Here is a 55661-nt window from a genome sequence, read left to right on the forward strand (position 1 = left end):
AATCCCGCTGCGGGCAAGAGGCTCGGCCTCGACGCTCGCTCGGGTCGTTATCGGTGAGGCCTGATTTTCGCTAGAATGGCGCTTTTCTCGCTAGGCGATTCTGAATGAGCATCGGTGACCTGATTCGTCTTCTGGGCGATGGCAACTATCACTCTGGGCAGCAGTTGGGTGAGCGGTTGGGCGTGTCGCGCACGGCCGTGTGGAAGCAGCTCAAGAAGCTAGAAGCGATGGACCTTCCCCTGGAGGCGGTCAAGGGGCGCGGCTACCGTCTGGTCGATGCGTTGGAGTCGCTGGATGGCGCCCGTATCGTCTCTCGGCTCTCGGCAGAGCCTCGTCACCATCTCAAGCGTCTGTTCATCGAAGATGTACTGGATTCCACCAATACCTTCCTGCGTGAGCGTTTCCGTCACGGAGCGGGGCATGGCGAGGTCTGCCTGGCCGAAAGCCAGACCGCGGGCAGAGGGCGGCGAGGCAAGTCCTGGAGCACGAGCTGGGGGCGTAGTCTGATCCTGTCGCTGGGTTGGCGCTTCGATTCGGGTGTCGGGGCGCTGGAGGGCTTGAGTCTGGCCGTAGGCGTCGCGCTTGCCGAGGTGCTCGAGGATAGCGGAGCCGAGGTCGCGTTGAAGTGGCCGAATGATGTCCTGCTCAAGGTCGGTGACGAGTGGAGAAAACTCGCCGGGATCCTGCTCGAGGTTACAGGGGACGTCGAAGGGCCCTGCGAAGTCGTGATCGGTATCGGGTTGAATGTTGCGCTGAGTGATGCTGGACGCCAAGCCGCGGGACAGCCTGCGGGTGCGCTGAGTGATGTCATGGGGACGCCGTCGCGCAATGGGTTGGCTGCCTCTTTGATTGAAGCATTGCTGACGATGCTGCCCACCTTCGAATCCCGGGGATTCACCGCCTGGCGAGAGGGATGGAATCGGCGTCATGCCTATTCCGGGTGCTTGGTGAGGGTCCACCAAGGCAAGACCAGCTACGTTGCCAGGGCGACCGACGTTGATGCTAGCGGCAATCTGATCGTCGTAACCGACGCGGGAGAACGAGCCCTGATGGGCGGAGAGATCAGTATTCGCCTTGAATGATCACGTGCCGGTGCATGACGCTGCCCGCGTAGGTTGAAGACTGTGGGGCTCGGAAGAAAAAGCGTTGTCCAGGCTTGCATTCCTATCGCCGCTTTGACACAATGCGCCCCGCTTTGAACGCAAGGCCATCGTTGCTCGGCGCTGTTAGTCCAGTAAAAACAGAGGCTTGACATCGATGTGCGGCATAGTAGAATGTGCCGCCAGCCTGGAGGGGTTCCCGAGTGGCCAAAGGGAGCAGACTGTAAATCTGCCGCGAAAGCTTCGAAGGTTCGAATCCTTCCCCCTCCACCAGTTTTACCGGTCTGTTTCGGCAAGCCGGAACCAGAGCGGGTAGGCGGGTATAGTTCAATGGTAGAACCTCAGCCTTCCAAGCTGATGGTGCGGGTTCGATTCCCGCTACCCGCTCCATTTCGATGCGGTAGTGGTAGTAAGGCTCATGTAGCTCAGGGGTAGAGCACACCCTTGGTAAGGGTGAGGTCGACGGTTCAAATCCGTCCATGAGCTCCATTGCTTGGTGTCGGAACGATGCGTCAATGGCGAGCCGAGGCTCGCTTTTTTGGTGGCAAGAGAAAATTGCTGTGGCGGGATTGCTTTTACCCGTGTCTCTTCGCTATCATAGCGCCCTCCAAATTTCCGGGTGCTTCTCGGAAGTGTAGTTGCAGGCCAGTAGCTCAATTGGCAGAGCAGCGGTCTCCAAAACCGCAGGTTGGGGGTTCGATTCCCTCCTGGCCTGCCAGTCTTCCCCAGGCTGGCTGATATTTGATACCTTGTCATGTTCGCTTGCCGCGCCTTGAGTCGAGGAGTTTTCATGAAGCACAACGCCGAGGTGCAGGAGTCTCGCTACGATATCCCGAAATGGATTGTCGTGGTGTTGCTGCTTGCTGTCGCGGTCGGGGGGAATGCCTGGTTCGCCGATCAGGCATTGCTGTATCGCGTGCTGGGCGTCGTTGTCGTCTGCGGCGTTGCCGCTGCCATAGCGCTGACCACCGCCAAGGGGCGGGCGCTGATGGAGCTCGCGCGTGGGTCCAAGCGCGAGATTCAGCGCGTCGTATGGCCGACCCGGCAGGAAACCGTGCAGACGACATTGATCGTTCTGGCGGCAGTGCTGGTCGTCGGTCTGTTGCTGTGGCTCATCGATACCGTCCTCGGTTGGGCGATGTCCGGAATCATTGGCTAGGAGTTTTCATGTCCAAGCGTTGGTACGTCGTTCACGCCTATTCCGGATTCGAGAAGCAGGTCATGCGCTCACTGATCGAGCGCGTCAAACTGTATGGCGTCGAAGATCAGTTCGGTGAGATTCTGGTACCGACCGAAGAAGTCGTCGAGATGCGCGACGGCAAGCGCCGCAAGAGCGAGCGCAAATTCTATCCCGGCTACGTGCTGGTCGAGATGGAGATGAACGAGCAGACCTGGCATCTCGTCAACGAAACGCCGCGTGTCATGGGGTTTATTGGCGGTACGCCCGAAAAGCCGGCGCCGATCACGCAGAAAGAGGCCGAGGCCATTCTGCGTCGTGTGCAGGACGGTACCGACAAGCCTCGCCCCAAGACACTCTTCGAGCCGGGCGAAACCGTCCGCGTCGTCGACGGTCCGTTCGCCGATTTCAACGGCGTGGTCGAAGAAGTCAATTACGAGAAGAGCCGGCTGCAGGTCAGCGTGCTGATCTTCGGTCGTTCGACGCCGGTCGAGCTCGAGTTCGCTCAGGTTGTCAAAGACTAATCATCATTGAGAAGGCGTGATGTCCGCGGTGTCACGCTACCGACGCTGGCCAGCGTGCCGGCTGAACCGGGGAGCCGCAAGGCGTTCGTACCCAACTGGAGTCCCATATGGCTAAGAAAGTTCAGGCCTACATCAAGCTGCAGGTTGCAGCCGGTAAGGCCAATCCGAGTCCGCCCGTCGGCCCCGCGCTGGGTCAGCATGGCGTCAACATCATGGAGTTCTGCAAGGCATTCAACGCTGCAACCCAGGATGTCGAGCCCGGCCTGCCCACGCCGGTCGTGATCACGGTCTATAGCGATCGCAGCTTTACTTTTGTCACCAAGACGCCGCCGGCTGCCGTGCTGCTGAAGAAAGCTGCCGGTATCAAGTCCGGCTCTGGTGTGCCGAACAAGACCAAGGTCGGCACCGTGACCCGTGAGCAGCTCGAAGAGATCGCCAAGACCAAGGAGCCGGATCTGACGGCTTCCGATCTCGATGCTGCCGTTCGTACCATCGCCGGTAGCGCCCGTAGCATGGGCCTCAACGTGGAGGGTCTCTGATCATGGCGAAGCTGACAAAACGCGCTCAGATGATCCGCGAGAAGGTCGAGCCGGGTAAGGTCTATAGCCTGGAAGAAGCCGTGGCACTGCTGTCCGAGCTGTCGACCGTCAAGTTCAAGGAAGCGGTCGAAGTCGCCATCAACCTGGGCGTCGATCCGCGTAAATCCGATCAGGTCGTGCGTGGTGCTACCGTGCTGCCGAATGGCACCGGTAAAGACGTGCGCGTCGCCGTGTTCGCTCAGGGTGCTGCTGCGGACGCCGCCAAGGAAGCCGGTGCCGACATCGTCGGTATGGACGACCTGGCCGACGAGGTCAAGAAGGGCAACCTGGACTTCGACGTTGTCGTTGCCGCTCCCGATGCCATGCGTGTCGTCGGTCAGCTGGGCCAGATCCTCGGTCCGCGCGGTCTGATGCCGAACCCGAAGGTCGGCACCGTGACCCCCGACGTGGCGACTGCGGTCAAGAACGCCAAGGCCGGTCAGGTGCGCTTCCGTACCGACAAGAACGGCATCATCCATGCCTCGATCGGTAAGGTGGACTTCCCTGCCGACGCGCTCAAGGGCAATCTCGAAGCGCTGGTCAACGACCTCAAGCGCCTCAAGCCGAGCACGTCCAAAGGCATCTATTTCAAGAAACTGACCCTGTCCAGCACCATGGGCCCGGGTCTGACCGTCGATCACAGCGCTTACGCGTGATCGGCGAAAACCAGGCAGTAACTTTGCGGTCCCCGTGCGCTGTCTCGAGAGGGGTGGTTAGGGGCGGGGCGCCGTCAAAGACCGCAGGTGCTGGCTGTTAAGCTGGCTTAATTTCCCGGGATTCGTCCGCACGGGATGCCTGCGCAGATGGTGAGGCTCGCCGAATCAGGTGCGCTGCCATCGTCCAAGACTTCCATCGTGGTTCAGGTGGAAGAGATGGTAACCACCGGGTTGCGACATCGTCGCCCCGGCACGAAGGAGTGAATACAGTGGCATTAAGACTCGAAGGCAAGAAGGCGATTGTTGCTGAGGTCAGTGAAGCCGCTAAGGACGCTCTCTCCGTCGTGGTTGCCGATTCCCGCGGTGTCACCGTTGGCGCAATGACCGATCTGCGCAAACAGGCTCGCGAGAATGGCGTCCAGATCCGTGTTGTCCGCAACACGCTGGCACGCCGCGCTTTGGAAGGTACTCCTTGGGAGTGCCTCAACGACAGCTTCGTCGGTCCGACTCTGCTGGCTTTCTCCAACGAGCACCCGGGCGCTGCCGCTCGTCTGTTCAAGGAGTTCGCCAAGAACGAGAAGGAATTCGAAGTCAAGGCGCTGGCCTACGAAGGTGAGCTGATCCCGGCTTCCGATATCGATCGTCTGGCAACGCTGCCGACTTACGAGGAAGCACTGGCCAAGCTGATGTCCGTCATGAAGGAAGCTTCTGCCGGCAAGCTGGCCCGTACCCTCGCGGCACTGCGCGACAAGAAGCAGGAAGAAGCGGAAGCGGCCTGAGCCGACTTTCCGCCTCGCGCTGGCTTGAATTGAACATCATCGAGTGGCTGGCCTGCTGGTCGTCGCTCCGCAAAGTTAGGAATAGATAACATGGCACTGACTCAAGAAGACATCATCAACGCCGTTGCTGAAATGTCCGTGATGGAAGTCGCGGAACTGGTTTCTGCAATGGAAGAAAAGTTCGGCGTTTCCGCCGCTGCAGCCGTCGTCGCCGGTCCGGCCGGTGGTGAAGCTGCCGCTGCCGAAGAGCAGACCGAGTTCGCGCTGGTGTTGACCGCCGCTGGTGACAAGAAAGTCAACGTCATCAAGGTTGTCCGCGAAATCACCGGCCTGGGCCTGAAAGAAGCCAAGGGTGCCGTCGACGGCGCACCGGCGACTATCAAGGAAGGTCTGTCCAAGGACGACGCCGAAGAAGCCAAGAAGAAGCTGGAAGAAGCTGGCGCTTCCGTGGAGCTCAAGTAACCCTGTGTTCACGGCTTCACGCGCTGCGTAAGCGCCACGGCTGGTGGCGGGCCTACCCGCTGCCGGCCTTTTTCTGTTTTTGCTAGCCTGGCGTTAGTACTCCTGACTCAAGATTTCTCTGACTCAGGGCTGTATGGCCACTAGACGAATTCCGACGGCGAGCTCCCCCAGCGGGAGGCTTGCCGTCAGCGCCTAACGGGGTTTCCCCCGTTGGGGAGCGCCGACCACGCACCGGTCACCCATGGTGAACAAGCTGGGGAATACAGATGGCTTACTCATACACTGAGAAAAAACGCATCCGCAAGGATTTCGGCAAACTGCCTCAAGTAATGGATGTGCCCTACCTGCTGGCCATCCAGCTTGATTCCTACTACGACTTCCTCCAGCAGGACCGGGCGCCGGAAGCACGTCTCGAGACCGGTCTCCACGCGGCCTTCAAGTCCGTGTTCCCGATCGAGAGCTTTTCAGGCAACGCGGCGCTCGAATACGTGAGCTACCGTTTCGGCACGCCGGCCTTCGACGTCAAGGAATGCCAGCTGCGCGGCGTGACCTACTCGGCTCCGTTGCGTGTCAAGGTGCGCCTGATCATCTACGACAAGGAGTCGTCGAACAAGGCCATCAAGGACATCAAGGAGCAGGAAGTCTACATGGGGGAAATCCCCCTGATGACCGAGAACGGTACCTTCGTCGTCAACGGTACCGAGCGTGTCATCGTCTCCCAACTCCACCGCTCGCCGGGTGTGTTCTTCGATCACGACAAGGGCAAGAGCCACTCCTCCGGGAAGCTGCTTTACTCCGCGCGTATCATTCCTTACCGCGGCTCCTGGCTGGACTTCGAGTTCGATCCGAAGGACAACGTCTTCGTGCGTATCGACCGTCGCCGCAAGTTGCCGGCGACCGTGCTGCTGCGCGCGCTCGGCATGAACGCCGAAGAGATCCTCGAGACCTTCTTCGACACCAGCACCTTCCACATCGAGCCCGATGGCGTCTACGTGGAGCTGGTGCCGTCGCGCCTGCGTGGTGAAACCGCGACCTTCGACATCAAGGACAATGACGGCAACGTCATCGTCGAGGAAGGTCGCCGCATCACCCAGAAGCATATCCGTCAGTTGGAGAAGGCCGGTCTCGAGCGCCTGCAGGTGCCGATGGACTACCTGTTCGGCAAGACCCTGGCCAGGGATCAGGTCGACGCCAACACCGGCGAGCTGATCTGCGAGTGCAACACCGAGCTGACCCCGGAACTGCTCGAGAAATTGGGGCAGGGCGGCGTCACGCGTCTGGAGACGCTCTACACCAACGACCTGGACGCCGGTTCGTTCATCTCCGACACGCTGAAGATCGACACCACCCGCTCCGAACTCGAAGCGCTGGTCGAGATCTACCGCATGATGCGCCCGGGCGAGCCGCCGACCAAGGAAGCGGCCGAGACGCTGTTTCACAATCTGTTCTTCACCGAAGATCGCTACGACCTGTCGGGCGTCGGCCGGATGAAGTTCAACCGTCGCCTGCGCCGCGAGTCCGACACCGGTTCCGGCGTGCTCGACAATCAGGACATTCTCGATGTCCTCAAGGAACTGATCAATATCCGTAACGGCTTCGGTGAAGTCGACGATATCGATCACCTCGGCAACCGTCGTATCCGTTGCGTCGGCGAGATGGCGGAAAACCAGTTCCGCGTCGGTCTGGTACGCGTCGAGCGTGCGGTCAAGGAGCGCCTCTCCATGGCCGAGAGCGAAGGCCTGATGCCGCAGGACCTGATCAACGCCAAGCCGGTGGCGGCGGCGGTCAAGGAGTTCTTCGGCTCCTCGCAGCTGTCCCAGTTCATGGACCAGAACAACCCGCTCTCCGAGGTCACCCACAAGCGTCGTGTCTCGGCCTTGGGCCCGGGCGGTCTGACCCGTGAGCGTGCCGGCTTCGAAGTGCGCGACGTTCACGCCACGCACTACGGCCGCCTGTGTCCGATCGAGACGCCGGAAGGCCCGAACATCGGCCTGATCAACTCGCTGGCGACCTACTCCAAGACCAACAGCTACGGCTTCCTCGAGACGCCGTATCGCAAGGTGGTCGATCGTCAGATCACCGACGAGGTGGTGCATCTGTCGGCGATCGAGGAGGGCGATTACATCATCGCCCAGGCTTCCGCCACGGTGGATGAGAGCGGCAAGCTGATCGACGATCTGGTGCAGGTGCGCCACAAGGGCGAAACCACCTTCATGGCGCCGGACAAGGTCACGCTGATGGACGTGTCGCCGCGTCAGGTGGTTTCGGTGGCGGCGGCGCTGATTCCGTTCCTCGAGCACGACGATGCCAACCGCGCGCTGATGGGCTCGAACATGCAGCGCCAGGCGGTGCCGACCCTGCGTGCCGACAAGCCGCTCGTCGGCACCGGCATGGAGCGCTTCGTCGCGCGTGACTCCGGCGTCTGCGCCGTGGCGCGCCGCGGCGGGGTGATCGACTCGGTCGACGCCAAGCGCATCGTGGTGCGGATCAACGAAGACGAGATCATCGGCGGTGAGGCCGGGGTCGACATCTACAACCTGACCAAGTACGTGCGTTCGAACCAGAACACCTGCCAGAACCAGCGTCCGATCGTTCGTCCGGGCGACGTCGTCGCGCGCGGCGATATCCTTGCCGACGGTCCGTCCGTCGACATGGGCGACCTGGCCCTGGGGCAGAACATGCGCCTCGCGTTCATGCCGTGGAATGGCTACAACTTCGAGGACTCGATCCTCGTCTCCGAGCGCGTGGTCGAGGATGATCGTTTCACCACGATCCATATCCAGGAACTGACCTGCGTCTCCCGCGACACCAAGCTGGGCGCGGAGGAGATCACCTCCGATATCCCCAACGTCGGTGAGTCGGCGCTGGCCAAGCTGGACGAGGCCGGTGTGGTCTACATCGGAGCCGAAGTCGGCGCCGGCGACATCCTGGTCGGCAAGGTGACGCCGAAGGGCGAAACCCAGCTGACGCCGGAGGAGAAGCTGCTGCGCGCGATCTTCGGCGAGAAGGCCTCCGACGTGAAGGACACCTCGCTGCGCGCGCCGACCGGCATGCGCGGTACCGTCATCGACGTGCAGGTGTTTACCCGCGACGGCGTCGAAAAGGATTCGCGTGCCCTCTCCATCGAGCAGCAGCAGCTCGACGAGGTGCGCCGCGATCTGCAGGAGACCTACCGCATCGCCGAGGACGCCACTTTCGAGCGTCTCAAGCGCACGCTGGAAGGCCAGCCGGTCAACGGCGGTCCGAAGCTGAAGAAGGGCGACTTGCTGAGCGAGGACTATCTCGACGAACTGCCGCGTCAGCAGTGGTTCAAGCTGCGCCTGCAGGACGAGAGCCTCAACGAACTGCTGGCCCAGGCCGACGAGCAACTGGAGAACCGCCGCAAGGAGATGGACGAGCGTTTCGAGGACAAGAAGCGCAAGCTCACTCAGGGCGACGATCTGGCGCCGGGCGTGCTCAAGATCGTCAAGGTCTATCTGGCGGTCAAGCGTCGCATCCAGCCGGGCGACAAGATGGCCGGCCGCCACGGTAACAAGGGCGTCATCTCCGCGATCATGCCGATCGAGGACATGCCCTTCGACGCCAACGGCGAACCGGTCGACGTGGTGCTCAACCCGCTGGGCGTGCCGTCGCGCATGAACGTCGGTCAGATCCTCGAGACCCACCTGGGCATGGCCGCCCGCGGTCTCGGGGTCAAGATCGACCGCATGCTGCGCGATGCGCGCGAGCAGCAGATCGGCGAGATCCGCGAGTTCCTGAAGCAGGTCTACAACACGCCGGGTACGCGCCAGGAAGACATCGACTCGCTCTCCGACGACGAGATCATCACCCTGGCCAAGAACCTGCGCGGTGGTGTGCCGATCGCGACGCCGGTGTTCGACGGTGCCAAGGAGCACGAGATCAAGCATCTGCTGAAGCTCGCCGATCTGCCGGAATCCGGCCAGATGACGCTCTACGACGGGCGTACCGGCGAGGCATTCGATCGCCCGGTGACCGTGGGCTATATGTACATGCTCAAGCTCAACCACCTGGTCGACGACAAGATGCACGCGCGTTCCACCGGCTCGTACTCGTTGGTCACCCAGCAGCCGCTGGGCGGCAAGGCGCAGTTCGGCGGCCAGCGCTTCGGCGAGATGGAGGTGTGGGCACTCGAGGCGTACGGCGCCGCCTACACCCTGCAGGAGATGCTCACGGTCAAGTCGGACGACGTCGAAGGCCGCACCAAGATGTACAAGAGCATCGTGGATGGCGACCACACCATGCAGGCCGGTATGCCGGAATCCTTCAATGTGCTGGTGAAGGAGATCCGCTCGCTGGGTATCGACATCGAATTGGAAAGCTGAGACCGGCACAGTCGATCGAAAGCGACGGTTTGCGGGGCGGGCGAGTGATTCGCCGCCCCGCTCATGACAACTCCGCAACGGAGCGATCCCATGAAAGATTTGGTGAAAGTCCTCAAGTCACAGGCGCAATCTGACGAGTTCGACGCGATCAAGATCACGCTCGCGTCGCCGGATATGATTCGCTCCTGGTCCTACGGCGAAGTCAAGAAGCCGGAGACCATCAACTACCGTACGTTCAAACCCGAGCGTGACGGTCTGTTCTGCGCCAAGATCTTCGGACCGGTCAAGGATTACGAGTGCTTGTGCGGCAAGTACAAGCGCATGAAGCATCGCGGCATCATCTGCGAGAAGTGCGGCGTCGAAGTCACCAAGGCGGCGGTGCGGCGCGAGCGCATGGGCCACATCGAGCTGGCCTCGCCGGTCGCGCACATCTGGTTCTTGAAATCGCTGCCCTCGCGCATCGGCATGTTCCTCGACATGACCCTGCGCGACATCGAGCGGGTGCTCTATTTCGAGTCGTTCGTGGTCATCGATCCGGGCATGACCACGCTCGAGCGCGGTCAGCTGCTCAACGATGAGCAGTACTTCGAGGCGCTGGAAGAGTTCGGCGACGACTTCGACGCGCGCATGGGCGCCGAAGCGGTCCAGGCGCTGCTCAAGGACATCGATCTGGAGGAAGAGATCGAGCGTCTGCGTGAAGAGATCCCGCAGACCAACTCCGACACCAAGATCAAGAAGCTCTCCAAGCGCTTGAAGCTGCTGGAAGCCTTCTACAAGTCCGGCAATGCGCCGGCGTGGATGGTGATGGAAGTGCTGCCGGTGCTGCCGCCGGACCTGCGTCCGCTGGTGCCGCTGGACGGCGGCCGTTTCGCGACCTCGGATCTCAACGATCTGTATCGTCGCGTGATCAACCGCAACAATCGCCTCAAGCGTCTGCTCGATCTCAATGCGCCGGACATCATCGTGCGCAACGAGAAGCGCATGCTGCAGGAGTCGGTCGACGCGCTGCTCGACAACGGTCGTCGCGGTCGCGCCATCACCGGTTCCAACAAGCGTCCGTTGAAGTCGCTGGCCGACATGATCAAGGGCAAGCAGGGGCGCTTCCGTCAGAACCTGCTGGGCAAGCGCGTCGACTATTCCGGTCGTTCGGTCATCACCGTCGGTCCGACCCTGCGCCTGCACCAGTGCGGTCTGCCGAAGAAGATGGCGCTCGAGCTGTTCAAGCCGTTCATCTATTCCAAGCTGCAGGCGAGCGGCCAGGCGTCCACCATCAAGGCTGCCAAGAAGATGGTCGAGCGCGAGCTGCCGGAAGTGTGGGACATTCTCGCCGACGTCATCCGCGAGCATCCGGTCCTGCTCAACCGCGCGCCGACGCTGCACCGCCTGGGTATCCAGGCGTTCGAGCCGCTGCTCATCGAAGGCAAGGCGATCCAGCTGCACCCGCTGGTCTGTGCGGCCTACAACGCCGACTTCGACGGTGACCAGATGGCCGTCCACGTACCGCTGACGCTGGAATCCCAGCTCGAAGCGCGTGCGCTGATGATGTCGACCAACAACGTGCTGTCACCGGCCAACGGCGAACCGATCATCGTGCCGTCGCAGGACGTCGTGCTGGGTCTTTACTACATGACCCGCGAGCGCATCGGCGCCAAGGGAGAAGGCAAGGCGTTCTCCAACCTGAACGAGCTGGACCGTGCCTTCGCCACCCAGAACGTGTCGCTGCATGCACGGGTCAAGGTGCGCCTGACCGAGTGGCTGTCCGACGAGAAAGACGGCGAGGTCACCGAGCTGACCGAAACGACGTCGATCAAGGAAACCACCGTCGGTCGTGCGTTGCTGTTCCGCATCCTGCCGAAGGGCATGCCGTTCGAGCTGGTCGACCGGCCGATGAAGAAGAAGGCGATCTCCGGCCTGATCAACGCGGTCTACCGCCGTGCCGGCCTGAAGGACGCAGTCATCTTCGCCGACCAGCTGATGTACACCGGCTTCCGTCTGGCGACCTGGTCCGGTGCCTCCATCGGCGTCAACGACTTCGTCATTCCCGACGAGAAGAAGGCGATCGTCGAGGCGGCCGAGGAGGAGGTCAAGGAGATCGAGGATCAGTTCTCCTCCGGTCTCGTCACCGCCGGCGAGAAGTACAACAAGGTCATCGACATCTGGTCCAAGGCCAACGACAAGGTGGCCAAGGCGATGATGGCGGGTATCTCGAAGGAGACCGCGATCGACCGCGACGGCAACGAAGTCGAGCAGGACTCGTTCAACAGCGTGTTCATCATGGCCGACTCCGGGGCGCGTGGTAGTGCCGCCCAGATCCGTCAGCTGGCCGGTATGCGTGGCCTGATGGCGAAGCCGGACGGCTCGATCATCGAGACGCCGATCACCGCCAACTTCCGTGAAGGGCTGAACGTATTGCAGTACTTCATCTCGACTCACGGTGCGCGTAAGGGTCTGGCGGATACGGCGCTCAAGACCGCCAACTCCGGTTACCTGACCCGGCGTCTGGTCGACGTGGCCCAGGATCTGGTGATCACCGAGCACGATTGCGGCACCGAGGAAGGGCTGACGCTGCATCCGGTCATCGAAGGCGGTGACGTCATCGTCTCGCTGGCGCAGCGTGTGCTGGGCCGCGTGGTGGCTCGGGACGTCATCGACCCGCAGACCGAAGACGTGCTGATTCCGAAGGGAACGCTGCTCGACGAGTCCTGGTGCGAGAAGCTCGATACCATGGGCGTCGACGAGATCGTGGTGCGCAGCCCGATCACCTGCGAGACCGCTCACGGCGTCTGCTCGGCCTGTTACGGTCGCGACCTGGCGCGGGGCCACCAGGCCAATATCGGCGAGGCGGTTGGCGTCATCGCCGCGCAGTCGATCGGTGAGCCGGGTACCCAGTTGACCATGCGTACGTTCCACATCGGCGGTGCCGCTTCGCGGGCTTCCGCGGTCGACAGCGTGCAGGTCAAGCATGGCGGCACGGTTCGCCTGCACAACATCAAGTCGGTCGAGCGTGCCGATGGCAAGCTGGTGGTGGTTTCCCGCTCCAGCGCCCTGGCGGTGGCCGACGATCACGGCCGCGAGCGCGAGTACTACAAGCTGCCCTATGGTGCCGAGCTATCGGTCAAGGACGGCGACAAGGTCGACGGCGGCCAGTTGGTGGCGAAGTGGGATCCGCACACCCACCCGGTGGTTGCCGAGGTCAAGGGCAAGGCGCAGTTCACGGACATGACCGAAGGTCTGACCATGACGCGCACGGTCGACGAGATGACCGGTCTGTCCAACATCGAGGTGATCGAAGCGGCCAGCCGTCCGGCATCCGGTCGCGACAAGCGCCCGATGATCATGCTGGTGGGCGAGGACGGCAAGCACGTCACGCTGCCGGGTTCCAACACCCCGGTGCAGTATCTGCTGCCGGGTCGTGCCATCGTCTCGGTCGAGAACGGTGCCGAGATCGGTGTCGGCGAGGTCATCGCGCGTATCCCGCTGGAGGCGTCCGGCAACAAGGACATCACCGGTGGTCTGCCGCGCGTCGCCGACCTGTTCGAGGCGCGCAAGCCGAAGGAGCCGGCGATCCTCGCCGAGATCAGCGGCACGATCAGCTTCGGCAAGGAGACCAAGGGCAAGCGTCGTCTGACGATCACGCCGGAAGATGGCGATCCGTTGGAGATGCTGATCCCGAAATGGCGTCAGATCGGCGTGTTCGAGGGCGAGACGGTCGAGAAGGGCGAAGTCATCTCCGACGGCCCGAGCAACCCGCACGACATCCTGCGGCTGCTCGGCGTGGCGGAGCTGGCCAAGTACATCACCGTCGAGATCCAGGACGTCTATCGTCTGCAGGGCGTCAGCATCAACGACAAGCACATCGAAGTCATCGTGCGTCAGATGCTGCGCAAGGTCGAGATCACCGATGCCGGCGATTCGACGTTCATTCCCGGCGATCAGGTCGAACTGGTGCGTGTGCTCGAAGAGAATGCCCGTCTTGAGCAGGAGGAGAAGTTCCCGGCCAAGTACGAGCGTCTGCTGCTGGGCATCACCAAGGCCTCGCTGGCCACCGAGTCGTTCATCTCCGCGGCCTCGTTCCAGGAGACGACTCGCGTGCTGACCGAAGCGGCGGTGACCGGCAAGCGCGACTTCCTGCGCGGCCTCAAGGAAAACGTGGTGGTCGGTCGTCTGATCCCGGCCGGTACCGGTCTGGCCCACCACGAAGAGCGGCGTCGCAAGCGCGAGGAATCCGAGCGTACGTTGCACCCGTCGGCGTTCGACGTCGAGCAGGAGCTGGGTGCCCAGCTCACCGCGCTCGATGCCGATGACGACGATCTCTAAGTCGTGACCACTGGCTGCCCACCCAGCCCGGGTGGGCGGTCTTGACGGGTCTCGCGACAACTGATTAGAATGCGCAGCCTTTATGTGTGGGGCGGTACAACCTGCCCACGCGTAAGGCAAGGCAACCCATTGGAGTCAGCTAAACACTATGGCAACGATCAACCAGCTTGTGCGCAAGCCGCGCAAGCGCCCCGTCGAGACGAGTGACGTCCCGGCGCTGCAGGCTTGCCCGCAACGCCGCGGTGTCTGTACCCGCGTCTACACCACTACGCCGAAGAAGCCGAACTCGGCGCTGCGTAAGGTGTGTCGTGTGCGTCTCACCAACGGCTTCGAAGTCAGTTCCTACATCGGCGGTGAAGGCCACAACCTGCAGGAGCACTCCGTGGTCCTGATCCGTGGCGGCCGTGTCAAGGACTTGCCGGGTGTGCGTTATCACACCGTTCGCGGCGCTCTTGATACCTCCGGTGTCCAGAATCGTAAGCAGGGCCGTTCCAAGTACGGCACCAAGCGTCCCAAGGCGTGATGCCGGGGCGTTTTTCAAACTCATTATCGGTCAGATAAGAGTAAGGTCGGCCGGTTTCGCCCATGTGGCGATCCTTGGTGCCGGGTTTACCTGAACGACCCTTAACATCGAGGGCTTATCATGCCAAGAAGAAGAGTCGCCGCTAAGCGCGAGATCCTTCCCGATCCCAAGTTCGGAAGTGAGCGCCTGGCCAAGTTCATGAACCATCTGATGGTCAGCGGCAAAAAGTCCGTAGCTGAGCGCATCGTTTACGGTGCGTTGGACAGGGTTGCCGAGCGCGGTAAAGAAGCGCCGCTGGACATCTTCGACAAGGCGCTGGAAGCGATCCAGCCGATGGTCGAGGTCAAATCTCGCCGCGTGGGTGGTGCCACCTACCAGGTGCCGGTCGAAGTGCGTCCGTCTCGCCGTCAGGCGTTGGCGATGCGCTGGCTGGTCGATGCGGCTCGTAACCGCGGTGAAAAGACCATGGTGCAACGTCTTGCCGGCGAGATGCTGGATGCCGCCGAAGGCAAGGGCGCTGCCGTGAAGAAGCGTGAAGACGTGCATCGCATGGCAGATGCCAACAAGGCCTTCTCACACTACCGCTTCTAATCAACGGGGACTTTCATCGTGGCACGCAAGACACCACTTAAGCGTTATCGCAATATCGGTATCGTTGCCCACGTCGACGCCGGTAAAACCACCACGACCGAGCGTGTCCTGTTCTACACCGGCCTGTCCCACAAGGTAGGCGAAGTCCACGAAGGCGCTGCCGTCATGGACTGGATGGAGCAGGAGCAGGAGCGTGGCATCACGATCACCTCCGCGGCGACGACCTGCTTCTGGCAGGGCATGAACAAGCAGTTCGACGAGCACCGTATCAACATCATCGATACGCCGGGACACGTCGACTTCACCATCGAGGTCGAACGTTCGCTGCGCGTGCTCGACGGTGCCGTCGTCGTACTTTGCGGTTCTTCCGGCGTGCAGCCGCAGACCGAGACCGTCTGGCGTCAGGCCAACAAGTACGAAGTCCCGCGCATGGTGTTCGTCAACAAGATGGACCGCGCCGGTGCCGACTTCTACATGGTTCTGGATCAGCTGAAGGATCGTCTGGGCGCCAACGTCGTGCCGATCCAGATCAACTGGGGCGCGGAAGAGGACTTCAAGGGCGTCATCGATCTGATTCAGATGAAGGCGATCCTGTGGGACGAAGAGAACTTCGGCATGAACTACCAGCTGGTCGATATCCCGGCCGAGCTGCAGGAGACCGCCGAAAAGTATCGTGAGCAGATGGTCGAGGCCGCCGCCGAAGCCAACGAAGAGCTGATGGACAAGTACCTCGAAGAGGGCGATCTGTCCGAAGCCGACATCAAGGCCGGTCTGCGTGCGCGTACCCTGGCCAACGAAGTCGTTCTCGTCACCTGCGGTTCCGCATTCAAGAACAAGGGTGTCCAGGCCGTTCTGGATGGCGTCATCGAATACCTGCCGTCGCCGACCGAGGTCAAGGCGATCGAAGGTGAGCTCGACGACAAGGATGGCACCATCGCGACGCGTGAAGCCGACGATAACGCACCGTTTGCGGCGCTGGCATTCAAGATCGCGACCGATCCGTTCGTCGGCACGCTGACCTTCATGCGCGTCTATTCCGGCGTATTGAAGTCCGGCGACAGCGTCTTCAACTCCGTCAAGTCGAAGAAGGAGCGCGTCGGGCGTATCGTCCAGATGCACGCCAATTCGCGCGAGGAGATCAAAGAGGTCTACGCTGGCGACATCGCAGCCTGTATCGGCCTGAAGGACGTTACCACCGGTGACACGCTGTGCGATCCGGACGCCAAGATCGTCCTGGAGCGTATGGAATTCCCGGAGCCGGTCATCTCGGTGGCCGTCGAGCCGAAGTCCAAGGCCGACCAGGAGAAGATGGGCGTTGCGCTCGGCAAGCTGGCTCAGGAGGATCCGTCCTTCCGTGTCCAGACCGACGAGGAAACCGGCCAGACCATCATTTCCGGCATGGGCGAGTTGCACCTCGACATCATCGTCGACCGTATGCGTCGCGAGTTCAAGGTCGAGGCCAATATCGGCAAGCCGCAGGTTGCCTATCGCGAGACCATTCGCCAGTCGGTCGAGCAGGAAGGCAAGTTCGTTCGCCAGTCGGGTGGTCGTGGTCAGTACGGTCACGTCTGGCTTCGCATCGAGCCGCTGACGGACGAAGACAAGGGCGAGGACGAAGAAGAAGTCCACTTCAAGTTCGCGTCCGAGATCGTCGGTGGTGTGGTACCGAAAGAGTACGTGCCCGCCGTCGAGAAAGGGGCTTACGAGCAGCTCAAGAACGGCGTCATCGCCGGTTACCCGATGATCGACGTCAAGGTCACGCTGTTCGATGGCTCCTACCACGACGTGGACTCCAACGAGACCGCGTTCAAGGTCGCCTCATCCATGGCGATCAAGGAAGGTGCTCGCAAGGCTAAGGCCGTGTTGCTCGAGCCGGTGATGAAGGTCGAGGTCGTGACCCCGGAAGAGTTCATGGGTGACGTCATGGGCGACCTTAACCGCCGCCGTGGCCTTGTCCAGGGCATGGATGACTCTTCCTCCGGCAAGATCATTCGCGCCACGGTTCCGTTGGCTGAGATGTTCGGTTACGCGACCGATCTGCGTTCTCAGACCCAGGGACGCGCAAGCTACACCATGGAGTTTGCGAATTACGAAGAGGCGCCCTCCAGCGTCGTTGATGCCGTCATCAATCAGAACGGTTAACCGTTAGCTAACGTAAAGAGGTTATAGCAGTGGCTAAGGAAAAATTTGAACGCTCCAAACCGCACGTCAACGTCGGCACCATCGGTCACGTCGACCACGGTAAAACGACCCTGACGGCGGCTCTGACTCGTGTTTCTGCCGAAGTCTTCGGCGGCGAATGGCGCCAGTTCGATACCATCGATAACGCCCCGGAAGAGCGTGAGCGCGGTATCACCATCGCGACCGCTCACGTCGAATACCAGTCCGAAGTGCGCCACTACGCGCACGTCGACTGCCCGGGACACGCTGACTACGTCAAGAACATGATCACCGGTGCTGCCCAGATGGACGGCGCTATCCTGGTCTGTTCCGCTGCTGACGGCCCGATGCCGCAGACTCGCGAGCATATCCTGCTGTCTCGCCAGGTCGGCGTTCCGTACATCGTCGTGTTCCTGAACAAGGCCGACATGGTCGACGACGAAGAGCTGCTCGAGCTGGTCGAAATGGAAGTTCGCGAACTCCTCAACGAGTACGACTTCCCGGGCGACGACACCCCGATCATCATCGGTTCCGCACTGATGGCGCTGGAAGGTAAGGACGACAACGGCATGGGCACCACCGCCGTTGCCAACCTGATCAAGGCCCTGGACGACTACATTCCGGAGCCGGAGCGTGCCATCGATCAGCCGTTCCTGATGCCGATCGAGGACGTATTCTCGATCTCCGGTCGCGGCACCGTCGTCACCGGTCGTGTCGAGCGCGGTATCGTCAAGACTGGCGACGAAGTCGAAATCGTCGGTATTCACGACACCACCAAGACCACCGTTACCGGTGTCGAAATGTTCCGCAAGCTGCTCGACGAAGGTCGTGCCGGCGAGAACATCGGTGCGCTGCTGCGTGGTACCAAGCGCGACGACGTCGAGCGTGGTCAGGTCCTGGCCAAGCCGGGCACCATCACTCCGCACACCAAGTTCGAAGCCGAAGTCTACGTGCTGTCCAAGGAAGAAGGTGGTCGTCACACCCCGTTCTTCAAGGGCTATCGTCCGCAGTTCTACTTCCGTACCACCGACGTGACTGGTACCTGTGAACTGCCGGAAGGCGTCGAAATGGTCATGCCGGGCGACAACGTCCAGATGGTCGTGACCCTGATCGCTCCGATCGCCATGGAAGACGGCCTGCGTTTCGCTATCCGCGAAGGCGGTCGTACCGTTGGCGCTGGCGTGGTTGCCAAGATCATCGAATAAGATCTCGATGATCTGACAAGGAAGGGGCGCTCCGGCGCCCCTTTTTCTGTATGTGTTCGACAGCCCTGTTTGACAGTGAATTAGGGCTCCCATATAATGCGCGTCCTTTGAACGCGTGGGTCGACGGCTCGCGCCGTCAGCATCCAGTGGAGCATAAGGTAAATGCAGAACCAGAAGATTCGCATCCGGCTGAAAGCGTTTGACCACCGCCTGATCGATCAGTCGGCTCAGGAAATCGTGGATACGGCCAAGCGTACCGGTGCTCAGGTGCGCGGTCCGATCCCGCTGCCGACCAATCGCGAGCGTTATACCATCCTGATTTCGCCGCACGTCAACAAGGACGCGCGCGATCAGTATGAGATTCGCACGCACAAGCGCGTTCTCGACATCGTCGAGCCGACGGAAAAGACCGTCGATGCGCTGATGAAGCTCGATCTCGCCGCTGGCGTAGATGTACAGATCAAACTCGACTGAAACCAACACTAGACACTAGCGGAAGCTGAATTCGACAGCGTCCGCCGCGTCGAGAGACGCCACACAATGTGCTAGTGGAATGCTCTGGAAAGGGCAGCCATAGCGGGTGATAGCCCCGTACACTATAGGAGACTGAACATGACTATCGGTTTGGTCGGTAAAAAAGCGGGCATGACCCGCGTTTTCACCGAAGATGGCGCATCCGTGCCCGTAACCGTGATCGAGGTTGAGCCTAACCGCGTCGCTGGCGTCAAGACCGTTGAGTCTGACGGCTATCGCGCCGTGCAGGTGACAACCGGCTCCCGCAAAGCCAAGCACCTCTCCAAGGCAATTGCTGGTCAATATGCCAAGGCGGGTGTCGAGGCAGGCCGTTCCCTGATGGAGTTCCGTCTTGCAGAAGACGACGAGACTCCGGAAGTGGGTGGTTCCTTCACTGTATCCCTCTTCGAAGCTGGTCAGAAAGTCGATGTGACCGGTACCTCCAAAGGTAAGGGTTTCCAAGGCGCCGTCAAGCGCTGGAATTTCCGTACCCAGGACAACAGCCACGGTAACTCGCTGTCTCACCGTGCGCCGGGTTCCATCGGTCAGTGCCAGACCCCGGGTCGCGTTTTCAAAGGCAAGAAAATGGCCGGTCAGCTGGGTAATGAGCGCGTCACCGTCCAGAGCCTGGAAGTGGTGCGTATCGACGCCGAGCGCAATCTGCTGTTGATCAAGGGCGCCGTGCCCGGTGCACCCGGCAGCGATGTCGTTGTGCGCAGTGCCGTGAAAGCTCGCTGAGGGGACTGAGACCGATGAATCTGAATCTCGCAGGTGCCGCTGGCACCGTCGAAGTGTCCGAAGAGACCTTTGGCAAAGAATTCAACGAAGCGTTAGTGCACCAGGTCGTCACCGCCTATCTGGCGGCTGGTCGTCAGGGTACCCGTGCCCAGAAGAACCGCTCCGACGTGCGTGGCGGCGGCAAGAAGCCGTGGCGCCAGAAGGGCACCGGTCGTGCGCGTGCCGGCACCATCCGCTCGCCGCTGTGGCGCAGCGGTGGGGTGACCTTCGCTGCCCGTCCGCAGGACTACACGCAGAAGGTCAACCGCAAGATGTACCGTGCGGCGATGCGTTCGATCCTGTCCGAACTGGTTCGCCAGGAGCGTCTGGTGCTGGTCAACGAATTCGCCGTCGACGCACCGAAGACCAAGCAGCTGGTTGGCAAGCTCAAGGAGCTGGAACTCGAAAAGGCCCTGATCGTCACCGAAGAGGTCGACGAGAAGCTCTATCTGGCCGCTCGCAATATCCCCAACGTCGATGTCGTCGATGCTGCGGCCGCCGATCCGGTCAGCCTGATCGCCTTCGACAAGGTGCTGATGACCGTCTCCGCTCTGCGTAAATTCGAGGAGAAGCTGGGATGAACCAGGAACGCGTATACAAGGTTCTGCTCGGACCTCACATGACCGAGAAGGCCGCGCGCGCCGCCGAGAACAATCAGTACGTGTTCAAAGTGGCCCAGGACGCGACCAAGCCCGAGATCAAGAAAGCCGTCGAAGCGCTGTTCGGCAAGAAGGTTGCCGGCGTGCAGGTGCTCAACGTCAAGGGCAAGACCAAACGCACTCGCTTCGGCACTGGTCTGCGCAAGGGTTACCGCAAGGCGTACGTGACCCTGGCCGCGGGCGAGACGCTCGAAGACTTCTCTGGCGCCGAGTAAGGCAGGAGTACGGATCATGGCAGTAGTCAAGACAAAACCCACGTCCGCCGGTCGTCGTCACCTCGTCAAGGTCGTCAACGACGAGCTCTACAAGGGCCGTCCGTATGCGGCGCTGACCGAGAAGCAGTCGAAGTCGGGTGGGCGTAACAACAATGGCCGCATCACCACGCGTCACGTCGGTGGTGGCCATCGTCAGCATTATCGTCTGATCGATTTCAAGCGCACCAAGGATGGCGTCAACGCCGTCGTCGAGCGCATCGAATACGATCCGAACCGTAGCGCCAATATCGCGCTGCTGAAGTACCTGGATGGCGAGCGCCGCTACATCATCGCACCCAAGGGCCTCAAGGCCGGGGACGTGGTGGAGTCCGGCGTCAACGCTTCCATCAAGCGTGGCAATGCATTGCCGCTGCGCAACATCCCGGTCGGCTCCACGGTGCACTGCATCGAACTGAAGCCGGGCAAGGGTGCGCAGATTGCGCGTAGTGCCGGCGCCAGCGCTCAGCTGGTCGCTCGTGAAGGCAACTACGCCACCCTGCGTCTGCGCTCCGGCGAGATGCGTCGGGTGCTGTCGGAGTGCCGTGCCACGCTGGGCGAAGTCGGTAACTCTGAGCACAGCCTGCGTCAACTGGGCAAGGCCGGTGCGAAACGTTGGAGAGGGGTACGCCCGACCGTTCGCGGTGTCGCGATGAACCCGGTGGATCACCCGCACGGTGGTGGTGAAGGCCGCACCAGCGGTGGTCGTCACCCGGTCAGCCCGTGGGGTATTCCTACCAAGGGCCACAAGACCCGCAAGAACAAGCGTACCGACAAGCTCATCGTTCGTCGCCGCAAGGCCCGGAATTGATTGAAATCGCCAGACATTAAGAGGTAACGGCTGTGCCACGTTCACTGAAGAAAGGTCCTTTCATCGACCTTCATCTGTTGAAGAAGGTCGAAGTCGCAACGGAAAAGAACGATCGCAAACCGATCAAGACCTGGTCGCGTCGTTCGATGATCCTGCCCAATATGGTCGGGCTCACCATTGCGGTACATAACGGTCGCCAGCATGTCCCGGTGCATGTTTCCGAGGAGATGGTCGGCCACAAGTTGGGCGAGTTCGCTGCTACCCGCACTTATCGCGGCCATGCGGCGGACAAGAAAGCCAAACGGTAAGCCAAGAGGAATAAGAGATGGAAGTCGCTGCTAAGTTGCGTGGCGCGAGCTTATCCGCCCAGAAGGCCCGTTTGGTGGCTGACCAGGTGCGCGGTAAGCCGGTCGCCGAAGCGCTCGACGTGCTGACCTTCTCCCCCAAGAAGGCCGCCAAGTTGGTCAAGAAGGTGCTGCAGTCCGCGATTGCCAATGCGGAAGAAAACAACGGCATGGACATCGACGAGCTGCGTGTCTCGACCATCTGTGTCGATGAGGGCATGACGCTCAAGCGCATTCAACCGCGCGCCAAGGGTCGTGCGGATCGCATTCTGAAGCGCACCTGCCACATCACCGTCAAGGTAGCCGAGAAGTAGGAGTCGACCAGATGGGTCAGAAAGTCAATCCAGTCGGTATCCGACTGGGCATCGTCAAGGATCACTCGTCGGTCTGGTATGCCGAGCGTGGCGCCTATGCCGACAAACTGAACAACGATCTGGAGGTGCGTCGCTATCTCGAGGAGCGTTTGAAGAACGCTTCCGTGAGCCGCATCACCATCGAACGTCCGGCCAACAATGCCCGTGTCACCATTCACACCGCCCGTCCGGGCATCGTGATCGGTAAGAAGGGCGAGGACGTCGATCGTCTGCGCCAGGATGTCACCCGCATGATGGGTGTGCCGGTGCACGTCAACATCGAAGAAGTCCGCAAGCCGGAACTCGACGCCGCCCTGGTCGCGCAGAACATCGCCGGTCAGCTCGAGCGTCGCGTGATGTTCCGTCGCGCCATGAAGCGCGCCGTTCAAAACGCCATGCGTCTGGGCGCCGGCGGCATCAAGGTGCAGCTCTCCGGTCGTCTCGGTGGTGCGGAGATCGCGCGTACCGAGTGGTATCGCGAAGGTCGCGTGCCGCTTCATACGCTGCGTGCCGACATCGACTACGCCACCTATGAAGCGCACACCACTTACGGCGTCATCGGCGTCAAGGTGTGGATCTTCAAGGGCGAGATCCTCGGGGGCATCGAAGAGGTGCGTGCCAAGCAGAAGCAGCAGGCTCAGGCACCCGCACCCAAGAAGAAAGGTTCCAGGTAAGGGGAGACTGATCGATGTTGCAACCCAAGCGTACAAAGTTCCGCAAGGTGCAGAAAGGTCGTAACCGCGGCCTGGCGCATCGCGGCAGCAAGGTGAGCTTCGGGGACTTCGGTCTCAAGGCCACCGATCGCGGCCGTATCACCGCACGTCAGATCGAAGCCGGTCGTCGTGCGATCACCCGTCACGTCAAGCGTGGTGGCAAGATCTGGATCCGTGTATTCCCGGACAAGCCGATCACCCAGAAGCCGCTCGAGGTTCGTATGGGTAAAGGTAAGGGTTCCGTCGAGTACTGGGTCGCGCAGATTCAGCCGGGCAAGGTGCTCTACGAAATCGAAGGTGTTTCCGAAGAGCTGGCGCGTGAAGCCTTCTCTCTGGCGGCACAGAAAATGCCCATCTCCACCACCTTTGTGAAACGGACGGTGATGTGATGAAAGCCAACGAAATGCGTGAAAAGTCAGTCGATGCACTGCAAGAGCAGCTCTTCGAACTGCTCCGCGAGCAGTTCAATCTGCGGATGCAGAAGGCTACCGGCCAGCTGAGCCAGACGCACCTGCTCAAGCAGGTACGTCGCGACATTGCTCGCGTCAAGACTGTGCTCAACCAGAAGGCAGGTGACCAATAATGGCTGAAGCAAGCAAAGCTCGTACGCTCACCGGCAAGGTCGTGAGCGACAAGATGGAAAAGTCGATTGTCGTATTGATCGAGCGCCGCGAGCGTCACCCGATCTACGGCAAGTACATGAAGCGCTCCACCAAGCTGCACGCCCATGACGAGGCGAATCAGGCACGGCTCGGCGACACGGTTTCCATTCAGGAATGCCGTCCGCTGTCCAAGAAGAAAGCCTGGACGTTGGTCGAGGTGGTCGAGCAGGCCAAGGGCTGAGCCCGACAGCGCCTTCTGAACCAGTGCAGTCAGATTAGGTTTGGAGAAAACCAATGATTCAGACTCAGACAATGCTGGATGTCGCCGACAACAGCGGCGCGCGCCGGGTGCAGTGCATCAAGGTGCTGGGCGGTTCACATCGCCGTTACGCCCGCGTTGGCGACATCATCAAAGTGACGGTCAAGGAAGCGATTCCGCGGGGCAAGGTCAAGAAAGGCCAGGTCCTCAAGGCCGTTGTCGTGCGTACGCGCAGCGGTGTTCGTCGTAACGACGGCTCGCTGATTCGCTTCGATGGAAATGCGGCGGTTTTGTTGAACAACACCAACGAACAGCCGATCGGTACCCGTATCTTCGGGCCGGTTACTCGTGAACTTCGTACCGAGAAGTTCATGAAGATCATTTCCTTGGCGCCCGAAGTGCTGTAAGGAGCGAGGCGGATATGCACAAGATCAAACGTGACGACGAAGTCATCGTCATCGCCGGCAAGGACAAGGGCAAGCGTGGCACGATCAAGCGCGTCCTCAAAGACGACCGTTATGTCGTCTCGGGCGTGAACATGGTCAAGCGCCATACCAAGCCCAACCCCATGCTGGGTAACCCGGGGGGTATCGTCGAGCGTGAGGCTCCGATCCATGCGTCCAACGTGGCCATCTTCAACGCGGAGACCGGCAAGGCGGATCGCGTCGGCTTCCAGCTGCAGGAAGACGGTACCAAGGTACGTATCTACAAGTCGACGCAGAAGCAGATCGACGCCTAACGCGAGTCGGGTAGCAAAATGGCGAACTTGAAAGAACGTTATCAGAACGAGGTCGTAGCGCAGCTCAAAGAGCAGTTCAGCTACGCCAACGTGATGCAGGTGCCCCGGATCACCAAGGTGACGCTGAACATGGGCATCGGCGAAGCGACCAGCGACAAGAAGCTGATCGAAAATGCCATCGGCGACCTGGAGAAGCTCTCCGGTCAGAAGCCGGTGGTGACCAAGGCGCGCAAGTCGATCGCAGGCTTCAAGGTCCGCGAAGGCTGGCCGATCGGCGTCAAGGTGACGCTGCGCCGCGAACGGATGTGGGATTTCCTGGATCGTCTGGTCAACATCGCGATTCCTCGCGTGCGTGACTTCCGCGGTCTCAACCCGAAATCCTTCGACGGCCGCGGTAACTACTCCATGGGCGTACGTGAGCAGATCATCTTCCCGGAGATCGAATATGATAAGATCGACCGGATTCGAGGTCTGGATGTCACCATCACGACCAGCGCCATCACCGACGAAGAAGGCCGTGCGCTGTTGAGCGCGCTGAACTTCCCGTTCAAGCAATAAGGGTGGATTCATGGCAAAGAAAAGCATGATTGAGCGTGAGCTCAAGCGCGCGAAGCTGGTCGACAAATACGCCGCCAAGCGTGCCGCGCTCAAGAGCGTCATCTATGACGTCAACGCTTCTGACGAAGAGCGCTTCGACGCTCAGCTGAAGCTGCAACAGTTGCCGCGGGACTCCAGTCAGGTCCGCCAGCGCAACCGCTGCCGCGTTACCGGCCGTCCGCACGGTTACTACAACAAGTTCGGACTGGCCCGTAACAAGCTGCGCGAAGCTGCCATGCGTGGCGATGTCCCTGGACTGAAGAAGTCCAGCTGGTAAGCCACGTCGAGGAATTCAGGAGCGCAATGTAAATGAGCATGCAAGATACTCTGGCGGATATGTTCACCCGTATCCGCAATGCGCAGATGGCCACCAAGGAGACGGTCACCATGCCGTCTTCCAAGCTCAAGGTCGAGGTGGCCCGCGTACTCAAGCAGGAAGGCTACGTCACCGACTATGCGGTTACCGAGGGCGCCAAGCCCGAGCTGACCGTGACCCTCAAGTATTTCGAGGGCAAGCCGGTCATCGAGCACCTCCAGCGCGTGTCCAAGCCGTCACTGCGGATCTACAAGGGCAAGAGCGATCTGCCCAAGGTCTCGGACGGTCTGGGCGTGGCGATCGTCACCACCTCCCAGGGGGTCATGACCGATCGCGCGGCACGCCAGGCGGGTGTCGGTGGTGAAGTCATCTGCACCGTATTCTAGGAGTGAGTAATGTCTCGCGTAGCCAAGTATCCGGTTAAACTGCCCAGCGGCGTCGAGGTCAAGTTCGACGGCGACCAACTGTCCGTCAAGGGCGGCCAGGGCACGCTAGAACTGACCGTACATCCCGACGTGAAGATCGCTCAGGAAGACGGCCAGCTGACCTTTGCTCCCAGTGAGCAGGCAAAGAGCTGGGCCATGGTCGGCACCACCCGTGCCCTGGTCCAGAACATGGTCACCGGCGCTTCCGAGGGTTTCACTCGGTCGCTGGAAATCAATGGCGTCGGCTATCGTGCCCAGGCAAGTGGCAAGACGCTGAATCTGACACTCGGTTTCTCCCACCCGATCGACTATACGCTGCCCGAAGGTGTTACGGCGGAAACGCCCAAGAACACCACGATCGTGCTGAAAAGCGCGGACAAGCAGAAGCTCGGCCAGGTGGCAGCGGAAATTCGTGCCTTCCGTCCGCCGGAGCCCTACAAGGGCAAAGGGGTTCGGTACAGCGACGAACAAGTCCGCCGCAAAGAAGCCAAGAAGAAGTAAGGCAGGGTTATGAACGCGAAGAAAGAATCCCGTCTCCGTCGTGCCCGCCGCGCGCGCGCCAAGATCCGCGATCTGGGTGTGTACCGCCTGTGCGTCAACCGCACCCCGCGTCACATCTATGCGCAGATTATCTCGCCGGACGGCGGCAAAGTCCTGGCCAGCGCTTCCACGCTGGACAAGAGCCTGCGCGAAGGGGCCACCGGCAACGCCGATGCGGCCGCCAAAGTGGGTGCTCTGATTGCCGAGCGCGCCAAGGATGCCGGTATCTCTCAGGTAGCCTTCGACCGCGCTGGTTTCCAGTACCACGGGCGTGTCAAGGCGTTGGCGGATGCCGCACGCGAAGGCGGTCTGCAATTCTAAAGGGTTTTACGATGGCGAATAACGAACAGAAGGGCGGAGATCTGCAAGAGAAGCTGGTGCAGGTCAACCGCGTCGCCAAGGTGGTCAAGGGTGGCCGTATCTTCGGTTTCACCGCGCTGACCGTCGTTGGCGATGGCAACGGCCGGGTCGGCTTCGGTCGTGGCAAGGCGCGTGAAGTGCCGGTCGCGATCCAGAAGGCCATGGACCAGGCTCGTCGCAACATGGTCAAAGTCAGCCTTAGCGGCAGCACGCTGCAGTACCCGGTTCGCGCCCGCCACGGTGCATCCAAGGTATTCATGCAGCCGGCTTCCGAAGGTACCGGCATCATCGCCGGCGGCGCCATGCGCTCCGTGCTCGAACTGGCTGGCGTGCATGACGTTCTGGCCAAGTGCTACGGCTCCACCAACCCGGTGAACGTGGTGCGCGCTACCATCAAGGGGCTTGCATCCATGCAGTCTCCGGAAGACATCGCCGCCAAGCGTGGCCTGTCTGTCGAAGAACTGGCGGGGTAAGTGACCATGGCAGAGACGATCAAAATCACCCAGACCCGCAGCACCATCGGTGTCCTGCAAAAGCACAAGGCCACCATGAAAGGTCTTGGGCTGCGTCGCATCGGGCACTCGGTCGAGCTGGAAGACACCCCCGCCGTTCGCGGCATGATCAACAGGGTTCGTTACCTTGTTCGAGTCGAGGGAGAGTAATCCATGAAACTCAATAGCTTAAGCCCGGCTCCGGGTTCCAAGCATGCCGAGAAGCGCGTCGGGCGTGGCATCGGCTCCGGTCTGGGCAAGACCGGTGGCCGTGGTCACAAGGGCCTGAAGTCCCGCTCCGGCGGCTCGGTCAAGCCGGGCTTCGAAGGCGGTCAGATGCCGCTGCAGCGTCGTCTGCCGAAGTTCGGTTTCACCTCGCGGAAGGCGCTGGTGTCCGAAGAGGTTCGTCTGGCCGAGTTGGCCAAGGTCGAGGGCGACGTCGCCGATCTCGACAGCCTCAAGAAGGCCAACGTGCTCAAGGATGCCACCGAGTACGCCAAGGTCATTCTGTCCGGCGAGCTGAACAAGGCGATTACCGTACGTGGCCTCAAGGTCACCAAAGGTGCACGCGCTGCGATCGAAGCGGCCGGTGGCAAGGTAGAGGACTAAATGGCTAAGTCAGGAAACATGCCGGCGAACATGGGTAGTGGTCTCAGCGAGCTGTGGGCACGCCTGCGTTTCGTCTTCATCGCGATCGTGGTGTACCGCATCGGTGCCCACATCCCCGTCCCCGGCATCGATCCTGACCAGCTGGCTGCCCTGTTTCGGGAGAACCAGGGCACCATCCTGGGCATGTTCAACATGTTCTCGGGGGGTGCGCTGCAGCGCATGAGTATCTTCGCGCTGGGGATCATGCCGTACATCTCCGCGTCGATCATCATGCAGCTTCTGACCGCGGTATCGCCTCAGCTCGAAGCGCTGAAGAAGGAAGGCGAGGCCGGGCGCCGGAAGATCAACCAGTACACCCGCTACGGCACGGTGTTGCTGGCGTTGATCCAGGCGAGCGGTATGTCAGTTGGTCTGGTCAGTCAGGGCGTTGCCTATACCGGTGGCATCAGCTTCTACTTCACCGCCGTCGTCACCTTCGTGGCCGGGGCCGTGTTCCTGATGTGGCTGGGCGAGCAGATCACCGAGAAAGGGATCGGCAACGGTATTTCGCTGATCATCTTCGCCGGGATCGTGGCCGGGCTGCCGAGCGCGATCGGTCAGTCGTTCGAGCTGGCACGTAATGACGGTGCCTGGAACGTCCTGCCTTTGCTGGCGCTATCGATCCTCGGGATCGCCACGGTGGCGTTCGTGGTGTTCATCGAGCGCGGCCAGCGCCGCATCACGGTGAACTATCCGCGCCGTCAGGTCGGCAACAAGATGTATGCCGGTCAGAGCAGCTACCTGCCGTTGAAGGTCAACATGGCGGGGGTGATTCCGCCGATCTTCGCGTCCAGCATTCTGCTGTTCCCGGGCTCGATCGGTCAGTGGCTCGGTCAGGGCGACGGTCTCGAATGGCTGCAAGTGGCCTCGCAGCAACTCGCCCCGGGAGCGCCGCTGTACATCATCCTGTTCGCGGCGGCAGTGTTGTTCTTCTGCTTCTTCTATACGGCGTTGGTGTTCAATCCCAAGGATGTCGCCGACAACCTGAAGAAGTCCGGTGCCTTCCTGCCGGGGATTCGTCCGGGAGAGCAGACGTCTCGCTACATCGACAAGGTGATGACGCGACTGACCCTGTTCGGCGCGCTCTACATCACCCTGGTGTCGTTGATGCCGCAGTTCCTGGTGGTGGCCTGGCAGGTGCCGTTCTACTTCGGCGGTACCTCGCTGCTGATCGTGGTCGTGGTGATCATGGACTTCATGGCCCAGGTTCAATCGCACTTGATGTCTCACCAGTATGAATCGGTGATGAAGAAGTCGAACCTGAAAGGCTACGGTAGCGGCGGCCTGATGCGCTGAGCCTCCGCGAGAGAGCATTTGGAGAGAACGATGAAAGTTCGAGCTTCTGTAAAGAAAATGTGCCGTAACTGCAAGATCATTCGGCGCAACGGCGCGGTTCGCGTGATTTGCACCGAACCGCGTCACAAGCAGCGTCAGGGTTGATCCCCGACGCTGCAAGTTAAAGCGGGCCATGGCATTCCCCTTGCCTTGAGAGAGGTCAAGGGGTATGCTATCGCGCCCTTTGTGGACGACTAACGAGCAAGCCACTCAACATTCGGAGTAAGCTGATGGCCCGTATTGCAGGCGTCAATATCCCGGACAACAAGCATGCGGCGATCTCGCTGACCTACATCTACGGGATTGGCCGTACGCGTGCGCAGGAAATCTGCACCGCAGCCGGCATCGCACCGACCACCAAGATTCAGGAACTGTCTGGCGAAGCGCTCGACACCCTGCGTACCGAAGTGGGTAAGTACACCGTAGAAGGCGACCTGCGCCGTGATGTGACGCTGAACATCAAGCGTCTCATGGACTTGGGTTGCTACCGTGGTCTGCGCCATCGTCGTGGTCTTCCGCTGCGTGGGCAGCGTACCAAGACCAACGCGCGTACCCGCAAGGGACCGCGTAAACCGATTCGTAAGTAATTAACGTTCCGGCGTTTAAGATCAGGAAACATCAACATGGCTAACCCGCGTAGTAACCGTAAAAAGGTTAAAAAGCAGGTAGTGGACGCCATCGCGCACATCCACGCCTCTTTTAACAATACGATCGTGACGATCACAGACCGCCAGGGCAACGCGCTTTCTTGGGCGACTGCCGGTGGTTCGGGTTTTCGTGGTTCTCGCAAGAGCACCCCGTTCGCAGCTCAAGTGGCGAGTGAACGTGCAGCGACCGCTGCAGCCGAGTATGGTGTGAAAAACGTCGACGTGCTGGTCAAGGGCCCCGGTCCTGGCCGTGAGTCCGCCGTGCGTGCATTGAATGCCGCCGGCTTCCGTGTGCAGAGCATCACTGACGCGACGCCGATCCCGCACAACGGGTGTCGTCCGCCGAAGAAACGCCGCGTTTAAGGAGACAGACTCATGGCTCGTTATCTTGGTCCCAAGTGTAAACTGTCTCGTCGTGAAGGCACCGACCTCTTTCTGAAGAGCGGTGTGACTCCCTTCGAGAAGAAGTGCAAATCCGAGCAGATCCCGGGTGTGCACGGCCAGCGCCGTCAGCGTCTTTCCGACTACGGCTTGCAGCTTCGCGAGAAGCAGAAAGTGCGTCGTATCTACGGCGTACTCGAAAAACAGTTCCGCAACTACTACAAGGAAGCGGCTCGCCTGAAAGGGGCGACCGGTGAATCCCTGTTGCAGTTGCTGGAATGCCGACTGGACAACGTGGTCTATCGCATGGGCTTCGGCTCCACGCGTAACGAGTCACGCCAGTTGGTCAGCCACAAGGCGATCGCGGTCAACGGCCGTACCGTTAACGTGGCGTCCTATCAGGTGCGTCCCGGCGACGTCGTGTCTGTGCGTGAGAAGGCCAAGAACCAGGCCCGTATCCAGCAGGCGCTGTCCATCGCCGCCAACCGCGGCGACGTGGTGTGGATCGACGTCGATTCGAAGAAGATGGAAGGCACTTTCAAGGCTGTCCCGGAACGCGGCGACCTGTCTGCCGACATCAACGAAAACCTGATCGTCGAGCTGTACTCCAAGTAAGCCTGAGGATCGGATCGCCCAGGCGATCCGATTCCGGCGGGAGTACCGATATTCGTTTGGCAGCCTGAGAAGGTGTTCATATGCAGCGTTCAGTGACAGAGTTTCTCCGTCCCCGCGACATCAAGGTCGAAGAGGTCAGCGCACATCACGCCAAGATCGTGCTGGAACCCTTCGAGCGTGGTTTCGGCCATACCCTGGGGAATGCGCTGCGTCGCATCCTGCTCTCTTCGATGCCCGGCTGTGCCGTGGTCGAAGCGGAAATCGACGGCGTGCTGCATGAATACAGCGCCATCGAAGGTGTCCAGGAAGACGTCATCGAGATCCTTTTGAATCTCAAGGACGTGGCCATCAAGATGCATGGTCGCGACGAAGCCGTCCTGACCCTGAACAAGCAGGGCCCCGGTGTCATGACCGCAGGCGATATCGCCGTCGATCACGATGTCGAAATCGTCAATCCGGATCACGTGATTGCGCACCTCAACGACGGCAGCGAGCTGAAAATGCAGCTCAAGATCGTGCGTGGTCGTGGTTACGAGCCCGCGGATGCACGTCTCTCCGACGAGGACGAATCCCGTGCCATCGGTCGGCTGCAGCTGGATGCGACTTTCAGCCCCGTGCGCCGCGTTTCCTACGCGGTCGAAGCGGCGCGTGTCGAACAGCGCACCGATCTCGATAAGCTGGTCATCGATCTCGAAACTGACGGCACCTTGGACCCCGAGGAAGCGATTCGTCGCAGCGCGACCATTCTTCAGGAGCAACTGGCCGCCTTCGTCGACCTCGAAGCTGACAGAGAGCAGGAAATCGAAGAGGAAGAAGATCAGATCGATCCGATTCTTCTGCGTCCCGTGGACGATCTCGAACTCACGGTTCGCAGCGCCAACTGCTTGAAGGCCGAGAATATTTACTACATTGGCGATTTGATTCAGCGCACGGAAGTCGAGCTGCTCAAGACGCCGAACCTTGGCAAGAAGTCCTTGAACGAGATCAAGGACGTGTTGGCTTCGCGCGGTCTTTCGCTCGGCATGCGGCTGGAAAACTGGCCGCCGGCGAGTCTGAAGGACGACAAGGCTTCCGCCTGAGGGCTCGAGCCCTGGGTCGAGAGCCCGTGTGCCGACTCGAATCACCAGTTTGGTAAGGAATAGCAATCATGCGTCATCGTAAGAGTGGTCGTCATCTGAATCGGACCAGCTCGCATCGGCACGCCATGTTCAAGAACATGTGCATCTCGCTGGTCGAGCATGAAGTGATCAAGACTACCCTGCCCAAGGCCAAGGAGCTGCGTCGTCATATCGAGCCGCTGATCACCCTGGCCAAGCAGGATAGCGTGGCGAATCGCCGTCTGGCGTTCAGCCGCACCCGCTCCAAGGAAGCCGTCGGCAAGCTCTTCAACGAGCTTGGCCCGCGTTACGCCAATCGCCCGGGCGGTTACGTCCGTGTGCTGAAGTGCGGCTACCGCACTGGCGACAACGCGCCGATGGCTTACATCGAGCTGGTCGATCGTCCGGCCGTCCAGGAAGCCGCTGGCGACGAATAAGTCCCAGGCTTCTTGCACGACAAAAACCGGCTGCCCANNTGGGCAGCCGGTTTTCTTTTGCTTGCATGTCACGAAAAGGGGCCGGTGGCGTCTGACGGCGCCGATGGCGCCATCGGTTTACGCGCGTTGGGCCTTTGACCTGCCAGTCTTCGGCTCGGGCAGCAATGGCGCCAGGAAGCGTCCGGTATGCGAGTGCTCGAGTGCCGCCACCTGCTCCGGGGTGCCTTCGGCGATGATTCGGCCACCACCGGAGCCGCCCTCCGGGCCCAGGTCGATCAGCCAGTCGGCGGTCTTGATCACATCGAGATTGTGCTCGATCACCACGACCGAGTTGCCGTGATCGCGCAGCCGGTGGAGTACGCCGAGCAACTGGCGAATGTCCTCGAAGTGCAGGCCGGTGGTCGGCTCGTCGAGTATGTAGAGGGTCTGGCCGGTGTCGCGCTTGGCCAGCTCGCGGGCCAGCTTGACGCGCTGGGCCTCGCCGCCGGAGAGCGTGGTCGCGCTCTGGCCCAGACGCACGTAGGAGAGTCCGACGTCCATCAGCGTCTGCAGGCGGCGCGCGATCGCCGGTACCGGGCTGAAGAATTCCAGCGCTTCCTCGATGGTCATCTCGAGGACTTCATGGATGTTCTTGCCCTTGTAGTGGATCTCCAGCGTCTCGCGGTTGTAGCGCTTGCCCTTGCAGACGTCGCAGGGAACGTAGATGTCCGGCAGGAAGTGCATCTCGACCTTGATCATGCCCTCGCCCTGACACGCCTCGCAGCGCCCGCCCTTGACGTTGAAGCTGAAACGCCCCGGCTTGTAACCGCGCGAACGCGCCTCCTGGGTTCCTGAGAACAGCTCGCGAATCGGGGTGAAGATGCCGGTATAGGTGGCCGGGTTGGAGCGCGGCGTGCGCCCGATCGGGCTCTGGTCGATATCGATGATCTTGTCGAGCTGATCGAGCCCCTGGATGCTGCGATAGGGCGCCGGCGACAGCGTCGTCGCGCGGTTGAGTTCGCGGGCGGCGATCGGCATCAGGGTCGAATTGATCAGCGTCGACTTGCCCGAACCGGAAACGCCGGTGACGCAGACGAACAACCCCAGCGGCAGCGACAGGTCGACGTTCTGCAGATTGTTGCCGCTGGCGCCGCGCAGATGGAGCTGCTTCTCGGGGTTGACCGGAATGCGATGCGGCGGCACTTCGATGGCACGTTTGCCGGAAAGGTACTGGCCGGTCAACGAGTGGGACGCGGCCTCGATCTGCTTGGGCGTGCCCTGGGCGACGATGGTGCCGCCATGGACACCCGCGCCGGGACCGATGTCGAGCACATGATCGGCAGCGCGGATGGCGTCCTCGTCGTGCTCGACCACGATCACCGTGTTACCGAGGTCGCGTAGCCGGGTCAGCGTGCGCAACAGGCGGTCGTTGTCGCGTTGATGCAGGCCGATCGAGGGCTCGTCGAGGATGTACATCACCCCGACCAGGCCGGCGCCGATCTGGCTTGCCAGGCGGATACGCTGGGCCTCGCCGCCGGAAAGGGTGTCGGCGCTGCGCTCCAGGGTCAGGTAGTCGAGGCCGACGTTGACCAGGAATTCGAGACGGGCATGGATTTCGTGGACGATCTTGAGCGCGATCTCGCCCTTGCGCCCCGGCAGGCGCAGCTGGCCGAAGTACTCCCATGCCTCACCCACCGGCATCTGCACGAGCGCCGGAAGATTATGGCCGTCGATGAATACGTGGCGCGCCTCACGCTTCAGTCGGCTGCCGTCGCAGGTCGGGCAGGGGCGCACGGCCAGATACTTGGCCAGGTCGTCGCGCACCATCGACGACTCGGTCTCGCGGTAGCGGCGTTCCAGATTGGGCAGTACACCCTCGAATGGATGCTCGCGGACGACCTTGCGGCCGCGGTCGTTGACGTAACTGAAGGCGATCTCGTCGCGGCCGCTGCCGTTGAGCACGATGTCGCGCTCGTGGCGTGCCAGTTCGTTCCACGCCGTGTCGAGGCTGAAGCGGTAATGCTCGGCCACGGCCTGGAGCTGACTGAAATAGTAGATGCTGCGCCGGTCCCAGCCCTTGATCGCGCCCTCGGCGAGCGATAGCTCGGGATGGCTGATCAGCTTGTCGGGATCGAAATACTGGCGCACGCCGAGCCCGTCGCAGGTCGGGCAGGCGCCGGCCGGGTTGTTGAACGAGAACAGCCGTGGCTCGAGCTCGGAGAGCGAGTAGCCGCAGATGGGACAGGCGAAGCGCGAGGAGAAGGCGATGTCGGCCTGCTCGCCATCCATGAAATGGATCACCGCGGTACCGTCGGCGAGATTGAGCGCCGTCTCGAACGACTCCGCCAGGCGCTGCTGCAGGTCGGGGCGGACCTTGATGCGATCGACCACCACGCTGATGTCGTGCTTGCGCTTCTTGTCCAGCGTCGGCACGTCGTCGAGCTCGACCGTGTCGCCGTCGATCACCGCACGCACGAAACCCTGGGCGCGCAGTTCGCTGATCAGTTGCTGATGCTCGCCCTTGCGTCCCTTGACCACCGGCGCCAGCAGCATCAGCCGGCTGCCTTCGGGCAGTGCCAGCACCTGGTCGACCATCTGCGACACCGTCTGGGCCTCGAGTTCCTCGTCGTGATCCGGGCAGCGCGGGGTGCCGGCGCGGGCGAACAGCAGGCGCAGGTAGTCGTAGATCTCGGTAATGGTGCCGACGGTCGAGCGCGGGTTGTGAGAGGTCGATTTCTGTTCGATGGAGATCGCCGGCGACAGTCCCTCGATATGGTCGACGTCGGGTTTCTCCATCATCGACAGGAATTGCCGGGCGTAGGTCGACAACGATTCGACGTAGCGCCGCTGCCCCTCGGCATACAGGGTATCGAACGCCAGCGAGGACTTGCCCGAACCGGAAAGACCGGTGACCACGATCAATTTGTCACGTGGCAGTTCGACATCGATGTTCTTCAGGTTATGGGTGCGTGCGCCCCTGACCAGAATGCTGTCCATGACTACCTCGTGATATGGCGCGTAAACGACCATTATAGGTCCCCGGTCAAATCCGCGGCAAAGGCGGAGAGTGCCGATAAACGACTGCATGCCCCCGTTTGCTTTCACTCATCACAGGCGAGCGGTAAAATATCCCGTTCGTTCCGATCCATCCTCGGCTTCGCCGAGTTTTCCACCAGTGCGATTGTTACCATGACGTCTCGTTTTCTCGTTACCGAACGACGCGCCATCGTCGGCCTGGCCAGTCTCTATGCCTCGCGCATGCTCGGACTGTTCATGGTGCTGCCGGTGCTGGCGCTGTACGCCGACCATCTCGATGGTGCCACGCCGTTTCTCGTCGGCCTTGCCCTGGGGGGCTACGGCCTGACCCAGGCGATCCTGCAGATTCCCTTCGGCTTGCTCTCCGACCGTATCGGACGCAAGACGGTCATCGGCTTCGGCCTGATCCTGTTCATCATCGGTAGCCTCATCGCCGCCAATGCCACCTCCATCGTCGGTATCATCGTCGGGCGCTGCCTGCAGGGCAGCGGTGCCGTCGCCGGTGCCATCATGGCGCTGCTGGCGGACCAGACCCGCGAGGAGATCCGCACCGCCGCGATGGCGACCATCGGCCTGTCGATCGGTGTCGCCTTCGCCGTGGCCATGGTCGTGGGTCCGTTGATCGCAGACGTCGGCGGGCTCGCCGGCGTGTTCTGGTTCACCGCGGCGCTCTCCGCCTGCGCCTTGCTGATCCTGTGGAAGCTGGTGCCGAAGGCGCCACGGCGCATGCCCCACCGTGACGTCGGGCTCGATCGTCGGCAGTTGCGCGCGACCCTGGGGCGGGGCGATCTGCTGCGGCTGGATTTCTCGATTTTCGCCCTGCATCTGATTCTGACCGCCTGCTTCACCGCCTTGCCGTTTCGACTGGAGGCGCTCGGCTTCGCGCCGGCGCATCATGGCTGGGTCTACCTGCCGGTGATGGCGCTGGCCTTCATCGGCATGATCCCGCTGGTCGTGGTGGCCGAAAAATACCGCAAGATGAAACCGGTCTTCGTCGGCGCCGTGGCGGCAATGACGCTGATCCTGCTCGGCTTCAGCGAGCTGGCCACGGACCGCGTGGCCCTGCTGACCCTGCTGTGGGGCTTCTTCGTGGTCTTCAATCTGCTCGAGGCGACACTGCCCTCGATGATCAGCAAGCTCGCTCCCGCCGGGGCCAAGGGCACGGCGATGGGGATCTACTCGACCAGCCAGTTCCTTGGCGCCTTTCTCGGCGGCACCCTGGGCGGCGCGCTATCGCAGGCGTTCGGGATCCAGAGCGTGTTCCTCGGCGGCGCGGTGATCGGTGCGATCTGGTTGACGCTGGTGTGGAAGATGCCCGCACCACGGCATCTGTCCAGTGAAATCGTCGCCCTCGACGCGCATTCGATGGGCATGCTAGATACACTGCTCGAACGTTTTGCCTCGGTCGCCGGAGTTGAGGACGTGATAGTCGTACCCGAAGAGCAGGTCGCCTATCTCAAGGTCGACCGTCAGCGCCTGGATGTCGAGGCGCTGGCCCGAATTGCAGGCAACCAATGGCAACGAACCGACGCCTGAAGACGGCGTCGCAACGCAGGAATGCGAGGAGACAACGATGGCCCGAGGTGTGAACAAAGTCATCCTGATCGGCAACCTGGGACAGGATCCGGAAGTCCGCTTCCTGCCGTCGGGTAATCCGGTGTGCAACCTGCGCATCGCAACCACCGACAGCTGGACCGACCGCCAGAGCGGCCAGCGTCAGGAGCGCACCGAATGGCACAGTGTGGTGCTGTTCAACAAGCTGGCGGAGATCGCCCAGCAGTACGTCAAGAAAGGCTCCCGGATCTACATCGAGGGGCGCCTGCAGACGCGTAAATGGCAGGGACAGGACGGACAGGACCGCTATTCGACCGAGATCGTCGCCAACGACATGCAGATGCTCGACTCCCGCGGCGGCGGTCAGGGCGGGGCGGACTACGCCCAGCAGCCGCAGAATCAGTATGGCGGTGCGCCGCAGCCTGGCGGCTACGGTCAGCAGCCGCAGCAGGGCAACTATGGCGGCAATTCACAGCCCCAGCAGCGCCCTCCGCAGCCCGGTCAACCCCAGCAGCACCCCTCCCAGCCCAATCAGAACCCGAACTACGGCGCGCCGAATCCCGGCAGCTTCGATGATTTCGACGACGAAATCCCGTTTTAGCGGTTACCTAAGAAAAAACGTAAATTTTAATTCACACAGACCCCGCTGATGCGGGGTTTCTTGTAGTGCGCCAGGTATGGCGCTGTTCCGGTACAGGTGGTGCTGGCCGGATGACTTGGGGGTGAAAGTCCCCTGCACGCCCGGCAAGGGGAAGTGCTAGCCGAACGGCAAGGGTGTCCATCGCGAGGTGGAATCTGAAGAAAGCTGAAGGCAAAACGCTGGCCTGACGAACAGGAAGCGGATACGAGGCGGCATGGCGGGGTGAGAGGGCCATTAGACTCAAAGCCCAAAACTTGCACGGAACGCCATGACGTAAATCCGACAGGTATAAGCGGGAAGGTCGCGCGTCTTACCCTGGGAGGTCTGGTGGTCTGCCGCAAGGCTACCGATGTCGAGAGGCATCGGGATGGACTGCCAGAAGTCAGCAGACGCCGTAGTAGGTTGGTCACCGCCAACTGAAGGGCTGAATCTGTCACGAGCGGATAGTTGGCTGCTCTCTGGATTATGGCGAACAGATGCCTCGCAAGAGGGCTCTCGATAACTGTAGGCAGGTCGGAAACCCAAGGACTGTCGAAGCGTTCTAGCCATTTCAGGCGGGTAGATTCGGCGGAACGAAGCTCAAGCCCGGCAACGGGTGACAGGAACCGCCGTATACGGAACCGTACGTACGGTGGTGGGGGAGGACGGGGCCGGTGACGGCCCCTCCTACCCGATTCTGACGTCCTGTAACGGACATGCATGGCGGAGAACCGCGTGAAGCTTTTCAATCGCTTGAGTGTTTGACCATGCGAAGATTGCTGTGAATCGGCTGTATGCTTTGTCTGCCATCCGTCTGATGTCTTCGACGTTTTGCAGATATTTGGAGATGCCTTTCTCCGTTTCTGCAGCATTTCTTTACCGTCAAATCATAGTGTTAGTGATTATTTTTGTTGTCAGGTCTGCATTGGTGAATTCTTGAAAACCATGAGACACATAAATATATCAATATTTACTAATTTGTAAGATCTCTTTTTAGCCTCTAAGTTGGCCTAGGTTTTTAACACCTCACTCAAAGGATTTGAGTGCTCTCGCAACAGAGTGTTAACGGAATTAACGGTGATGTTGTTTTCTTATGCGGACTCTTCGCTTTTGCGATCGGGTTATGTGGGCAGTGGGAGATCGTTTTCTCTCGAGTGTTCCGCGTATCGACCCTGATCGGTTTTCTCTTTCTGCTTGTGCCAGGCTTTCCAGGGCTCCTCTCGTCGGCAGCATGACCGGGCGGTTGGCGATTGGCCTGATGACGGTATTGCCGCTGACGCTGGTCCATGCGGCGGAGCGCTTCCCGGATGGCCAATTGCCGGCGCCGAATGCGCCGGCAAGCGCTTACGGGAGTGACATTCGCCCCGGCCCCGCGGGTAACCCCGACGCCGACGACCTCGCAGGCATTGCCGAGCGTCAGCGCCAGCAGGGGCATCCGGCCATCGCGCTGCAACTGGCGCAGCGGGTGCTGACCTATGCGCCGGACAACGCTCAGGCCCATCAGACCCGAATATCCAGCCTCGCCAACCTGGGGGCTTACCGTCGTGCCGAGCGGCTGCGGCAGCAGTGGCAGCCAGAATGGCCATCCGCAACGCAGGAGCGCTTCCGCGCCGATGTCGCCACGGCCGAAATTCGTGACGGGGTGCAGGAGCAATCCCGGCACGAGCAGCGTCAGCGCTATGCAACGCGCGACGTTGCCCTGGCGCGGTCATTGAACACGCTGAATGCCAATCTCGATCGCTTCGCTCCGGGCAGCGACGCCAGCCAGCGGACTCGGCTAGATCGTCTGATCGTTTTACGACAGATGCATCGCTTCGATGACGTGCTCGCCGCCTATCAGGCGTTGCGGGAGGACTCGATCGCTGTGTCGGCCTACGCCAAGGGCGCAGTGGCCGATGCCTATCTCGCTCGCCGGCAACCGGAGAAGGCCGCGGCGCTCTATCGCGAAGTGATGGATGCGAGTTCGCAGACGCCGCTGACGCTGCGCACCGGCTACTACTACGCGCTGATTGAAAGCGAAGACTACGAGGCGGCGGCCGAGATGCTCGCGCAGATGGATGCCCAGACACCGGTCTGGCGATCGCGGTCGAATCCCAAGACGCCACCGGTACCCAACTGGGAGCGTAGCGAGGTCGATCGTCTGCAGGTGCTCGATGCCACCTATCGTAATCATGAAGCGCAGGCGTTGGCTCGTGCAGAGCGTCTTTACCAACAGGCGCCGCGCAATACCGACGTGATCAATAGTCTGGCGACCGTGCAGCGCGCCCGCGGTTGGTATCAAGAGGCGCAGTCGACCGCCGAGCTGGCAGCAGCCTATGCGCCCAGCGATCAGGCCACGCGATTGAACATTGCCGAGAACGCCCAGGATCTGGAGAACTTTCCGCGCTGGCAACACACCATCGAGCCGCTGGCCGAGCAGTTTCCGAGCGACAGCGCGATTCGGCGTAACCATCTCGAGTGGCAGGATCGCCAGCACTTCTCCATCGAGGGGCAGGGCGTTGTCGGCCGCTCCGACGGTGGCAATGCCGTCAACGGTAGCCGGGACAGGGAATATCAGTTGCGCTTGAACTCGCCCTGGAGCGAGGGAGGCTATCGGGCCTATGTCGAACAGACCTATCAATGGAGCGACTATGAAGAGGGCGCGGAGCGCCACGACCGGCAAGGCGTCGGCGTCGAGCGCCAATGGCTGCGCCGGCACTGGTGGGCGGCGCTGAGCGGTGAACGTTTCGGTGATGATGTCGGGCTCGAGCTCGGTTGGTCGCAGTGGCTCGACGACCACTGGCAGTACCAGCTACGAACCCAGACGCAGTCGCCGGAGACGCCGCTGCGCGCCGAACGTGACGATCTGGATGGGAGGCTCTATCAGGGACAAGTGACCTGGCGACAGAACGAGTCCCGTGAGGCGACGCTGACCCTCGCTGCGCTCGATATCAGCGACGGCAACCTGCGCAGCGACATCGCTGCCGATCTCACCCAGCGTATACAGGCCAGCGCCCACCACCAGACGCGGCTGATCGGCTTGCTCTCCGCCGAGCACAACAGTCGGATCGATACCGACTACTACAACCCGGAAGACACTCGCGCCGTGGGGCTGACCTTGGAACACGACTGGCTCACCTGGCGGCGCTACAACCGCGCGTTCACTCAAAACGTGTCGCTGGGTGCGGCATCGGAATGGGAGAGCGGCTACGGCAGCGCGCCTGGCTATGACGCGCTCTACGGTCACACCTGGCAACTGACGCGAACCTGGTCGATCAATTACGGCGTCGGTTGGGGCAGCCACGAGTACGAAGGCGAGCGCGAGAAGCGCTGGTACGGACAGCTGGGTTTCGAGGGAGTGTTGTGATGAGTGCGCTGGTGAGTCAAACGACGCGAGCGATCGTCATTCGTTGGATGCTGATGGCACTGATGGGGAGTCTGTCCATGTCCGCCTTGGCACAGTCTCAGACACAGACGCCGGTCGGCGTGCCCGAGAAGGCGGCGACGTTGCAGATCCCCGCCGGCCATTTCGTGACGCTGGCTTTTCACGATGTTCGCGACGATACGCAGCCGGCGGTGGATCGCGACCCTTACTCTGTGAGTACCCGGCGACTGGCAGCGCTGTTCGACTGGTTGGCAGCCAACGACTGGCATCCGATCTCGCTGAACGACGTTCGGGCCGCTCGCGATGGCGGGCCACCACTACCGCATAACGCTGTCCTGCTGAGTTTCGACGACGGCCTGGCCAGCTTCTATACCCGGGTTTTTCCGCTGCTCCGGGCGTTCGATTACCCGGCTCTTTTCGCTGTCGAAACTGGCTGGATAGACAAGGTGAACGGCGGCAATACCGTCGACGCGGTCGACACCGATCCGGTGGCGGCGCAACCGGAAGCGGGGGCGGTCATTCGCGGTGACAGTGCGCCGGATCCCACGAACGAGGTGCGCTACAACGGCCGCGAGCGCGGACGAGCCGGCTTCGTCAACTGGGCGCAGGTGCGTGAGATGCAGGCATCCGGGCTGGTGGAGGTCGCCTCGCACACTAACGATCTTCATCATGGCATTCTGGCCAACCCCCAGGGCAACGTCGAGCCGGCCGCCCTGGTGCGAGAATACGACGCTGCCAGCGGTGCATATGAAAGCGATGCCGATTATCGTCAGCGCGTCCGTGACGATCTGGAGCGTAGTGCCGATATCATCGAGAACAAGACAGGTATCCGCCCGCGCGTCCTGGTCTGGCCCTATGGGGCGACCAACGCCGAAACGGAATCGATTGCCAGAGAGGCGGGCTATCGCTTCACCTTCGGCCTCGGCGACCAGCGCCTGTCCACGCCGGCTAGCAGCCCCGTCTTCGGCCGCTTCCTGGTCATGGACGACCCGGACCCGGTGACCGTCGAAGCCCAGATCGCGCAGACGGTCGACCCGCCCAAACGCATACAGCGTGCCATCCAGGTCGACCTCGACACTCTCTACGATCCGGACCCCGAGCAGGTCAATGCCAATCTCAGCGCCTTGCTGGACCGCCTGCAGGCGATGCAGGTGCGCACGGTCTATCTGCAGGCGTTCGCCGATCCGGACGGCGATGGCACGGCGTCATCGCTCTATTTTCCCAACGACGTTCTGCCGATGCGGGCCGATCTGTTCAATCGCGTCGCCTGGCAGCTCAAGACGCGCGCGGGCGTCGATGTCTACGCATGGCTGCCGCTGCTGGCCTTCGATCTGCCGGACCAGGACCGTCAGCAGCGTCTGGCAGTGAAGGTTCAGGGCACGGGTGGCGAGCTGCGCGTCGCCGAGCGCGACTACCGACGGCTCAGCCCGTTTCGGCCGGCGTCGCTGGATATCGTCCGTGGCATCTATGCCGATCTGGCCCGCAACACGCCGGGCATCAACGGCATGCTGATTCACGATGACGCCTATCTGGCTGCCAATGAAGATGCTCAGGCCTGCGCCCCCGAGGCGCGCTGGCCGGGGAGCCAGCGAGCGATCACCGACTGCGCTCTTAGCGCTCGCGACAAGACCCGGGCCTTGATCGATTTCAGCCACGGGGCGATCGATGGCGCACGCGAGTACGTCAATCTCAGCAACCGCTTCCGGGTGGCGCGAAACCTGTACCCGCGAGTCGTGCTCGACCCTGCCGCGGAGACACGTTTCGCCCAGGCGCTGGGGCCGTTTCTGGAGAATTACGACGAAGTGGCATTGATGGCGATGCCCTATCTCGACGCCGCCGCTATGACGCGCGACGCCCGGTCGGCAAGTGAATGGCTGGATGGGTTGGTCGATCGGGTGATGCGCCATCCCCGAGGGCTCAACAAGACGGTGTTCGAGCTGCAGGCGTACGATTGGGCACGGCAGCGTTGGATCGAGCCGCAGCGCTTCAAGGGCTGGATGCAGCAACTGGTACGGCGCGGCGCGTTGAATCTCGCCTACTACCCGGACGATTTCATTACCGGCAAACCGGCGTTCCAGCCCGCCTTCGAGGGCATGAGCTTAAACGAATTTCCCCATTCGGCCTCAAACTGGTCGACCTCGCGTCTCCGGAGTCAACCATGAACGTCGATATCGAAGCCTGGTTCGCGGTCATCGACTGGCGGGACGCGATGTTCGGATTCGCCTTCTACTACCCGATCTTGATGGCGTGGATGTGGATCATCGGCGGGCTCTGGTTCTATCTGCGTCGCGAGCGCGGCAAGGACATGACGCCACGTCTCGAAACGTTGGGCCCGGACGTGCCACATGCCAGCATCATCATTCCCTGCTTCGACGAGGCGGATCAGGTCGAGCAGACCATCCGCTACGCGCTGGCGACGCGCTATCCGGATTTCGATGTCATTGCCATCAATGACGGCAGTCATGACGGGACCGGGGCGATTCTCGATCGTCTGGCCGAAAAGTACGAGCGACTGCGCGTGATTCATTTCGCTACCAATCAGGGCAAGGCGGTGGCGCTGAGGGCGGGTGCGCTGGCAGCGCCGTCGGATTATCTGGTGTGCATCGACGGCGACGCGTTGCTTCACCCCTACGCGGTGTACTGGATGATGCAACACCTGACCGGAGGGCCGCGGGTCGGGGCGGTCACCGGCAACCCGCGCATCCTCAACCGTTCGACGCTGCTGGGCAAGATCCAGGTCGGCGAGTTCTCCTCGATCATCGGCCTGATCAAGCGCGCCCAGCGGACTTACGGCCGGATCTTCACCGTCTCCGGCGTGATCACCGGCTTCAATCGGGCCGCGCTGGACAGCATCGGTTACTGGCGCGCCGACATGGTGACCGAGGACATCGACGTCTCCTGGCGGCTGCAGATCCATCACTGGGACATTCGCTTCGAGCCCGAGGCGCTCTGCTACATCTACATGCCGGAAACGCTCAAGGGGCTGTGGCAGCAGCGGCTGCGCTGGGCCCAGGGCGGCGTCGAGGTGATGCTGCGCTACGGTCGGCGTCTGCTAGCCTGGCGCCAGCGTCGGTTCTGGGGCGTGGCGCTGGAGTATCTTACCAGCCTGGTGTGGGCCTACGTCATGCTGACCATCGCCATACTGTTCTGCGTGGGTTGGTTCGTACCGCTGCCGCCGCGCTGGCAGGTGGCGACGCTGCTGCCGCAGTGGAACGGCTTGCTGCTGGGCGCGACCTGCCTGAGTCAGTTCCTGGTCAGCTTGAGCATCGACCAGCGCTACGAGCGCGCGGGATTCCTGCGCCACTACTTCTGGGTGATCTGGTATCCGCTGCTCTACTGGACGCTGTCGACGCTGACCGCCGTGGTGGCCGTGCCCAAGACGCTGCTGGCGTCGCGCCGTCAGCGGGCGCGCTGGAAGAGCCCGGACCGCGGCATTCAATCCTGACAGGAGTTTCGCGATGCAAGACATGAAGCGACAGCGTGGTGCCGTCAGGCTGCCGCGAATCATCCATCGTCCCGACCTGCAGTCACGAGCGCAGCGCAGCGTGTTCGCACTGCTTTCGGGCGCCGGTTGGATGCTCTGGCTCTATCTCTTCCTGCCGCTGGCGACGATCGCGAGCTGGACTTTTGGGGTACACCGTTTTGATGCCTACGTTCTCGATAGCCACAGCCATAGCTGGGCGTCGCTGACGATCTATGTGATCACCATCGCCCTGGCGGGAGCTGCGTTACTGATCTGGGCCTTCTACAACTATCGCCGCTTCCGACACGCCGATCGTCGCCAGCCGGCCTCGGCGCTGACCTCGGAGCATCTGGCGCTCTCCTTCGGCATGAACGCCGCGCAGGTTGCCGAGTTGCAGCGTCGTCGCCGCGTCACGCTCACCCACGACGCCCATGGCAATATCATCGATGTCAAAAATGAATCGACTCGATAGGCAGACATGAGCCTTTCTGATACGAGAAAATTGCTACCCGATCAGCGCTAAATTGTCGTTATGCTCAAGCATGTGGAGCAATCATTGGTTATTATTTAGGTTAATAAATTTAAACATTGTGGCTAAATAGGTGTCCTTCTTCTCTTTAACTTAGATTTATAACGTGGGTCATGTCAGAAGCCGATTCCCAGACAATGCAACGTAAGCCAGGACGCCCGAAGGAAAAGAAAGGGGAAAACCTCCGCAATGTCATTCTCGACCAGGCGGAGCTTGCCTTTGCCGAGCACGGCCTCGCGGGGACCCGGGTACGCGACATCGCGGCGGTCGCCGGCGTCAACCAGGCCCTGATCCGCTACTATTTCGGCTCCAAGCAGGATCTTTTCGACGAGGTGCTGCGGCGCCGCGGCAGCGATATTTCCGGCGCGCGACACGTTCTGCTGGACCGTCTGCTGGCCCTTCCCGAGCCGCCCACTGTCGCCCAGATCATTCGCGCCTACCTGCAACCGCAATGGGACATGAAGCAGAGCGGACCGAATGGCGCGGCCTTCGTGCGCCTGCAAGCGCGCCTGCACGCCGAGCCCGAGGAGCATGCGCTGCGTTTGCGCAGCGAAGTCTACGATGCCTCGGCCAAGCGCTACATTCAGGCGCTCGCCGAGGCACTGCCCGACATTCCCAAGGCTACTCTCAGCGTGCGCATGGCGTTTCTCGTCGGTACCTATCTGTTCATGCTCAATGACCTGGGGCGGTTGAACGACCTGACCGATGGCCAGATCGGCGAAATCGGCCAGGACGAGATGCTTGCGCAACTGGTGCGTTTCCTGGCGGCGGGAATGGTGGCGCCGGTTTCCTGAAGGCTTGGTTCGATGCCTTGAGCAAATCGCCAATTCGTAGTTGTAATTATACAAAATAGTAATTTATTCTCGAGTAGGGCTCACCGCTTGAGGATAACAACGTGAAACACTTCCGAGTCGGGCAGATCGTGCCCAGTTCCAACGTCACCATGGAAACCGAGATCCCGGCGCTGCTGCGGGCTCGCGAGGCCGTGGGCGAGGAACGCTTCACCTTCCACTCTTCGCGCATGCGCATGAAGCACGTCACCAAGGAGGAGCTGGCGGCGATGGACGCTGACAGCGACCGCTGCGCGCTGGAGCTTTCCGATGCCCGCGTCGATGTCATGGGCTATGCCTGTCTCGTCGCGATCATGTCGATGGGCCACGGCTACCACTGCGTTTCGGGACCGCGCTTGCAGCAGGTGGCCGCAGACAACGGTGCGCCGACGCCGGTGGTGACATCGGCGGGGGCGCTGATCGAAGGCTTGCGGGCGATGGGCGTCAAAAAGGTGGCGGTGGTCGCGCCCTACATGAAGCCGCTGACCGAGATGGTCGTCGACTATATTCGTCATGAAGGGGTCGAGGTTTCCGATTACCGCGCGCTGGAGATTCAGGACAACCTGGCGGTGGCAGCCCACGATCCGATGAACCTGCCGGACATCGTCGCCGGGATGAACACCGACGACGTCGACGCGGTGGTGCTGTCGGCCTGCGTGCAGATGCCATCGCTACCCGCCGTGTCGATGGTCGAGGCTCGCACCGGCAAACCGGTGGTGACCGCGGCGATCGCCACCACCTGGCAGATGCTCAAGGCACTCGATGTCGAAACACGGGTGCCCGGCGGCGGTACGTTACTGTCAGGCGCTTACTGAGGACACATCATGACGATAGACAACAACACCAAGGAAACACGGATTCATGGTTATAACGTGCATGCCAACGGCATCCGCCAGCACCTGATCCACTATCCCGGCCCGGGGCCGCAGATGCTGCTGATTCCCGGCATCACCTCGCCCGCCATCACCTGGGGCTTCGTTGCCGAGCGGCTGGCCGAGCGCTTCGACGTGCACGTGCTCGACGTGCGCGGCCGGGGCCTGAGCCAGGCTGGCGATCTGGACTACTCGCTCGATGCGATGGCCGCCGACGCGCTGGCGGTGATCGCGGCGGCCGGGCTCGAATCACCGATCGTGCTGGGGCATTCGATGGGCGCGCGCACGGCGATCCGGGCGGCGCGGATGAATCCGGTGCCGATCGGGCAGCTGGTGCTGGTCGATCCGCCGGTGTCGGGGCCGGGACGGCGTGCCTATCCCTCGGCCTGGAACTGGTACGAGGATTCGATCCGGCTGGCCGAGAAAGGCTGTTCGGGCGAGGAGATGCGCCAATTTTGTCCGACCTGGAGCGATGAACAAAACGCGCTGCGCGCCGAGTGGCTGCACACCTGCCAGCTCGATGCGATTCGTACCGCCTACGACGGCTTCCACAGCGACGACATTCATGCCGATCTGGCCGAGATCACGCTGCCGATCCGCCTGGTCGTTGCCGGTGGCGCCCCGGTGATCGAAGCCGACGATGTCGCGGAAATCCAGACGCTGGCGCCGCAGACCGAGGTCCGGACCGTCGAAGGTGCCGGACACATGATTCCGTGGGATGACCTGGAAGGATTTATAAACGCGGTCATGGATCTGGAAACCCTGTGAATTCATTGGCATTTGACCAAAAACAACGAGGATCGACCGATGGATCAAGCAAGTTTTACCGAGATCTGCCTGCATCAGTTGAAAATGTCCGGCGTCCACGAGGGCGAGAAGCTCGTGGTGCTGACGCAAGGCAACGAACGCCTCGATTACGCCGACGCCTTCATGGCGGCGGGGCAACGCCTGGGCGCCAACATGTACCACATGCGCCTGCCGGCGCCGCTGCCCACCGGCGGCTGGAACGTCGGTGTCACCGGGCTGGCGGCGCTGCCCGGAGCGGTCGAGGCGCTGAAGCAGTGCGACATGCTGATCGACTGCATCTTCCTGCTGTTCTCACCGGAGCAGTTCGCGATCCAGGACGCGGGCACGCGGATTCTGACCGCGGTGGAGCCGCCCGAACTGCTGGCGCGCATGCTGCCGTATCCCGAGCTGCGCGAAAAGGTCGAGATCGCCGCCGAGATGCTGTCGAAGGCCAAGGTCATGCGGATCACCTCGCCACACGGCACCGACGTGACCTACCAGCTCAATACCTACCCCACCATCGCCGAATACGCCTGCACCGATACTCCCGGACGCTGGGATCACTGGCCTTCGGGCTTCGTGTTCACCGGCGGTGACGACGACGGTGTGGATGGCCGGATCGTGGTGGCGCCGGGCGATGTGCTGTTGCCGCAGAACATGTATGTGCGCGAGCCAATCACCTATACCATCGAGAAGGGCTGGATCACCGACATCCGTGGCGGGCTCGATGCCGAACTGGTGAAATCCTACATGGCGGCCTTCAACGACCCGCGCGGCATGGGCATGAGCCATGTCGGCTGGGGCATGAACCCACAGGCCAAGTGGCACGGCATGACACCGGGCGCGTTTCCCGGCGGCATGGGTATGGAGCCGCGCAGTTTTTATGGCAATGTGATGTTCTCGACCGGGCCGAACAACGAACTCGGCGGTCCCAACGACACCGCCTGCCATCTCGATATTCCGATGCGCGGCTGCTCGTTGTTCCTCGACGACGAGCCGGTCGTGATCGACGGCGATATCGTCGTCAAAGAGATTCAAATGCAACGTGACTGACACGCGGCCCCACCCGGGCCGCTTTTACAGGAACAACAACAATGTCCCAAGAGACGGTCTATGATCAGGCGGGCTTTGGCTGTGCAGTGCCGCGCGGCAGCCGCCCGGCCATCGTCGTGGTCGATTTCAGCTATGGCTTCACCGATACGCAATATCCCACCGCCGCCGCCATGCACAGCCAGATCGCGGCGACCCGGCGTTTGACCGACACGGCCCGTGCGGCGGGCTTTCCGGTCATCTACACCACCATTGTCTATCATCGGGGCGAGCTGGATATGCTCCCCTGGCTGAAGAAGGCGAGTGGGATGGCGGCGCTGCTGGAAGGTTCGCGGCTGGTCGAGATCGACGCCGCAACCGGTATCCAGCCGCATGACGCTATCGTCACCAAGAAGGGCGCCTCGGCATTCTTCGGCACCTCGCTGGCGGCGATGCTGAGCGGGGCCAAGGTCGATACCTTGATCGTGACCGGCGCCACCACGTCGGGCTGCGTGCGCGCCACCGTGGTCGACGCCGTGCAATCCGGCTTCAACGTGCTGGTGCCGCGCGACTGTTGCGCCGACCGGGCCGCGGCCCCGCATGACGCCAACCTTTACGACATGCACCAGAAGTACGCCGATGTCACGGATGCCGACGATATCCACGCCTGGTTGCGGACATTGGCCGAGACACAGGCTGGTGCAGGCCGGGAGAGCTAGCCATGAGCTACTTTCCCAGGTGGCCGCTCGCCCGCACGGCGACGGTCGCACCCGACGAGCGTCTGTCATGGGGCGCCACTCTGCCGATGGGCGTCCAGCATCTGGTGGCAATGTCGGGCTCGACGATCCTCGGCCCGCTGCTGATGGGGTTCGATCCGAACCTGGCGATCCTGTTCTCCGGGATCGGTACGCTGATCTTCTTTCTCTGCACCGCGGGTCGACTGCCCAGTTACCTCGGGTCATCGTTCTCCTTCATCGCCGTGGTCATTGCGGTGACGGGATACGCGGGTACCGGCCCCAACCCGAATATCGGTCCGGCGCTGGGCGGTATCATCGCGGCGGGCGCACTCTACGCGCTGATTGGCCTGTTCGTGATCGCCACGGGGACCGGCTGGATCGAGCGGTTGATGCCGCCAGCGGTGACCGGTGCCATCGGTGCCGCGATCGGGCTCAACCTGGCGCCGGTGGCGGTCCAGGGTAGCCAAGGCAGTGGCCCTCATGTGTTCGTGGCGATGCTGACCCTGCTGGCGGTGGCGCTGATCTCGACCTTCGGGCCATTGGCCGTGCGCCGGATTTCGATCCTGATCGGCATTGCCGTGGGCTATGTCGCGGTGCTGATTCTCGGCAACGGCCTGGGGTTGTTGCCCGCGATCGATTTTTCGGAACTCGCCAGCGCGCCCTGGTTCGGCCTGCCGACCTTCCATTGTCCTGAATTCGTCCCTTCGGCCATGGTGATGATCGCACCGGTCGCACTGATCCTGGTCGCGGAGAACCTGGGCCATATCAAGGCAATCGGGGGGATGACGGGGCAGAACATGGACCGTTTCATAGGCCGCGGCTTCGTCGGCGACGGCCTGGCGACGATGATCTCTGGGTCGGGCGGCGGCACCGGCGTGACCACCTATGTCGAAAACATGGGCGTCATGGCGGTGACACGCGTGTTCTCGACGCTGGTGTTCGTGGTGGCGGCGCTGGTGGCGATCGCACTGGGCTTCTCGCCCAAGTTCGGCGCGCTGCTGCGCACCATCCCGGCACCGGTGCTGGGCGGTCTCGCCGTGGCCGTGTTCGGTCTGATCGCGGCGGCGATGGTGCGTCTCTGGGTCGACAATCGCGTCGACTTCTCGCAGCCGCGCAACCTGTTCACCGTGGGCGTCACGCTGGTCTTCGGCGCGGGCGATTTCACGCTGCATTTCGGTAGCTTCGCGCTGGGTGGCATCGGTACGGCGACCTTTGCCGCGCTGATTATCTACCAGCTCCTCAGCATCGGCCAGCCGGCGCCGGGGCGCGACGATAGGCCCGGCACAACCTAGCCCATTGGCGATCCGGCTCGCGGGCCGGATCGCTCGGGGATGACGGCCTTTCTTGCACCATTCATGGGCTTGGGAAGGCATCTTGCACCCTGGTGGTTCAGAATTTCCCACGCATTTCACGCCGTAAGGCGCGCAGCAACGGCACGTAGGACATTGGCACGCTTATTGCTGTTCGACTAATGTCGATTCGAAATTTACTAACCGATTAATTAATTTATTGGTATACAACAACAAACCCAACCTGGAGATACACCATGCGACCCTTGGCCCTGACCCGGATCATGCTAGCGGCTACTGCGCTGCTCTCGTTGTCGGCACACGCCCAGGACAGCCTGCCCATCGGGCTCATCCAGCCGCTTACCGGCTCGGTCGCCTACAACGGCACCGCGGCCGCTCACGGCGCCGAGCTGGCGGTGAAGCAGCGCAATGCCAACGGCGGCGTGCTCGGCAAGCCGGTGGAAATGATCACCGAGGATGGCCAGTGCAGCCCGGCCGATTCGGTCAATGCCGCCGAGAAACTGATCCAGCGCGATGAAGTGGTGGCGCTCGTCGGCGCCTTCTGCAGCTCCGCCACCTCGGCGGTGATGCCGGTGGCCCAGAAATACAAGATTCCCTTCCTGACCGGCGTCTCCTCGGAGGCCAGCCTGACCGAGGCGGGCAATCCCTATTTCTTCCGTTCCGCGGAAACCGACGCTCTGCTCGGCAGCGCCTTTTCCAAGCTGATCGTCGATAACCTCGGTCTCGAAAAAGTCGCCTACATCGGCGTCAACGACGACTGGGGACGCGGCAGCGTCAAGGCGTTCGAGCAGGAGCTGTCCGGTCATGGCGTGGAAACCGTGATGACCGAGTATTTCAATCACGGCAGCAGTGACTTCTATACGCTGCTGACCAAGCTGCGCAATTCCGGTGCCGATGGCGTATTCGTCGCCGCCGAGACCCAGGACGGTTCCACCCTGGTGAAACAGCTCAAGCAGTTCGGTATCGACATGGACGTGTTCGGTGTCGGTTCCTGGGCCACCAGCGACTTCATCGATCTGACCGGCGACGCCGCCGAAGGCATCTACGCCGCGGTGCCTTATGTGTCCAACCTGCCCGGCGAGCGCAACGAACGCTTCGTGAAGGACTATACCGAGGCCTATGGTCAGGCGCCCGGCAAGTATGGCGCTGCTGGTTACAACGCTCTGAACATCATGATGGCCGCCATCGAGCGGGCCGGCAGCAGCGACGCCGAGGCCATCGTCGACGGGCTCAAGCAGACCGACTACGAAGCGCCCAACGGCCGCTATCGTTTCACCGCCAAGGGGCAGGGGTATGGCTTCCAGGCCGCACTGGTGCAGATCCAGAACGGTAAGACCGACGTCGTGGCAACCACCGCCATCGCCGCCCCGGACGCTGGGAACTGAGCCATGGACATGCTTCTCCAGTTTGTCGCCAATGGCCTCGTCTCGGGATCGTTCTATGCGTTGTCGGCGCTCGGCCTGACGCTGATCTTTGGGCTGATGCGGGTAGTCAATTTCGCCCACGGCGAGTTCTACATGCTCGGCGGCGTGCTGGGCTGGTTCGTCACCACCTATCTGGGGCTGAACTTCTTCGTCGGGCTGGTGGTGGTCGTGGTCGCGATGGCGGCCTTCGGCTGGCTGGTGGATCGCTTCCTGATCGAGCGCGTACGCGATCAGGGCGAGGAACCCAGCATCCTGCTGACCATCGGCTTGTCGATCTTCCTCACCAACTCCGCGCTGCTGGTGGTGGGGACCGCGCCGCTCAATATCGCCGGCGCGGTGCCCAACGCGCCGGTGTTCTTGGGGCCGGTGGTACTGACCCAGATGCGGCTGTTCGCGGTCGCGGCGTGCGCGGTGCTGATCCTTGCCGCCTACCTGCTGATCCGCCACACCCGCCTGGGACGGGCCATGCGTGCGACTTTCCAGGATCCGATGGCGGCGCGGCTGGCCGGGATCAAGACCGCCTACGTCTATGCCAGCACCTTCGCCCTGGGCACGGTGCTGGCCGCCTCCTCGGGCATGCTGCTGGGTTCGATCTACTCCGTCCAGGTCAGCGGCGGCGGCTTGATCAGCCTCAAGGCGTTCGTGGTGGTCATCCTCGGCGGCATGGGTAGCTTCGCCGGTGCCATCGTCGGCGGGCTGATCCTCGGTCTGGCGGAAGCGCTCTGGGGCGGTTATGTCTCCTCCGGCACCGTCGATGTGATCGGCTTCTTGATCGTGATCCTGACGCTGATCTTCAAACCCTACGGGTTGTTCTCGACTCAAGTGGAGCGCGCCTGATGATGATCCTGGAACGCAATACCCTGCTGATCATGGCGGTGTTGGCAGCACTGTTTCCGCTGCTGGTCGGCAATCAATACGCCCTGCATATCGGCATCATGGTGCTGTTCTACGCCGTGCTGGCGACCAGTCTCAACCTGATCGTGGGCTATGTCGGCGAGTTCTCGCTGGGGCATACCGCCTTCCTCGGATTGGGCGCCTATGCCGCCGCGCTACTGTCGCTGCGCATGGGCCTGCCGATATGGGCCACGATACCGCTGGCCGGGGTGATCTCGGCGCTGTTTGGTGCCGCCATCGGTGCCATCACCCTGCGGCTGCGCGGTCCCTATTTCGTGATCATCACGCTGGCCTTCGCTGAAGTGTTGCGCATTATCGCCAACAACTGGATGGGGCTCACCAACGGCCCCATGGGGCTCTCCGGCGTGGTGCAACCGGCACTGCTTGCCGATGCCTCGCCCTTGGCGGCCAAGCGCTTCTATTTCTACCTGGCGCTGGCGATCGCGGTGGTCGCGCTCTATCTGGCTTACCGTTTCGTCTACTCCAACAACGGGCGGGCCGCGGTGACCGTACGTGAGAACCGCTACGTGGCCCAGTCGGTAGGGATTCAGCCGTTCGCCTACGCCATGCGCGCCTTCGTGCTCGGGGCGTTTCTGGCCGGGCTGGCCGGCGGTTTCTACGCCCACTACATCACCTTCGTCGGCGCCAATGTCTTCGGCTTCGCCTTCATGGTCAGCATGATCATCATGGTGCTGATCGGCGGCAAGGGCACCCTGGTGGGACCGCTGGTCGGAGCGCTGCTGATCACCGTGCTGAACGAATACCTGCGTGAATTCCAGGAATTGCGCATGTCGCTGTTCGGACTGATCGTGATCGGCGTGGTGCTGTTCCTGCCCAACGGCTTGATGGGCTTCCTGAACCTGCGTCGCGAACGCCGCCGTGCCACACCGGCAGCGGCCGCGGAAAGCCACGCCGAAGCGCCGGGAGGCAGCGCATGAGCGAGGTGCAGAATTTTCCCACACCGATGCTCTCCGTACGCGGATTGTGCAAGACATTCGGCGGCCTCAAGGCGGTGCAGGATATCGATCTCGACGTCAACAGCGGCGAGGTGTTCGGCCTGATCGGCCCCAACGGTGCCGGCAAGACGACCTGCTTCAACCTGATCACCGGCTTCTATACCCCGACGGCGGGCCGGGTGACCTTCCAGGGCCATGACATCACCGGCCACAGCCCCTACCGGATCGCCCGTCGGGGGCTGGTGCGCAGCTTCCAGAAAACCAACGTGCTCAAGGCGTTGAGCGTGTTCGAGAACGTGCTCGCCGGTCACTACCTGAGTACGCGGCAAACGTTGTTGGCGACCTTCTTCCCGCATGCCGGGGTCAGCCGGGCGGAACGCGAGGCACGCGACAGCGCCGCGCGTATCGTCGAGCTGATGGGGCTGGCAGCGCGCATGGATACGCCGGCCTTCCGGCTCTCCTGCGGCGAGCTGCGGCTGCTGGAAGTCGCGGTGGCGCTGGCGGCCAAGCCGGCGCTGCTGATGCTCGACGAACCGGCGGCGGGGCTCAACAGCCAGGAAGCGATGCGCTTCGGCAGCATTCTCAAATCGCTGCGCCGCAGCGAGGTGGAGTCGATCGTGCTGGTGGAACACAACATGAGTCTAGTCATGGAGGTCTGCGACCGGGTGATGGTGATGCACTTCGGCAGCAAGCTGGCCGAGGGCCGCCCGGAGCAGGTCAAGAACGACCCGCAGGTGATCGAAGCCTATCTCGGGAGGGCCCGCGCATGAGTGCATCCACGCCCTTGTTGCAGGTCAGCGGGCTCCACGTGGCCTACGGCAAGATTGCCGCCCTGCACGGTATCGATATGGAGGTCGCCGCCGGTGAGATCGTGGCGCTGATCGGGGCCAACGGCGCCGGCAAGAGCACCACGCTGCGCACCATCTCGGGGCTGCTCAAGCCGAGTCGCGGCAGCATCACCTGGGATGGCCGGGAGATCGCCGGGATGGACGCCGAGCGCATCGTCGCCGCCGGTATCGCTCACTGCCCGGAGGAGCGCCACATCTGGCCGGCCATGACGGTGCGCGAAAACCTGATGCTGGGTGGTTATCTGTGCACGTCTCGCGCCCAGGTGGAGCAGCGCATGGAGCAGGCCTTCCAGCGCTTTCCGCGTCTGCGCGAACGCGATCGGCAGATGGCCGGCACCCTGAGCGGCGGCGAACAGCAGATGCTCGCCATCGCCCGGGCGTTGATGTCCGAACCCCGGCTGTTGATTCTCGACGAGCCCAGCCTGGGGCTATCGCCGAAGATGGCCGACGAGGTGTTCGACGTGGTGCGCGAGATCAATGCCCGCGGCGTTACCGTGCTCGTCGTCGAGCAGAACGTGCACAACGCGCTGGACATCGCTTCGCGCGCTTACGTGGTGGAGACCGGCGTTATCAGCACCCACGCTGACGCCGCCAGTTTGTTGGAGAATCCGGAAGTGTTGAGCGCCTATCTGGGTTAGGGAAACACTGCATAAATGGCTGCGCAGACGAATCGCTGCGTTGCGCGGTGCTCGGAATCCTCACCTATACCCCATAGGCTCCGGTTCCTGTGCTCCGTGCGCCTTGCGCTTCATCCCGCTCGCCGATTTATTCAGCGTCCCCTTAGGCGCAAAGGGCGTCGGCTGTGACGATTCATCGATCGGTAATTAATTAAACGAATAGTTAATAGGAGTTCTCTCATGTCCAATCAACTTCGTATTGGCATCATCGGGGGCGGGATCGGCGGGGTGGCGCTCGCTCGTGCCCTGCTGCGCCATGGCATCGACTGCCACCTGTTCGAGCAGGCGTCTGCCTTCGGTGAAGTGGGCGCCGGGGTGCAGATGACCCCCAACGCCGTCAAGGTGCTCAAGGCGTTGGGGCTGGGCGAGGAATTGCAGCGCATCGGCTTCCTGCCGGAGGCGATGGTGGGGTTCAACTGGGAGAGCGCC

General features: G+C 61.8%; 60 protein-coding genes and 4 tRNA genes (1 of these 64 running past the window's edge). 63 read left to right on the plus strand and 1 reads right to left on the minus strand.

All coding sequences use genetic code 11. From position 1 onward, the window contains the following. Window positions 1-104 precede the first annotated feature (104 nt). The 45 genes from DOM57_RS06805 (at window position 105) to rplQ (ending at window position 32325) form a co-directional block, all read left to right on the plus strand. Window positions 105-1082: a biotin--[acetyl-CoA-carboxylase] ligase gene (locus DOM57_RS06805; protein ID WP_110648485.1), complete on the plus strand. Its 978-nt coding sequence runs from the start codon at window positions 105-107 to the stop codon at window positions 1080-1082. Between the two features lie 207 nt (window positions 1083-1289). After that, a tRNA-Tyr gene (locus DOM57_RS06810) sits at window positions 1290-1373 on the plus strand. Between the two features lie 43 nt (window positions 1374-1416). Beyond that, a tRNA-Gly gene (locus DOM57_RS06815) sits at window positions 1417-1490 on the plus strand. Window positions 1491-1514: 24 nt separating this feature from the next. Further along, window positions 1515-1589 (plus strand) — tRNA-Thr (locus DOM57_RS06820). Between the two features lie 153 nt (window positions 1590-1742). After that, window positions 1743-1818, plus strand: a tRNA-Trp gene (locus DOM57_RS06825). 72 nt (window positions 1819-1890) lie between these two features. Next, window positions 1891-2259, plus strand: a complete 369-nt coding sequence (gene secE / locus DOM57_RS06830; protein WP_110648486.1) for a preprotein translocase subunit SecE — start codon at window positions 1891-1893, stop codon at window positions 2257-2259. A gap of 8 nt (window positions 2260-2267) precedes the next feature. Next, window positions 2268-2801, plus strand: coding sequence for a transcription termination/antitermination protein NusG (gene nusG / locus DOM57_RS06835; RefSeq protein ID WP_110648487.1), 534 nt, complete (start codon window positions 2268-2270; stop codon window positions 2799-2801). Between the two features lie 107 nt (window positions 2802-2908). Further along, on the plus strand, window positions 2909-3340 hold the full coding sequence (gene rplK / locus DOM57_RS06840) for a 50S ribosomal protein L11 (protein ID WP_110648488.1): 432 nt from the start codon (window positions 2909-2911) through the stop codon (window positions 3338-3340). A gap of 2 nt (window positions 3341-3342) precedes the next feature. After that, window positions 3343-4035: a 50S ribosomal protein L1 gene (gene rplA / locus DOM57_RS06845; RefSeq protein ID WP_110648489.1), complete on the plus strand. Its 693-nt coding sequence runs from the start codon at window positions 3343-3345 to the stop codon at window positions 4033-4035. Between the two features lie 269 nt (window positions 4036-4304). Next, window positions 4305-4814, plus strand: a complete 510-nt coding sequence (rplJ, locus tag DOM57_RS06850; protein WP_110648490.1) for a 50S ribosomal protein L10 — start codon at window positions 4305-4307, stop codon at window positions 4812-4814. A gap of 90 nt (window positions 4815-4904) precedes the next feature. Next, window positions 4905-5276, plus strand: a complete 372-nt coding sequence (gene rplL, locus DOM57_RS06855; protein ID WP_110648491.1) for a 50S ribosomal protein L7/L12 — start codon at window positions 4905-4907, stop codon at window positions 5274-5276. 266 nt (window positions 5277-5542) lie between these two features. Then, window positions 5543-9619 (plus strand): DNA-directed RNA polymerase subunit beta, encoded by a 4077-nt coding sequence (gene rpoB, locus DOM57_RS06860; RefSeq protein ID WP_110648492.1) that lies wholly within the window; start codon window positions 5543-5545, stop codon window positions 9617-9619. Window positions 9620-9709: 90 nt separating this feature from the next. Further along, window positions 9710-13936, plus strand: a complete 4227-nt coding sequence (gene rpoC / locus DOM57_RS06865; protein ID WP_110648493.1) for a DNA-directed RNA polymerase subunit beta' — start codon at window positions 9710-9712, stop codon at window positions 13934-13936. A 148-nt stretch (window positions 13937-14084) separates the two neighbouring features. After that, window positions 14085-14459, plus strand: coding sequence for a 30S ribosomal protein S12 (gene rpsL / locus DOM57_RS06870; protein WP_035470357.1), 375 nt, complete (start codon window positions 14085-14087; stop codon window positions 14457-14459). A gap of 120 nt (window positions 14460-14579) precedes the next feature. Beyond that, entirely contained in the window at window positions 14580-15050 is a 471-nt protein-coding gene (rpsG, locus tag DOM57_RS06875; RefSeq protein ID WP_110648494.1) for a 30S ribosomal protein S7, read from the plus strand. Window positions 15051-15068: 18 nt separating this feature from the next. Then, window positions 15069-17192 carry an elongation factor G gene (gene fusA / locus DOM57_RS06880; protein WP_110648495.1) on the plus strand — a complete coding sequence of 708 codons (2124 nt, stop codon included), beginning with the start codon at window positions 15069-15071 and terminating at the stop codon, window positions 17190-17192. A 29-nt stretch (window positions 17193-17221) separates the two neighbouring features. Beyond that, complete coding sequence (tuf, locus tag DOM57_RS06885) at window positions 17222-18415, plus strand: elongation factor Tu (RefSeq protein ID WP_110648496.1); 1194 nt, start codon at window positions 17222-17224, stop codon at window positions 18413-18415. A 162-nt stretch (window positions 18416-18577) separates the two neighbouring features. Next, a complete protein-coding gene (rpsJ, locus tag DOM57_RS06890) occupies window positions 18578-18889 on the plus strand; it encodes a 30S ribosomal protein S10 (protein ID WP_035470365.1) in 312 nt (103 codons plus the stop codon). 138 nt (window positions 18890-19027) lie between these two features. Next, a complete protein-coding gene (gene rplC, locus DOM57_RS06895; protein ID WP_110648497.1) occupies window positions 19028-19666 on the plus strand; it encodes a 50S ribosomal protein L3 in 639 nt (212 codons plus the stop codon). A gap of 14 nt (window positions 19667-19680) precedes the next feature. Further along, window positions 19681-20286, plus strand: coding sequence for a 50S ribosomal protein L4 (rplD, locus tag DOM57_RS06900; RefSeq protein ID WP_110648498.1), 606 nt, complete (start codon window positions 19681-19683; stop codon window positions 20284-20286). Next, window positions 20283-20579 carry a 50S ribosomal protein L23 gene (rplW, locus tag DOM57_RS06905; RefSeq protein WP_110648499.1) on the plus strand — a complete coding sequence of 99 codons (297 nt, stop codon included), beginning with the start codon at window positions 20283-20285 and terminating at the stop codon, window positions 20577-20579. Before rplD ends, rplW begins: the two co-directional genes overlap by 4 nt. 16 nt (window positions 20580-20595) lie before the next feature. Further along, on the plus strand, window positions 20596-21426 hold the full coding sequence (rplB, locus tag DOM57_RS06910; protein ID WP_110648500.1) for a 50S ribosomal protein L2: 831 nt from the start codon (window positions 20596-20598) through the stop codon (window positions 21424-21426). A gap of 32 nt (window positions 21427-21458) precedes the next feature. Beyond that, complete coding sequence (rpsS, locus tag DOM57_RS06915; protein ID WP_071230710.1) at window positions 21459-21734, plus strand: 30S ribosomal protein S19; 276 nt, start codon at window positions 21459-21461, stop codon at window positions 21732-21734. Window positions 21735-21751: 17 nt separating this feature from the next. After that, the gene (gene rplV, locus DOM57_RS06920) at window positions 21752-22084 is read left to right on the plus strand and encodes a 50S ribosomal protein L22 (protein WP_035470378.1); all 333 of its coding nucleotides are present in this window, start codon (window positions 21752-21754) and stop codon (window positions 22082-22084) included. Between the two features lie 11 nt (window positions 22085-22095). Next, window positions 22096-22797 carry a 30S ribosomal protein S3 gene (rpsC, locus tag DOM57_RS06925; protein ID WP_110648501.1) on the plus strand — a complete coding sequence of 234 codons (702 nt, stop codon included), beginning with the start codon at window positions 22096-22098 and terminating at the stop codon, window positions 22795-22797. Between the two features lie 14 nt (window positions 22798-22811). Continuing rightward, the gene (gene rplP, locus DOM57_RS06930; protein ID WP_110648502.1) at window positions 22812-23225 is read left to right on the plus strand and encodes a 50S ribosomal protein L16; all 414 of its coding nucleotides are present in this window, start codon (window positions 22812-22814) and stop codon (window positions 23223-23225) included. Further along, entirely contained in the window at window positions 23225-23419 is a 195-nt protein-coding gene (rpmC, locus tag DOM57_RS06935) for a 50S ribosomal protein L29 (RefSeq protein ID WP_071230713.1), read from the plus strand. The genes rplP and rpmC overlap by 1 nt, the downstream gene beginning before the upstream one ends. Next, entirely contained in the window at window positions 23419-23679 is a 261-nt protein-coding gene (rpsQ, locus tag DOM57_RS06940; RefSeq protein WP_110648503.1) for a 30S ribosomal protein S17, read from the plus strand. Before rpmC ends, rpsQ begins: the two co-directional genes overlap by 1 nt. A 53-nt stretch (window positions 23680-23732) precedes the next feature. Beyond that, a complete protein-coding gene (rplN, locus tag DOM57_RS06945) occupies window positions 23733-24104 on the plus strand; it encodes a 50S ribosomal protein L14 (RefSeq protein ID WP_089688530.1) in 372 nt (123 codons plus the stop codon). A 14-nt stretch (window positions 24105-24118) separates the two neighbouring features. Further along, a complete protein-coding gene (gene rplX, locus DOM57_RS06950; protein ID WP_110648504.1) occupies window positions 24119-24436 on the plus strand; it encodes a 50S ribosomal protein L24 in 318 nt (105 codons plus the stop codon). Between the two features lie 18 nt (window positions 24437-24454). Further along, the gene (gene rplE / locus DOM57_RS06955) at window positions 24455-24994 is read left to right on the plus strand and encodes a 50S ribosomal protein L5 (protein WP_110648505.1); all 540 of its coding nucleotides are present in this window, start codon (window positions 24455-24457) and stop codon (window positions 24992-24994) included. Between the two features lie 10 nt (window positions 24995-25004). Further along, a complete protein-coding gene (gene rpsN / locus DOM57_RS06960) occupies window positions 25005-25310 on the plus strand; it encodes a 30S ribosomal protein S14 (protein ID WP_110648506.1) in 306 nt (101 codons plus the stop codon). Between the two features lie 32 nt (window positions 25311-25342). After that, window positions 25343-25735: a 30S ribosomal protein S8 gene (gene rpsH / locus DOM57_RS06965; RefSeq protein ID WP_110648507.1), complete on the plus strand. Its 393-nt coding sequence runs from the start codon at window positions 25343-25345 to the stop codon at window positions 25733-25735. Window positions 25736-25744: 9 nt separating this feature from the next. Then, complete coding sequence (gene rplF / locus DOM57_RS06970; RefSeq protein ID WP_110648508.1) at window positions 25745-26275, plus strand: 50S ribosomal protein L6; 531 nt, start codon at window positions 25745-25747, stop codon at window positions 26273-26275. 9 nt (window positions 26276-26284) lie between these two features. Next, window positions 26285-26635 (plus strand): 50S ribosomal protein L18, encoded by a 351-nt coding sequence (gene rplR / locus DOM57_RS06975; protein ID WP_110648509.1) that lies wholly within the window; start codon window positions 26285-26287, stop codon window positions 26633-26635. Between the two features lie 11 nt (window positions 26636-26646). Beyond that, a complete protein-coding gene (rpsE, locus tag DOM57_RS06980) occupies window positions 26647-27147 on the plus strand; it encodes a 30S ribosomal protein S5 (protein ID WP_035470394.1) in 501 nt (166 codons plus the stop codon). A 6-nt stretch (window positions 27148-27153) separates the two neighbouring features. Continuing rightward, complete coding sequence (gene rpmD / locus DOM57_RS06985; protein WP_110648586.1) at window positions 27154-27336, plus strand: 50S ribosomal protein L30; 183 nt, start codon at window positions 27154-27156, stop codon at window positions 27334-27336. Window positions 27337-27339: 3 nt separating this feature from the next. Continuing rightward, window positions 27340-27774: a 50S ribosomal protein L15 gene (rplO, locus tag DOM57_RS06990; RefSeq protein ID WP_110648510.1), complete on the plus strand. Its 435-nt coding sequence runs from the start codon at window positions 27340-27342 to the stop codon at window positions 27772-27774. Then, the gene (gene secY, locus DOM57_RS06995) at window positions 27775-29109 is read left to right on the plus strand and encodes a preprotein translocase subunit SecY (protein ID WP_110648511.1); all 1335 of its coding nucleotides are present in this window, start codon (window positions 27775-27777) and stop codon (window positions 29107-29109) included. Between the two features lie 30 nt (window positions 29110-29139). Further along, a complete protein-coding gene (rpmJ, locus tag DOM57_RS07000) occupies window positions 29140-29253 on the plus strand; it encodes a 50S ribosomal protein L36 (RefSeq protein ID WP_031384759.1) in 114 nt (37 codons plus the stop codon). 125 nt (window positions 29254-29378) lie between these two features. Continuing rightward, a complete protein-coding gene (gene rpsM / locus DOM57_RS07005) occupies window positions 29379-29735 on the plus strand; it encodes a 30S ribosomal protein S13 (protein WP_110648512.1) in 357 nt (118 codons plus the stop codon). A 36-nt stretch (window positions 29736-29771) separates the two neighbouring features. Beyond that, window positions 29772-30158, plus strand: coding sequence for a 30S ribosomal protein S11 (rpsK, locus tag DOM57_RS07010; RefSeq protein WP_096276490.1), 387 nt, complete (start codon window positions 29772-29774; stop codon window positions 30156-30158). Between the two features lie 12 nt (window positions 30159-30170). Continuing rightward, complete coding sequence (rpsD, locus tag DOM57_RS07015; RefSeq protein WP_110648513.1) at window positions 30171-30791, plus strand: 30S ribosomal protein S4; 621 nt, start codon at window positions 30171-30173, stop codon at window positions 30789-30791. Window positions 30792-30871: 80 nt separating this feature from the next. Then, a complete protein-coding gene (locus DOM57_RS07020) occupies window positions 30872-31870 on the plus strand; it encodes a DNA-directed RNA polymerase subunit alpha (RefSeq protein WP_110648514.1) in 999 nt (332 codons plus the stop codon). Between the two features lie 68 nt (window positions 31871-31938). Next, entirely contained in the window at window positions 31939-32325 is a 387-nt protein-coding gene (gene rplQ, locus DOM57_RS07025) for a 50S ribosomal protein L17 (RefSeq protein WP_110648515.1), read from the plus strand. Between the two features lie 117 nt (window positions 32326-32442). Here the strand turns inward: rplQ and uvrA are convergent, their stop codons facing one another. After that, entirely contained in the window at window positions 32443-35301 is a 2859-nt protein-coding gene (gene uvrA / locus DOM57_RS07030) for an excinuclease ABC subunit UvrA (protein ID WP_110648516.1), read from the minus strand. A 192-nt stretch (window positions 35302-35493) separates the two neighbouring features. Between uvrA and DOM57_RS07035 the strand changes: the two genes are divergently transcribed. From DOM57_RS07035 to DOM57_RS07120, 18 genes are all read left to right on the plus strand, one after another. Next, window positions 35494-36876, plus strand: a complete 1383-nt coding sequence (locus tag DOM57_RS07035) for an MFS transporter (protein ID WP_204352887.1) — start codon at window positions 35494-35496, stop codon at window positions 36874-36876. A 37-nt stretch (window positions 36877-36913) separates the two neighbouring features. Then, the gene (locus tag DOM57_RS07040; protein WP_110648517.1) at window positions 36914-37495 is read left to right on the plus strand and encodes a single-stranded DNA-binding protein; all 582 of its coding nucleotides are present in this window, start codon (window positions 36914-36916) and stop codon (window positions 37493-37495) included. A 1249-nt stretch (window positions 37496-38744) separates the two neighbouring features. Beyond that, the gene (pgaA, locus tag DOM57_RS07045; RefSeq protein WP_162619467.1) at window positions 38745-40859 is read left to right on the plus strand and encodes a poly-beta-1,6 N-acetyl-D-glucosamine export porin PgaA; all 2115 of its coding nucleotides are present in this window, start codon (window positions 38745-38747) and stop codon (window positions 40857-40859) included. Then, window positions 40859-43039, plus strand: a complete 2181-nt coding sequence (pgaB, locus tag DOM57_RS07050; protein ID WP_204352888.1) for a poly-beta-1,6-N-acetyl-D-glucosamine N-deacetylase PgaB — start codon at window positions 40859-40861, stop codon at window positions 43037-43039. Before pgaA ends, pgaB begins: the two co-directional genes overlap by 1 nt. After that, a complete protein-coding gene (gene pgaC / locus DOM57_RS07055; RefSeq protein ID WP_110648519.1) occupies window positions 43036-44322 on the plus strand; it encodes a poly-beta-1,6-N-acetyl-D-glucosamine synthase in 1287 nt (428 codons plus the stop codon). The genes pgaB and pgaC overlap by 4 nt, the downstream gene beginning before the upstream one ends. A gap of 13 nt (window positions 44323-44335) precedes the next feature. Continuing rightward, window positions 44336-44812, plus strand: coding sequence for a poly-beta-1,6-N-acetyl-D-glucosamine biosynthesis protein PgaD (gene pgaD / locus DOM57_RS07060; RefSeq protein ID WP_110648520.1), 477 nt, complete (start codon window positions 44336-44338; stop codon window positions 44810-44812). 194 nt (window positions 44813-45006) lie between these two features. After that, window positions 45007-45663: a TetR/AcrR family transcriptional regulator gene (locus DOM57_RS07065; RefSeq protein ID WP_204352889.1), complete on the plus strand. Its 657-nt coding sequence runs from the start codon at window positions 45007-45009 to the stop codon at window positions 45661-45663. Window positions 45664-45812: 149 nt separating this feature from the next. Next, window positions 45813-46514, plus strand: coding sequence for a maleate cis-trans isomerase family protein (locus tag DOM57_RS07070; RefSeq protein ID WP_110648589.1), 702 nt, complete (start codon window positions 45813-45815; stop codon window positions 46512-46514). Between the two features lie 9 nt (window positions 46515-46523). Then, window positions 46524-47339: an alpha/beta fold hydrolase gene (locus DOM57_RS07075; protein WP_110648522.1), complete on the plus strand. Its 816-nt coding sequence runs from the start codon at window positions 46524-46526 to the stop codon at window positions 47337-47339. A gap of 39 nt (window positions 47340-47378) precedes the next feature. Then, window positions 47379-48410, plus strand: coding sequence for a 2,5-dihydroxypyridine 5,6-dioxygenase NicX family protein (locus DOM57_RS07080; RefSeq protein WP_110648523.1), 1032 nt, complete (start codon window positions 47379-47381; stop codon window positions 48408-48410). A 41-nt stretch (window positions 48411-48451) separates the two neighbouring features. After that, window positions 48452-49105 carry an isochorismatase family protein gene (locus DOM57_RS07085; protein WP_110648524.1) on the plus strand — a complete coding sequence of 218 codons (654 nt, stop codon included), beginning with the start codon at window positions 48452-48454 and terminating at the stop codon, window positions 49103-49105. Between the two features lie 2 nt (window positions 49106-49107). Continuing rightward, window positions 49108-50415 (plus strand): solute carrier family 23 protein, encoded by a 1308-nt coding sequence (locus DOM57_RS07090; protein WP_110648525.1) that lies wholly within the window; start codon window positions 49108-49110, stop codon window positions 50413-50415. A gap of 254 nt (window positions 50416-50669) precedes the next feature. After that, window positions 50670-51818, plus strand: a complete 1149-nt coding sequence (locus tag DOM57_RS07095) for an ABC transporter substrate-binding protein (protein ID WP_110648526.1) — start codon at window positions 50670-50672, stop codon at window positions 51816-51818. A 3-nt stretch (window positions 51819-51821) separates the two neighbouring features. Then, window positions 51822-52694, plus strand: coding sequence for a branched-chain amino acid ABC transporter permease (locus tag DOM57_RS07100; RefSeq protein WP_110648527.1), 873 nt, complete (start codon window positions 51822-51824; stop codon window positions 52692-52694). After that, window positions 52694-53689: a branched-chain amino acid ABC transporter permease gene (locus DOM57_RS07105; protein WP_204352890.1), complete on the plus strand. Its 996-nt coding sequence runs from the start codon at window positions 52694-52696 to the stop codon at window positions 53687-53689. The genes DOM57_RS07100 and DOM57_RS07105 overlap by 1 nt, the downstream gene beginning before the upstream one ends. Continuing rightward, complete coding sequence (locus DOM57_RS07110) at window positions 53686-54477, plus strand: ABC transporter ATP-binding protein (RefSeq protein WP_110648528.1); 792 nt, start codon at window positions 53686-53688, stop codon at window positions 54475-54477. Before DOM57_RS07105 ends, DOM57_RS07110 begins: the two co-directional genes overlap by 4 nt. Continuing rightward, the gene (locus DOM57_RS07115; RefSeq protein ID WP_110648529.1) at window positions 54474-55193 is read left to right on the plus strand and encodes an ABC transporter ATP-binding protein; all 720 of its coding nucleotides are present in this window, start codon (window positions 54474-54476) and stop codon (window positions 55191-55193) included. Before DOM57_RS07110 ends, DOM57_RS07115 begins: the two co-directional genes overlap by 4 nt. 219 nt (window positions 55194-55412) lie before the next feature. Beyond that, window positions 55413-55661 carry the 5' end (the start) of an FAD-dependent monooxygenase gene (locus tag DOM57_RS07120; RefSeq protein WP_110648530.1) on the plus strand. Its footprint extends 981 nt past the window's final position, so the window shows 249 of its 1230 coding nt (coding positions 1-249); its start codon is at window positions 55413-55415; the stop codon falls past the right edge of the window.

The sequence above is a fragment of the Salinicola peritrichatus genome (genome assembly GCF_003206715.1).
In the GTDB taxonomy this organism is placed as follows: Bacteria; Pseudomonadota; Gammaproteobacteria; order Pseudomonadales; family Halomonadaceae; genus Salinicola; species Salinicola peritrichatus.

Bases quoted from the DNA above. Each gene is read 5' to 3' on its own strand.
- DOM57_RS06805 (WP_110648485.1), top strand. From the start codon at position 105: ATGAGCATCGGTGACCTGATTCGTCTTCTGGGCGATGGCAACTATCAC.
- secE (WP_110648486.1), top strand. From the start codon at position 1,891: ATGAAGCACAACGCCGAGGTGCAGGAGTCTCGCTACGATATCCCGAAA.
- nusG (WP_110648487.1), top strand. From the start codon at position 2,268: ATGTCCAAGCGTTGGTACGTCGTTCACGCCTATTCCGGATTCGAGAAG.
- rplK (WP_110648488.1), top strand. From the start codon at position 2,909: ATGGCTAAGAAAGTTCAGGCCTACATCAAGCTGCAGGTTGCAGCCGGT.
- rplA (WP_110648489.1), top strand. From the start codon at position 3,343: ATGGCGAAGCTGACAAAACGCGCTCAGATGATCCGCGAGAAGGTCGAG.
- rplL (WP_110648491.1), top strand. From the start codon at position 4,905: ATGGCACTGACTCAAGAAGACATCATCAACGCCGTTGCTGAAATGTCC.
- rpoB (WP_110648492.1), top strand. From the start codon at position 5,543: ATGGCTTACTCATACACTGAGAAAAAACGCATCCGCAAGGATTTCGGC.
- rpoC (WP_110648493.1), top strand. From the start codon at position 9,710: ATGAAAGATTTGGTGAAAGTCCTCAAGTCACAGGCGCAATCTGACGAG.
- rpsL (WP_035470357.1), top strand. From the start codon at position 14,085: ATGGCAACGATCAACCAGCTTGTGCGCAAGCCGCGCAAGCGCCCCGTC.
- rpsG (WP_110648494.1), top strand. From the start codon at position 14,580: ATGCCAAGAAGAAGAGTCGCCGCTAAGCGCGAGATCCTTCCCGATCCC.
- rpsJ (WP_035470365.1), top strand. From the start codon at position 18,578: ATGCAGAACCAGAAGATTCGCATCCGGCTGAAAGCGTTTGACCACCGC.
- rplC (WP_110648497.1), top strand. From the start codon at position 19,028: ATGACTATCGGTTTGGTCGGTAAAAAAGCGGGCATGACCCGCGTTTTC.
- rplD (WP_110648498.1), top strand. From the start codon at position 19,681: ATGAATCTGAATCTCGCAGGTGCCGCTGGCACCGTCGAAGTGTCCGAA.
- rplW (WP_110648499.1), top strand. From the start codon at position 20,283: ATGAACCAGGAACGCGTATACAAGGTTCTGCTCGGACCTCACATGACC.
- rplB (WP_110648500.1), top strand. From the start codon at position 20,596: ATGGCAGTAGTCAAGACAAAACCCACGTCCGCCGGTCGTCGTCACCTC.
- rplV (WP_035470378.1), top strand. From the start codon at position 21,752: ATGGAAGTCGCTGCTAAGTTGCGTGGCGCGAGCTTATCCGCCCAGAAG.
- rpsC (WP_110648501.1), top strand. From the start codon at position 22,096: ATGGGTCAGAAAGTCAATCCAGTCGGTATCCGACTGGGCATCGTCAAG.
- rplP (WP_110648502.1), top strand. From the start codon at position 22,812: ATGTTGCAACCCAAGCGTACAAAGTTCCGCAAGGTGCAGAAAGGTCGT.
- rpmC (WP_071230713.1), top strand. From the start codon at position 23,225: ATGAAAGCCAACGAAATGCGTGAAAAGTCAGTCGATGCACTGCAAGAG.
- rpsQ (WP_110648503.1), top strand. From the start codon at position 23,419: ATGGCTGAAGCAAGCAAAGCTCGTACGCTCACCGGCAAGGTCGTGAGC.
- rplN (WP_089688530.1), top strand. From the start codon at position 23,733: ATGATTCAGACTCAGACAATGCTGGATGTCGCCGACAACAGCGGCGCG.
- rplX (WP_110648504.1), top strand. From the start codon at position 24,119: ATGCACAAGATCAAACGTGACGACGAAGTCATCGTCATCGCCGGCAAG.
- rplE (WP_110648505.1), top strand. From the start codon at position 24,455: ATGGCGAACTTGAAAGAACGTTATCAGAACGAGGTCGTAGCGCAGCTC.
- rpsN (WP_110648506.1), top strand. From the start codon at position 25,005: ATGGCAAAGAAAAGCATGATTGAGCGTGAGCTCAAGCGCGCGAAGCTG.
- rpsH (WP_110648507.1), top strand. From the start codon at position 25,343: ATGAGCATGCAAGATACTCTGGCGGATATGTTCACCCGTATCCGCAAT.
- rplF (WP_110648508.1), top strand. From the start codon at position 25,745: ATGTCTCGCGTAGCCAAGTATCCGGTTAAACTGCCCAGCGGCGTCGAG.
- rplR (WP_110648509.1), top strand. From the start codon at position 26,285: ATGAACGCGAAGAAAGAATCCCGTCTCCGTCGTGCCCGCCGCGCGCGC.
- rpsE (WP_035470394.1), top strand. From the start codon at position 26,647: ATGGCGAATAACGAACAGAAGGGCGGAGATCTGCAAGAGAAGCTGGTG.
- rpmD (WP_110648586.1), top strand. From the start codon at position 27,154: ATGGCAGAGACGATCAAAATCACCCAGACCCGCAGCACCATCGGTGTC.
- rplO (WP_110648510.1), top strand. From the start codon at position 27,340: ATGAAACTCAATAGCTTAAGCCCGGCTCCGGGTTCCAAGCATGCCGAG.
- secY (WP_110648511.1), top strand. From the start codon at position 27,775: ATGGCTAAGTCAGGAAACATGCCGGCGAACATGGGTAGTGGTCTCAGC.
- rpmJ (WP_031384759.1), top strand. From the start codon at position 29,140: ATGAAAGTTCGAGCTTCTGTAAAGAAAATGTGCCGTAACTGCAAGATC.
- rpsM (WP_110648512.1), top strand. From the start codon at position 29,379: ATGGCCCGTATTGCAGGCGTCAATATCCCGGACAACAAGCATGCGGCG.
- rpsK (WP_096276490.1), top strand. From the start codon at position 29,772: ATGGCTAACCCGCGTAGTAACCGTAAAAAGGTTAAAAAGCAGGTAGTG.
- rpsD (WP_110648513.1), top strand. From the start codon at position 30,171: ATGGCTCGTTATCTTGGTCCCAAGTGTAAACTGTCTCGTCGTGAAGGC.
- DOM57_RS07020 (WP_110648514.1), top strand. From the start codon at position 30,872: ATGCAGCGTTCAGTGACAGAGTTTCTCCGTCCCCGCGACATCAAGGTC.
- rplQ (WP_110648515.1), top strand. From the start codon at position 31,939: ATGCGTCATCGTAAGAGTGGTCGTCATCTGAATCGGACCAGCTCGCAT.
- uvrA (WP_110648516.1), bottom strand. From the start codon at position 35,301: ATGGACAGCATTCTGGTCAGGGGCGCACGCACCCATAACCTGAAGAAC.
- DOM57_RS07035 (WP_204352887.1), top strand. From the start codon at position 35,494: ATGACGTCTCGTTTTCTCGTTACCGAACGACGCGCCATCGTCGGCCTG.
- DOM57_RS07040 (WP_110648517.1), top strand. From the start codon at position 36,914: ATGGCCCGAGGTGTGAACAAAGTCATCCTGATCGGCAACCTGGGACAG.
- pgaA (WP_162619467.1), top strand. From the start codon at position 38,745: ATGACCGGGCGGTTGGCGATTGGCCTGATGACGGTATTGCCGCTGACG.
- pgaB (WP_204352888.1), top strand. From the start codon at position 40,859: ATGAGTGCGCTGGTGAGTCAAACGACGCGAGCGATCGTCATTCGTTGG.
- pgaC (WP_110648519.1), top strand. From the start codon at position 43,036: ATGAACGTCGATATCGAAGCCTGGTTCGCGGTCATCGACTGGCGGGAC.
- pgaD (WP_110648520.1), top strand. From the start codon at position 44,336: ATGCAAGACATGAAGCGACAGCGTGGTGCCGTCAGGCTGCCGCGAATC.
- DOM57_RS07065 (WP_204352889.1), top strand. From the start codon at position 45,007: ATGCAACGTAAGCCAGGACGCCCGAAGGAAAAGAAAGGGGAAAACCTC.
- DOM57_RS07070 (WP_110648589.1), top strand. From the start codon at position 45,813: ATGGAAACCGAGATCCCGGCGCTGCTGCGGGCTCGCGAGGCCGTGGGC.
- DOM57_RS07075 (WP_110648522.1), top strand. From the start codon at position 46,524: ATGACGATAGACAACAACACCAAGGAAACACGGATTCATGGTTATAAC.
- DOM57_RS07080 (WP_110648523.1), top strand. From the start codon at position 47,379: ATGGATCAAGCAAGTTTTACCGAGATCTGCCTGCATCAGTTGAAAATG.
- DOM57_RS07085 (WP_110648524.1), top strand. From the start codon at position 48,452: ATGTCCCAAGAGACGGTCTATGATCAGGCGGGCTTTGGCTGTGCAGTG.
- DOM57_RS07090 (WP_110648525.1), top strand. From the start codon at position 49,108: ATGAGCTACTTTCCCAGGTGGCCGCTCGCCCGCACGGCGACGGTCGCA.
- DOM57_RS07095 (WP_110648526.1), top strand. From the start codon at position 50,670: ATGCGACCCTTGGCCCTGACCCGGATCATGCTAGCGGCTACTGCGCTG.
- DOM57_RS07100 (WP_110648527.1), top strand. From the start codon at position 51,822: ATGGACATGCTTCTCCAGTTTGTCGCCAATGGCCTCGTCTCGGGATCG.
- DOM57_RS07105 (WP_204352890.1), top strand. From the start codon at position 52,694: ATGATGATCCTGGAACGCAATACCCTGCTGATCATGGCGGTGTTGGCA.
- DOM57_RS07110 (WP_110648528.1), top strand. From the start codon at position 53,686: ATGAGCGAGGTGCAGAATTTTCCCACACCGATGCTCTCCGTACGCGGA.
- DOM57_RS07115 (WP_110648529.1), top strand. From the start codon at position 54,474: ATGAGTGCATCCACGCCCTTGTTGCAGGTCAGCGGGCTCCACGTGGCC.